Annotated in this window: 44 protein-coding genes (2 of these 44 only partly in view); 22 read left to right on the forward strand and 22 right to left on the reverse strand. The window is 71.1% G+C overall.

The features are described 5' to 3' along the window. The 5 genes from efeB to ACIRP2_RS04025 form a co-directional block, all read right to left on the reverse strand. Positions 1-1,222, reverse strand: the 5' portion of a protein-coding gene (gene efeB, locus ACIRP2_RS04005) for an iron uptake transporter deferrochelatase/peroxidase subunit (protein ID WP_404246269.1). It extends 56 nt beyond the left edge of the window; 1,222 of the gene's 1,278 nt are visible here — the first part of the coding sequence; the start codon lies at positions 1,220-1,222; its stop codon lies off the left edge, out of view. A 19-nt stretch (positions 1,223-1,241) separates the two neighbouring features. Then, positions 1,242-2,378 (reverse strand): iron uptake system protein EfeO, encoded by a 1,137-nt coding sequence (gene efeO / locus ACIRP2_RS04010; RefSeq protein ID WP_404246271.1) that lies wholly within the window; start codon positions 2,376-2,378, stop codon positions 1,242-1,244. 189 nt (positions 2,379-2,567) lie between these two features. Beyond that, positions 2,568-3,407: a heme ABC transporter ATP-binding protein gene (locus ACIRP2_RS04015; protein ID WP_404246273.1), complete on the reverse strand. Its 840-nt coding sequence runs from the start codon at positions 3,405-3,407 to the stop codon at positions 2,568-2,570. Beyond that, entirely contained in the window at positions 3,404-4,498 is a 1,095-nt protein-coding gene (locus ACIRP2_RS04020) for a FecCD family ABC transporter permease (RefSeq protein WP_404246275.1), read from the reverse strand. Before ACIRP2_RS04020 ends, ACIRP2_RS04015 begins: the two co-directional genes overlap by 4 nt. Next, on the reverse strand, positions 4,495-5,577 hold the full coding sequence (locus ACIRP2_RS04025; RefSeq protein WP_404247163.1) for a hemin ABC transporter substrate-binding protein: 1,083 nt from the start codon (positions 5,575-5,577) through the stop codon (positions 4,495-4,497). The genes ACIRP2_RS04020 and ACIRP2_RS04025 overlap by 4 nt, the downstream gene beginning before the upstream one ends. Positions 5,578-5,905: 328 nt before the next feature. On the opposite strand from ACIRP2_RS04025, the gene ACIRP2_RS04030 reads away from it, so the two are divergent. The 3 genes from ACIRP2_RS04030 to ACIRP2_RS04040 all read left to right on the forward strand — a co-directional run bounded on the left by ACIRP2_RS04030 (position 5,906) and on the right by ACIRP2_RS04040 (position 9,741). Further along, the gene (locus tag ACIRP2_RS04030) at positions 5,906-7,312 is read left to right on the forward strand and encodes an HtaA domain-containing protein (protein ID WP_404247165.1); all 1,407 of its coding nucleotides are present in this window, start codon (positions 5,906-5,908) and stop codon (positions 7,310-7,312) included. 58 nt (positions 7,313-7,370) lie between these two features. Beyond that, positions 7,371-8,960, forward strand: a complete 1,590-nt coding sequence (locus ACIRP2_RS04035; protein WP_404246277.1) for an HtaA domain-containing protein — start codon at positions 7,371-7,373, stop codon at positions 8,958-8,960. 94 nt (positions 8,961-9,054) lie between these two features. Next, positions 9,055-9,741, forward strand: a complete 687-nt coding sequence (locus ACIRP2_RS04040) for a PhzF family phenazine biosynthesis protein (RefSeq protein WP_404246279.1) — start codon at positions 9,055-9,057, stop codon at positions 9,739-9,741. Between the two features lie 49 nt (positions 9,742-9,790). Here ACIRP2_RS04040 and ACIRP2_RS04045 read toward each other — a convergent pair whose 3' ends face one another. Both ACIRP2_RS04045 and map read right to left on the reverse strand, forming a co-directional pair. Further along, a complete protein-coding gene (locus ACIRP2_RS04045) occupies positions 9,791-10,456 on the reverse strand; it encodes a heme oxygenase (biliverdin-producing) (protein ID WP_404246281.1) in 666 nt (221 codons plus the stop codon). 264 nt (positions 10,457-10,720) lie between these two features. After that, positions 10,721-11,578, reverse strand: a complete 858-nt coding sequence (gene map, locus ACIRP2_RS04050; RefSeq protein ID WP_404246283.1) for a type I methionyl aminopeptidase — start codon at positions 11,576-11,578, stop codon at positions 10,721-10,723. Positions 11,579-11,636: 58 nt separating this feature from the next. On the opposite strand from map, the gene ACIRP2_RS04055 reads away from it, so the two are divergent. Beyond that, positions 11,637-11,867 (forward strand): hypothetical protein, encoded by a 231-nt coding sequence (locus ACIRP2_RS04055; protein WP_404246285.1) that lies wholly within the window; start codon positions 11,637-11,639, stop codon positions 11,865-11,867. Between the two features lie 39 nt (positions 11,868-11,906). Here the strand turns inward: ACIRP2_RS04055 and ACIRP2_RS04060 are convergent, their stop codons facing one another. Both ACIRP2_RS04060 and ACIRP2_RS04065 read right to left on the reverse strand, forming a co-directional pair. Next, complete coding sequence (locus ACIRP2_RS04060; protein WP_404246287.1) at positions 11,907-13,208, reverse strand: MFS transporter; 1,302 nt, start codon at positions 13,206-13,208, stop codon at positions 11,907-11,909. Positions 13,209-13,382: 174 nt separating this feature from the next. After that, positions 13,383-13,985 carry a hypothetical protein gene (locus ACIRP2_RS04065; protein WP_404246289.1) on the reverse strand — a complete coding sequence of 201 codons (603 nt, stop codon included), beginning with the start codon at positions 13,983-13,985 and terminating at the stop codon, positions 13,383-13,385. A 140-nt stretch (positions 13,986-14,125) separates the two neighbouring features. On the opposite strand from ACIRP2_RS04065, the gene npdG reads away from it, so the two are divergent. Next, positions 14,126-14,836 (forward strand): NADPH-dependent F420 reductase, encoded by a 711-nt coding sequence (gene npdG, locus ACIRP2_RS04070; RefSeq protein WP_391741990.1) that lies wholly within the window; start codon positions 14,126-14,128, stop codon positions 14,834-14,836. Between the two features lie 92 nt (positions 14,837-14,928). Next, a complete protein-coding gene (locus tag ACIRP2_RS04075) occupies positions 14,929-15,102 on the forward strand; it encodes a hypothetical protein (protein WP_404246292.1) in 174 nt (57 codons plus the stop codon). Between the two features lie 8 nt (positions 15,103-15,110). On the opposite strand, the gene ACIRP2_RS04080 is transcribed toward ACIRP2_RS04075, so the two are convergent. Then, a complete protein-coding gene (locus ACIRP2_RS04080; protein ID WP_404246294.1) occupies positions 15,111-15,908 on the reverse strand; it encodes a site-2 protease family protein in 798 nt (265 codons plus the stop codon). 205 nt (positions 15,909-16,113) lie between these two features. On the opposite strand from ACIRP2_RS04080, the gene ACIRP2_RS04085 reads away from it, so the two are divergent. Further along, positions 16,114-19,437: a BTAD domain-containing putative transcriptional regulator gene (locus ACIRP2_RS04085; RefSeq protein ID WP_404246296.1), complete on the forward strand. Its 3,324-nt coding sequence runs from the start codon at positions 16,114-16,116 to the stop codon at positions 19,435-19,437. Positions 19,438-19,454: 17 nt separating this feature from the next. Here ACIRP2_RS04085 and ACIRP2_RS04090 read toward each other — a convergent pair whose 3' ends face one another. From ACIRP2_RS04090 to panB, 3 genes are all read right to left on the reverse strand, one after another. Next, positions 19,455-20,315 carry an ABC transporter permease gene (locus tag ACIRP2_RS04090; RefSeq protein WP_404246298.1) on the reverse strand — a complete coding sequence of 287 codons (861 nt, stop codon included), beginning with the start codon at positions 20,313-20,315 and terminating at the stop codon, positions 19,455-19,457. After that, positions 20,312-21,334 carry an ATP-binding cassette domain-containing protein gene (locus ACIRP2_RS04095; protein ID WP_404246300.1) on the reverse strand — a complete coding sequence of 341 codons (1,023 nt, stop codon included), beginning with the start codon at positions 21,332-21,334 and terminating at the stop codon, positions 20,312-20,314. The genes ACIRP2_RS04090 and ACIRP2_RS04095 overlap by 4 nt, the downstream gene beginning before the upstream one ends. 179 nt (positions 21,335-21,513) lie before the next feature. After that, complete coding sequence (panB, locus tag ACIRP2_RS04100) at positions 21,514-22,401, reverse strand: 3-methyl-2-oxobutanoate hydroxymethyltransferase (protein ID WP_404246302.1); 888 nt, start codon at positions 22,399-22,401, stop codon at positions 21,514-21,516. Positions 22,402-22,579: 178 nt separating this feature from the next. Between panB and ACIRP2_RS04105 the strand changes: the two genes are divergently transcribed. The 4 genes from ACIRP2_RS04105 to ACIRP2_RS04120 all read left to right on the forward strand — a co-directional run bounded on the left by ACIRP2_RS04105 (position 22,580) and on the right by ACIRP2_RS04120 (position 27,694). Beyond that, positions 22,580-24,193: an MFS transporter gene (locus ACIRP2_RS04105; RefSeq protein WP_404246304.1), complete on the forward strand. Its 1,614-nt coding sequence runs from the start codon at positions 22,580-22,582 to the stop codon at positions 24,191-24,193. Between the two features lie 131 nt (positions 24,194-24,324). Beyond that, positions 24,325-24,987 (forward strand): TetR/AcrR family transcriptional regulator, encoded by a 663-nt coding sequence (locus tag ACIRP2_RS04110; RefSeq protein WP_404246307.1) that lies wholly within the window; start codon positions 24,325-24,327, stop codon positions 24,985-24,987. Between the two features lie 191 nt (positions 24,988-25,178). Next, on the forward strand, positions 25,179-26,207 hold the full coding sequence (locus ACIRP2_RS04115) for an endonuclease/exonuclease/phosphatase family protein (RefSeq protein WP_404246309.1): 1,029 nt from the start codon (positions 25,179-25,181) through the stop codon (positions 26,205-26,207). A 263-nt stretch (positions 26,208-26,470) separates the two neighbouring features. Then, complete coding sequence (locus tag ACIRP2_RS04120; RefSeq protein WP_404246311.1) at positions 26,471-27,694, forward strand: MFS transporter; 1,224 nt, start codon at positions 26,471-26,473, stop codon at positions 27,692-27,694. Positions 27,695-27,949: 255 nt separating this feature from the next. Here ACIRP2_RS04120 and ACIRP2_RS04125 read toward each other — a convergent pair whose 3' ends face one another. The 5 genes from ACIRP2_RS04125 to ACIRP2_RS04145 form a co-directional block, all read right to left on the reverse strand. After that, complete coding sequence (locus tag ACIRP2_RS04125) at positions 27,950-29,704, reverse strand: NAD+ synthase (RefSeq protein ID WP_404246313.1); 1,755 nt, start codon at positions 29,702-29,704, stop codon at positions 27,950-27,952. A 77-nt stretch (positions 29,705-29,781) separates the two neighbouring features. Next, a complete protein-coding gene (locus tag ACIRP2_RS04130) occupies positions 29,782-31,557 on the reverse strand; it encodes a multicopper oxidase family protein (RefSeq protein WP_404246315.1) in 1,776 nt (591 codons plus the stop codon). 409 nt (positions 31,558-31,966) lie between these two features. Continuing rightward, positions 31,967-32,392 (reverse strand): CBS domain-containing protein, encoded by a 426-nt coding sequence (locus tag ACIRP2_RS04135; RefSeq protein WP_404246317.1) that lies wholly within the window; start codon positions 32,390-32,392, stop codon positions 31,967-31,969. A 127-nt stretch (positions 32,393-32,519) separates the two neighbouring features. Then, complete coding sequence (locus ACIRP2_RS04140) at positions 32,520-33,245, reverse strand: DUF305 domain-containing protein (RefSeq protein WP_404246320.1); 726 nt, start codon at positions 33,243-33,245, stop codon at positions 32,520-32,522. Continuing rightward, a complete protein-coding gene (locus ACIRP2_RS04145) occupies positions 33,242-33,919 on the reverse strand; it encodes a DUF3105 domain-containing protein (RefSeq protein ID WP_404246323.1) in 678 nt (225 codons plus the stop codon). The genes ACIRP2_RS04140 and ACIRP2_RS04145 overlap by 4 nt, the downstream gene beginning before the upstream one ends. Positions 33,920-34,164: 245 nt before the next feature. Here ACIRP2_RS04145 and glnA point away from each other — a divergent pair, with 245 nt between their 5' ends. Further along, the gene (gene glnA, locus ACIRP2_RS04150; protein ID WP_093897617.1) at positions 34,165-35,526 is read left to right on the forward strand and encodes a type I glutamate--ammonia ligase; all 1,362 of its coding nucleotides are present in this window, start codon (positions 34,165-34,167) and stop codon (positions 35,524-35,526) included. A gap of 207 nt (positions 35,527-35,733) precedes the next feature. Here the strand turns inward: glnA and ACIRP2_RS04155 are convergent, their stop codons facing one another. Then, complete coding sequence (locus tag ACIRP2_RS04155) at positions 35,734-36,324, reverse strand: TetR family transcriptional regulator (RefSeq protein WP_404246326.1); 591 nt, start codon at positions 36,322-36,324, stop codon at positions 35,734-35,736. Positions 36,325-36,472: 148 nt separating this feature from the next. On the opposite strand from ACIRP2_RS04155, the gene ACIRP2_RS04160 reads away from it, so the two are divergent. Both ACIRP2_RS04160 and ACIRP2_RS04165 read left to right on the forward strand, forming a co-directional pair. Further along, positions 36,473-37,975 (forward strand): MDR family MFS transporter, encoded by a 1,503-nt coding sequence (locus ACIRP2_RS04160; RefSeq protein ID WP_404247167.1) that lies wholly within the window; start codon positions 36,473-36,475, stop codon positions 37,973-37,975. A gap of 334 nt (positions 37,976-38,309) precedes the next feature. After that, positions 38,310-39,119, forward strand: coding sequence for a putative protein N(5)-glutamine methyltransferase (locus ACIRP2_RS04165; RefSeq protein WP_404246328.1), 810 nt, complete (start codon positions 38,310-38,312; stop codon positions 39,117-39,119). Between the two features lie 68 nt (positions 39,120-39,187). Here the strand turns inward: ACIRP2_RS04165 and ACIRP2_RS04170 are convergent, their stop codons facing one another. Beyond that, entirely contained in the window at positions 39,188-39,697 is a 510-nt protein-coding gene (locus ACIRP2_RS04170; protein WP_404246330.1) for a pyridoxamine 5'-phosphate oxidase family protein, read from the reverse strand. A gap of 300 nt (positions 39,698-39,997) precedes the next feature. Here ACIRP2_RS04170 and ACIRP2_RS04175 point away from each other — a divergent pair, with 300 nt between their 5' ends. After that, the gene (locus ACIRP2_RS04175; protein WP_404246332.1) at positions 39,998-42,988 is read left to right on the forward strand and encodes a bifunctional [glutamine synthetase] adenylyltransferase/[glutamine synthetase]-adenylyl-L-tyrosine phosphorylase; all 2,991 of its coding nucleotides are present in this window, start codon (positions 39,998-40,000) and stop codon (positions 42,986-42,988) included. A 162-nt stretch (positions 42,989-43,150) separates the two neighbouring features. Here the strand turns inward: ACIRP2_RS04175 and ACIRP2_RS04180 are convergent, their stop codons facing one another. Together ACIRP2_RS04180 and ACIRP2_RS04185 are read right to left on the reverse strand one after the other, a co-directional pair. Next, positions 43,151-44,107: a phosphatase PAP2 family protein gene (locus ACIRP2_RS04180; RefSeq protein WP_404246334.1), complete on the reverse strand. Its 957-nt coding sequence runs from the start codon at positions 44,105-44,107 to the stop codon at positions 43,151-43,153. 107 nt (positions 44,108-44,214) lie between these two features. Continuing rightward, positions 44,215-45,282: a LacI family DNA-binding transcriptional regulator gene (locus ACIRP2_RS04185; RefSeq protein WP_404246336.1), complete on the reverse strand. Its 1,068-nt coding sequence runs from the start codon at positions 45,280-45,282 to the stop codon at positions 44,215-44,217. A 357-nt stretch (positions 45,283-45,639) separates the two neighbouring features. Between ACIRP2_RS04185 and ACIRP2_RS04190 the strand changes: the two genes are divergently transcribed. The 7 genes from ACIRP2_RS04190 to pulA form a co-directional block, all read left to right on the forward strand. Continuing rightward, positions 45,640-46,914: an extracellular solute-binding protein gene (locus tag ACIRP2_RS04190; protein WP_404246338.1), complete on the forward strand. Its 1,275-nt coding sequence runs from the start codon at positions 45,640-45,642 to the stop codon at positions 46,912-46,914. A gap of 19 nt (positions 46,915-46,933) precedes the next feature. Next, the gene (locus ACIRP2_RS04195; protein WP_404246340.1) at positions 46,934-47,950 is read left to right on the forward strand and encodes a carbohydrate ABC transporter permease; all 1,017 of its coding nucleotides are present in this window, start codon (positions 46,934-46,936) and stop codon (positions 47,948-47,950) included. After that, the gene (locus tag ACIRP2_RS04200) at positions 47,947-48,840 is read left to right on the forward strand and encodes a sugar ABC transporter permease (protein ID WP_404246342.1); all 894 of its coding nucleotides are present in this window, start codon (positions 47,947-47,949) and stop codon (positions 48,838-48,840) included. The genes ACIRP2_RS04195 and ACIRP2_RS04200 overlap by 4 nt, the downstream gene beginning before the upstream one ends. A 96-nt stretch (positions 48,841-48,936) precedes the next feature. Continuing rightward, complete coding sequence (locus ACIRP2_RS04205) at positions 48,937-50,664, forward strand: glycoside hydrolase family 13 protein (RefSeq protein WP_404246344.1); 1,728 nt, start codon at positions 48,937-48,939, stop codon at positions 50,662-50,664. Further along, entirely contained in the window at positions 50,649-51,761 is a 1,113-nt protein-coding gene (locus ACIRP2_RS04210) for a LacI family DNA-binding transcriptional regulator (protein WP_404246346.1), read from the forward strand. Before ACIRP2_RS04205 ends, ACIRP2_RS04210 begins: the two co-directional genes overlap by 16 nt. Before the next feature lie 428 nt (positions 51,762-52,189). After that, positions 52,190-53,899, forward strand: coding sequence for a carbohydrate-binding module family 20 domain-containing protein (locus ACIRP2_RS04215; RefSeq protein WP_404246348.1), 1,710 nt, complete (start codon positions 52,190-52,192; stop codon positions 53,897-53,899). A 234-nt stretch (positions 53,900-54,133) separates the two neighbouring features. Further along, on the forward strand, positions 54,134-57,671 hold the 5' portion of the coding sequence (gene pulA / locus ACIRP2_RS04220) for a pullulanase-type alpha-1,6-glucosidase (protein ID WP_404246350.1). Its footprint extends 1,775 nt past the window's final position; only the first 3,538 of its 5,313 coding nucleotides appear in the window; the start codon lies at positions 54,134-54,136; the stop codon falls past the right edge of the window.

Consider the following 57,671-nt stretch of genomic DNA (forward strand, 5'->3'; position numbering starts at 1 on the left):
CGGCGAAGTGCGCCGAACCCACGTGCTGGATGTACTCGTTGAGTGCGTCGTTCGCCGCGAGGCGCCGCTGCAGCGGAATGAACGCCTTGCGGGAATCGCGCTGGTAGGCGATGAAGAACAGTCCGGCGTCGAGCCGTCCGAGACCGTCCGTGCCGTCGGTGAACGAGTACCCGCGGCGCAGGATCGTCGCACCGTCGTTGCTGTCCGGGTGCGCGAGCCGTACGTGCGCGGTCGGCAGCATCGCCTTCAGGAACGGCTCGTCGCGCTCCTTGGACCTGCCGACCGGGGCGCCCTCGCCCTTGTCGCGGCCGAAGACGTCCTCCTGCTCCTGGAGCGGCGCGCGGTCCCAGGTCTCGATGTGCATCCGGATGCGCCGGGCCACCAGGTACGAACCCCCGGTCATCCAGCCCGCCTTGTCCTTCTCGCCCACCCACACGTGCTTGTCCAGGGCGGCGGTGTCGGTTCCGGAGACGTTCCGGGTGCCGTCCTTGAAGCCCATCATGTTGCGCGGGGTCTGTGCGTCCGGCGTCGTCGAGGACGTCTTGCCGAAGCCGAGCTGGGACCAGCGGATCGCGGTGCGGCCCATGCCGATCCTGGCGAGGTTGCGGATGGCGTGCACCGCGACCTGCGGGTCGTCCGCGCAGGCCTGGACGCAGAGGTCGCCGCCGCTGCGGGCCGCGTCGAGGTTGTCGCCGGGGAACTTGGGCAGATCGACGAGTGCCTCGGGACGCCTGTCCTCCAGACCGAACCGGCCCTTGGCGAAGAGCGAGGGGCCGAAGCCGATGGTGAGCGTGAGCCGGGACGGCTTGAGCCCCAGCGCCTCGCCCGTGTCGTCCGGCGGTGCCTCGGCGAGACCACCGTAGGCACCGTCGCCGACCGCGTGACCGGCCGTCATCCGCTCGGCCGCCCGCGTCCACTCCTTGAGCAGCGAGATCAGCTCGGCGCGGTCCTTCGTCGTCACGTCGAACGCGGCGAAGTGCAGCCTGTCCTGTACGGCGGTGGCGATACCGGCCTGGTGCGCACCGTGGAACGGAACGGCCGCACCGCTGTCCGCGGTCGGCACCGCGTCGCTCCCCGGCCGCACGGCCGCGACCGTGCCACCCGCCACGGCCGCGCCCAGCGCCAGTCCGGCGCCTCCCCAGCCCAGGAGCGCCCGACGGGACGGGGCGCGGCCACCGGTCCCGGCGCCGTCCACGGCGGTGTTCTGCGTGTTCTCGGACATCCCGGTCCCTCCCGGCCCGTTACTTCGTCACCGCGGCGGCGAGCCGGGACAGCGGCTCGGCCAGCGCGTTGACCGCGTCCGACAGTTCCTTGCGGTCGGCCTTGCCGACCTTCTCGTACGAGGTGAACTCGTAGGAGCTCTTGTCCTTGCGGTACTTGTCCAGCAGCGTGTTCAGCGCCGCGAACTGCTTGTCGAGGGTCGCCGTCAGCGCCGGGTCGTTCTTCGAGGCGATCGGCTTCAGCAGCTCGTAGGACTTCTCCGCGCCCTCGACGTTGCCCTTGAAGTCGATCAGGTCGGTGTGGCTGTAGCGCTCCTCCTCACCGGTGACCTTGCCGGTGGCGACCTCGTCGAGGAGCTCCTTGGCGCCGTTGGCCATCGAGGTCGGGGTGATCTCCGCCGTGCCGACCCGCTTCTGCCAGTCGAGCAGGTCCTTGTAGAGCACCGGCGCGAGGGCCTTCTCCTCGGCGCCCAGCTTCTTCTCCTGCCACAGCGCCTTCTCCAGACGGTGCCAGCCGGTCCACTTCTGGCCGTCCTCCAGACCGTCCTCGCGGAGGTCGACCTTCGGGTCGATGTCGCCGAAGGACTCGGCGACCGGCTCGGTGCGCTCCCAGCCGAGCCGGGAGTCGGCGTAGATCTTCTTGGCGGCCTCGATGTCACCGGCGGCCACGGCGTCCGTGAACTTCTTGGCCTTGGGCAGCGTCTCGTCGGCCTGGGCCTGCACGTAGGTGCGGTACTCCGCGACCGCCTTGTCCATCTCGGGGCTGCGCTTGGCGGCGGTGCCGCCGGCGACCTCGATCCGCTGCCGGATGCCCTTGCCCTTCATGCCGGGCTTGCAGACGACGTCGTACGAGCCGGCCTTCACCTCGGCGGTGATGGTGGCCTTGGTGCCGGGGCCGATGTTCTCGCGCTCCGCGGCGATGCGGTCGTCCGGGAAGAGGACGTAGACCTCGGTGACCTTCGAGCCCTTGTTCTGCACGGCCAGTTCGACGTGGCCGGCCGGGAGCTTCTTCTTCGAGAGCTCGCAGGCGTCGTCCTTCGCGACGACCTGCAGGGCGTTGTCTCCCTTTCCGTCGCTCTTCTGCGCGCAGCCCGTGACGGCGGTCAGGGCTGCCACCGTCGCGGCAGCGGTGACGACGGAGAAACGAACGGCTCGCATACGGGCTCCACAGAGGACGAAGGAGAAGCGGGAGAAGATCGGACAAAGGCAGGTGAGGCAGACCTAACTTAACGGAGGCTTACCTGACCCGTCCCCACCTGTGCAGTGATTCAGCTCTCATCCGGGCGGTGCGGGAACGAAGGGATCACGATCGACTCACGGAAGGCTCATGAGAAGGTCAAGCAATGGTCAAGTCGCTCGTGTCGGTACGACGAGGGGCGCCCCGGTGCGTGGATGCGGGAAGACCTCGACCGGCTGCCGGTAGACCTCGCCGAGCAGCTCGCCCGTGAACACCTCGACGGGCGGGCCCGCCACCGCGATCCGCCCGTCGCGCAGCACGGCGGCCCGGTCCGCGTACGCCGCGGCCAGCCCCAGATCGTGCAGCACGACGACGACCGCGTCCCCGGCGGCGGCCCGCTCCCGGCAGAGCCGCAGCACCACTTCCTGGTGGCGCAGATCGAGCGCGGCGGTCGGCTCGTCGAGCAGCAGCAGCGGGGCGCGCTGCGCCAGCACCCTGGCCAGCGCGACCCGGGCCCGCTCGCCACCGGACAGCGCGGAGAAGGGCCGTCCGGCGAACTCGGCCACCTCGGTGGCGGCCATCGCCGAGGCGACGGCCGGATCGTCCTCGTCCGCCCGCTCCGTCCCGGCCCACGGCGCCCGCCCCATACGTACGACGTCGGCCACCGGGAACGGGAACGACAGCGCGGCGGACTGCGGCAGCACCGCCCGGCGCAGGGCGAGTTCGGCGGCGGACCAGTCGGCGGCCGAACGCCCGTCGATCCGTACCGCGCCGCTCTCGGCGGGAAGATCGGCGGCCAGTGCCGCCAACAGGGTCGACTTCCCGGCCCCGTTGGGCCCGACGAGCGCCAGCACCTCGCCCGCGTACGCGGTCAGGTCGACGGAGTCGAGCACCGGCCGCCCGTCCAGCCGCACCCGCAGCCCGCGCGCCTCGGCGACGGGGGAGCCGGGCGGGACGGGAGCGGGCAGCAGCCGGCTCCGTCCCCGGAACGGATTCCTCGGTGACCTCATGCCCAACCACCTTGTCCACGACGGGTCCTGCGCAGCAGCCAGAAGAAGAACGGGCTGCCGAAGAGCGCGGTCAGCACGCCGAGTGGGAGCTCGGCGGGGGCGGCGACGGTGCGGGCCGCGAGATCGCCCACCACCAGCACCAGGGCGCCGCCGAGCGCGCTGCCGGGGACGAGGAAGCGGTGCCCGGGACCGTTGGCCATCCGCAGCAGATGAGGAACCAGCAGTCCCACGAACGAGATGATCCCGGCGACCGCCACCGCGGCGGCGGTCAGCAGCGCCACCACGAGGACGAGCGCGATCCGCAGCCGCTCGACGTCGACCCCCAGATGCCGGGCGGGCCGTTCGCCGAGCGCGAGGAGGTCCAGCTTCCGGGAGTGGAACGGCGCCACGAGCAGCCCGAGCGCCGCGCAGGGCAGCACGGCGAGCACCTTGGGCCAGGTCGCCTGCGCCAGCGAACCCAGCTGCCAGAAGGTGATCTGCGAGATCTGCGCGTTGTCGGCGAAGAAGACGAACAGCCCGATCAGCGCACCCGCGAAGGCGTTGACCGCGATCCCGGTGAGGATCAGCGTCACGACCTCCGTCCGGCCGCCCGACCGCGACAGCGTGTACACCAGCAGTACGGTCGCGAGCCCGGCGACGAACGCGCAGACGGTGATGGTCCAGTTGCCGAGGAAGTTCAGTCCGAGCGCGATCGAGGCGACGGCACCGACCGCCGCGCCGGAGGAGATCCCGATCACCCCGGGCTCGGCGAGCGGATTGCCGAACACGCCCTGCATCAGGGCGCCCGCGCAGCCCAGCGACGCCCCGACGAGCAGCGCGAGGACGATCCTCGGCAGCCGTACGTTCCACAGCACGCTCTCCCCGACCCGGTCGAGCGCGGAGCCGCCGAGGCGGAGCCGGTGCTGGACGGAGGCGAGGACGTCGCCGAGCGGGATGCCGTACGCGCCGAGTCCGGCGGAGAGCAGGCAGCACACCACGAGGGCGGCGAGCAGGCCCCCGGTCAGGACGAGGCCGGTGGAGCGCCGGGGTCCGGGCGTCCGGGGTTCCGGGGTGGTGGCCGGCCGGGTGCGTTCGTCGTACGAGGTGGTCACCGGTCCGCCCCGTCCTTCGGGTGGAGCCCGGCGACCAGTTCGCCCAGCACCCGGTCCGTGCGCGGCCCGTAGTTCAGCAGTACGCCGTCGTCGATGGAGACGATCCGCCGGTCCATACCGGCCGGAGTCTCGGCGACGCCCGGGATCTTCAACAGACCGTCGACACCGCCCACCGAGTCGAGTCCCTTGCTCATCACCAGGATGGCGTCGGGCGCGGCCTCGGCCAGGGCCTCGCTGGTGATGGGGGTGAAGTCCTTCTTCAGCCCGGACGCCTTGCCCGCGTCGACGGCCCCCGCCGCCTCGATGAGCGAACTCGCGCCGGAATCCCGGCCGCCCAGCAGATGGACGGAGGCCGAGCCGCGCAGATAGAGGAAGGCGACCCGGGGCTTCTCGTGCCCGTCCGCCGCGGCGGGCACGGACTTCTGTACGGCCTCGATGCGGGACCGGGTGCGTGCGTCGAGTTCGGTGCCCGAGTCCGGCACGCCCAGGGCCGTCGCCACGGCGTCGATCCGGCGGCCGACGTCGTCGAGTTCCTCGGCGGGTTCCACGACGACGAGCGGGATGCCCGCGTCGCGGATCTGGTCGACGGCCTCCGAAGGGCCGGTCGTGGTCTCCGCCAGGACGACCGTCGGCTTCAGCGAGAGCACGCTCTCCGCCGAGACGTCGTGGGCGCGGGTCACCACCGGGAGCTTCGCGGCCTGTTCGAAGGTGGCGGTGATGTCACGGGCCACGACCCGCTCGCCGAGGCCGAGCGTGAAGACGATCTCGCTCAGGCCACCGGTCAGCGGAACGATGCGGTCGGTCGAGGCGACGGTGACCTCGGTGCCGTCCGCCGACTCCACCGTGACGGGCAACCGGGTCCTCGGCGCGGTGGTCAGGGGCTCGACGCGATCGGCCTCGGCCTTCGTGGAACGGGTGGCGGGAGCCCCCGTGTCCGTACTGCCGCCGCAGCCGGTCAGGACGAGGGCCAGGGCGACGGCGGCCGTCGTCGCGGTCAGCGGTCCGCGGGCCCTGACCGGCCCGCGCCGTGGTCGCCGGGTGCCCCGGACCGGCGGGGCGAAGTCCTGCGAGAAGCGCACTGGGGGCACCGTCCTGTCCTTCTGCGATGAGTGGTTGGGCATGGTTCGCGAGCAATGCGGTGGAAGGGGGCCCACCGGGAAGCTCGTACGACTTAGGTTAGCCTTACCTCACTTTCTAGATCTCGGAGGGGTACTCATGCCGTCGTTCAGACCTGCCCGCGCGCCAGGGCCTGTCCGGCGGATCCTCGTGGACCCGCGACGCCTGGCACGGCACCTCGCCGCGTTGTCGGAGTCGTCCAAGTACGTCCAGTACCAGGACGATCCTTCGCCTTGCGATGTACCGCACCCGACGCCGCGGGTTGATCCGCGAAGATCCGCCGGACAGGCCCTGACCGTCGCGCTCCTCGCGGTGCTGCTCGGAGCGCTGCTCCCGGCCACCGCCGCGCAGGCGGCGAGTCGCACGGTGCAGGGCGGCAGGCTGGACTGGGGCATCAAGTCCTCCTTCCAGAGCTACGTCACCGGCCCCGTCGCGAAGGGCAGTTGGAGCCTGACCGGTGGCGCCGCCACGGTCGGCGGCAGTCGGTTCCGCTTCCACTCCGCCACCGGTTCCTACGACCCGGCGACCGGCACCTTCGCCTCCGGCTTCGCGGGCGGGGTCCGGTTCCTCGGCCACGAGAAGCCCGTCGGCGGCTACGAGCTGGACCTCACCATCAGCCGCCCCACGGTTCGCATCACGGGCGCCGGCGGCACCGTCCACGCGGACATGGTCGGCAAGGACCGGGGGAGCGGTCGCGTCACCTCGGCCGCCCAGGTGCCGCTGGCGACGCTCGATCTGTCCGGGATCGACATGAAGGGCGGTTCCACCCCCATCGCCCTCGACAACGTCCCGGCGACGCTGACGTCACAGGGCGCGAAGGCGTTCGCCGGCTACTACACGGCCGGGACGCCGCTCGACCCGATCAGTCTCTCCGTGGACACCTCCGCCCCCGCCGGGCAGCCGCCCGCGTCCAAGTCCCCCGAAAAGCCGCACGATTCGACGAGCAAGGATGCGAAGAGCACGAGCACGGAGAAGGCACGGAAGACGCCGGGACGCTTCGAGGACGCCGCCGTCGACTGGGGCGTGCGCCGGACCTTCCGCGAATACGTCACGGGCTCCGTCGGCAAGGGGAAGTGGACCCTCGCCGAGGGCGCGCAGGACGGCGGAGCGCTCTTCCGCTTCCCTCGCGGCCATGGCACGTACGACCCGGCGGGGCGGACCCTGGACGCAGGCTTCGCGGGCAGCGTCCGCTTCACGGGGGCCGACGGGCTCGATCTGGAACTCTCCGCGGTCGCGGTCCGGGTGAAGGCGGGCAAGGGCACGCTCTCGGCCGACGTCACGAGCGGCGGCGACCGGCGCAAGGCCGTCCCGCTCGTCACCTTCGCCGCGAAGGACTTCACGCCGAAGAACGGGCTCGCCGTTCTCACCGAGGCCCCCACGACCCTCACCGCCGACGGCGCGAAGGCGTTCGGCTCGCTCTACCGGGCCGGCACCGCGATGGACCCGGTCTCGCTGGCCGTCGCCGTGGACACCGGGGCCGAACTCCCCGCCCTGCCCGACCTGGGCAGCGCGCCCGACCCGTCCGGCCCGCCGACGGAGAAGAGCACGACCACCGCCGCATCGGCGTCCGGCGCCGACCCCGGTTCCGGCCCCCGGACCGGGCTGTACCTCGGCATCGGCGGTGCGGGCGTACTCGCCGCCGCGGCGGGCGCGCTGTACCTCGCCCGCCGCGGAAGCGCCCGGCAGAACAACGGCTGAGGGCTGTCCCGCAACCCCGTCCCCCCCGCATTTCCATCCCCTGAGGAGACCACCGACCATGGCTACCACCCGCCGTCACACAGTTCTCGCCGCCGCCGTCGCCACGGCAGCCGCCCTCGGCGCGACCGCGTTCGCCCTTCCGGCGCTCGCCGCCGACAGCACCGCCTCCGACGGGGCGACCGCCACCGCGCCGAAGCTGGAACTGAGGGACGGCACGCTGGAATGGGGCGTCAAGGAGTCCTTCCGCACGTACCTCGCCTCGTCGTACTCCGGCGGGAGAATCACCGTCGAGGGCGGCGCCACCCAGGCACCCGACAACGGCGTGTTCACCTTCGCCGACGGCAAGGGCACCTACGACACGGCCACGCACGGCACCGACACCGCCTTCGGGGGCGGCGTCCACTTCTATGCCCACGGGGGCGTTCTCGACATCACGCTCTCCGACGTGAAGCTCGCCACGACCCGTAGCGGCGGCACGATCACCGTCGACGTCACGACCCCGGAGGGCACCCGCGACGACGTGGCCTTCGCCGCTCTCGACCTCTCGGCGGTGAAGCCGGGCCGGGGTGCGGGCGGTGCGATGGTCTTCAAGGACATCCCGGCGACCCTGACGAAGGCGGGCTCCGAGGCATTCGACGGCCAGTACGAGGAGGGCGACGCGCTCGACCCGGCCACGCTCTCGGTGCAGGCGGTCACGGCCCCGACCGGGAAGCCCACGGAGGAGCCGACCACCGGGCCGACCGGGGAGCCGACGACCGAACCCACCGGGAAGCCCGGCACGGAGCCGACCGGCGGGCCGACCACCGGGCCGACCGGGAAGCCCGCCTCGTCCGCGTCCCCGTCCCCCTCCGCACCGGCCACCGACGGGCCGACCGCCGCCGACCCGGGCGCGATCGTCGACGGCACCCTGGACTGGGGCGTGAAGAAGTCCTTCCGTTCCTACGTCACGGGCCCCGTCGCCCACGGCAGGATCGAGACCACGGGGGGTGCCGCCGCGTCCGGGGACGGCTACCGGTTCCCCGACGCCACCGGCCACTTCGACGCCGCGGAGCAGACCCTGAACGCCGGGTTCGCCGGCACGGTCCGCTTCCTGGGGCACGAGGAGAACGGCGCGTACACCCTGGACCTCTCCCTGACCGACCTGGAGATCCAGGTGAACGGGACGAAGGGCACGCTGATCGCGGACGTCACCACCAAGGACCGCGCGACGAAGAAGGTCTCCACCCACACCGGTCTTGCGATCGCCGACCTGGAACTGCCCGAGGGCGAACTCGCCGCGAAGGACGGCGTGGTGACCCTCTCGGCGGTGCCGGCGACCCTCAGCGCCGACGGCACCAAGGCATTCGGGGGCATGTACCCGGCGGGCGAGCGACTCGACGCGCTGACCTTCGCGGTCGCCCTCGACGAGGACGCCGAACTCCCCGGCGGCACGGGTGGCACGGGCTCCACCGGCCCGGCGGGAGGCTCCACGACCGCCGGTGGCGGGAGCGTGGGCGGCGGCTCGGCCGGTGGTTCGGTCGGCGGCCCGGGTTCCCTCGCCTCCACCGGCTCCGACATCCCGGCCGGTGCCCTGTTCGCCGCCTCCGGCGTGGTCGTGGTGGCCGGCGCCGGAGCGGTGCTCGCCGCCCGCCGTCGCCGTACCGTCTGATCCGTCCGCGCCGCAGGTCTCCGCGGCGCGACGCGACCGCCCGGGTGACGGCCCAGTTGTACGGCCGCCGCCCGGGCGGTGCTTCAATGCCCGGGTGAGCGACAGCGACTTCGACGTACCCGCGGGCATCGACGTACTGCGGGTGTTCTGCGGCCCCGACGGCCGGCACGGCAATCCCCTCGGGGTGGTGCGCGACGGGCGCAGGTACCCCGACGAGGCGTCCCGGCAGGCCCTGACCGGGCGGCTCGGCTTCAGCGAGACCGTGTTCGTCGACGACCCCGAGCGCGGGCACGTCGACATCCACACCCCGGGACTCCGTCTCCCGTTCGCCGGGCATCCGCTCGTCGGTGCCGCCTGGCTGCTCGATCTGGAGATCCTGGAGCTGCCGGTCGGGGACGTCTTCGCCCGTCAGGACGGAGAGTTCACATGGATCACGGCCCGCCCCGAATGGGCGCCGCCGCGCACGCTGGAGCGGTACGGGTCCGTCGCCGAGGTCGAGGCGCTGACCGGGCCGCCGCCGGGCGAGGGCTGGCTGTACGTATGGGCCTGGGAGGACGAGGCGGCGGGGCGGGTGCGGGCGCGGGCGTTCCCCCGGCGCAACGGCAACATCGTGGAGGACGAGGCGACGGGAGCCGCGGCGCTGCTGCTCAGCGCGGAGCTGGGGCGCGCCCTCAACATCACGCAAGGACGCGGCTCCCAGATCCTCACCGCTCCCGCGCCTGACGGCACGGTGGAGATCGGGGGCCGCGTGACACTCGCCGCCGTCCGCACCCGACGCTGAACCGGGGCGACCGGTGGACGCCGGTCACCCCGCCGCGCCGGGCAGGGCGCTACGCGCTGAGCGGGAACACCTCGCCCAGCTCCCGGAACACCGCCGTGTTCAGTGCGAACGCGCGCTTGCACTCGTCGACGATGCGCTGCTTCTCCAGGTCGTCCGCGTCCACCGCGTCCAGCAGCTCGCGGTAACCCCGCTTGAACGAGGCGGGGTTGGAGATCTCCTCGAAGACATAGAACCGGACCCCGTCACCCTTGCGCGCGAAGCCCCAGGTCCGCTCCGCCTTGTCACGGATGATCTGGCCGCCCGAGAGGTCGCCGAGATACCGGGTGTAGTGGTGCGCGACGTAACCGGCGGGCCAGGTGCGGGCACACTCGGCGACCCGGGCGGCGTAGGCGGCCGTGGCGGGCAGCGGCTCCAGCCCCTCGCGCCAGCGGGCGCCCCGCAGATGGGTCAGATCGCGCTCCAGTTCGGCGGTGCGCATCAGCTCGGACTGTATGAACGGACCGGCGACCGGGTCGCTCCGCAATGCCTGGGCCCCCTCCTCCAGTGCCCGGTACACGAACCACAGCTGCTCGGTGTAGCGCGTGTACGCGTCCACTCCGAGCCGCCCACCGAGCAGGTCGCTCATGAAGGTCGAGGTCTCCGCCTCGGTGTGCTGCTCGTGCGAGGCGGTGCGGATGAGCGTCGAGAAGGGCGTGGGAGCGGCGGTTGCGTCCAAGGCGGGCCTCCGGGGGCCGAGGGGGACGGGAAGTCCGGAAAGAGACGGAAACATCGGCAGCGACCGCGTACGGCGGCGGCTGTCGACATCCCCGATCTTCCTACTTAGGCTTACCTAAGTCAACAGCTTCCCGACAGTCTGTCGGTAAAAACGATACGCCTGGTTCCACCTCTGTGCGGGAGTCCGCGGACAGCGGGAGCGGCGGGAACACGCGAAAGCGGCCGCCCGGGGGCGACCGCTTTTTCGGGGGGACCGTCCGTGTGGTTACGGGAGCGTCAGGATCTCGGCGCCCGTCTCCGTGACCACCAGCGTGTGCTCGAACTGGGCCGTACGCCTGCGGTCCTTCGTCACCACGGTCCAGCCGTCGTCCCACATGTCGTAGTCATGGCTGCCCAGCGTCAGCATCGGCTCGATGGTGAACGTCATGCCGGGCTGCATCACGGTGGTCGCGTGCGGGCTGTCGTAGTGCGGAATGATCAGACCGGAGTGGAAGGAGGAATTGATCCCGTGCCCGGTGAAGTCCCGCACCACCCCGTACCCGAAGCGCTTCGCGTACGACTCGATGACCCGCCCGATCACATTGACCTGCCGCCCCGGCCGGACCGCCTTGACGGCCCGGTTCAGCGACTCCTCGGTGCGCTCCACGAGCAGCCGGGACTCCTCGTCCACGTCGCCGCAGAGGTACGTGGCGTTGTTGTCGCCGTGCACCCCGTTGATGTAGGCCGTGACGTCGAGGTTCACGATGTCGCCGTCGCGCAGCACCGTGGAGTCCGGGATGCCGTGGCAGATCACCTCGTTGAGCGAGGTGCAGAGCGACTTGGGGAATCCTCGGTAGCCGAGCGTCGACGGGTAGGCGCCGTGGTCGCACATGAACTCATGGGCGACCCGGTCGAGTTCGTCCGTCGTGACGCCCGGGGCGATGTGCTTCGCGGCCTCCGCCATCGCCTGCGCGGCGATCCGCCCCGCGATGCGCATGCGCTCGACGGTGTCGGCGTCCTGGACCTCCGGACCGGTGTACGGAGTGGGGCCCGGCTTGCCCACGTATTCGGGGCGCCGGATGTTTCCGGGTACGGAACGGACGGGAGTGATCTCCCCGGGTACGAGCAGCGACTGGCCAGACATGTCAGCGAGTCTAACCAGCGTGCTTGGGGCAGCATGGCCCCGAGGGAAGGAGCCGATGATGGCCCTGTTCAAGAAGCGCACGGTCGGCAAGCCGGGCGAGTGGTACTACTGCCTGCAGCATCACAAGGTCGAGGAAGGCCCCGAGTGCCCGGCCAAGGACCGTTTCGGGCCGTACGCCTCCCCCGAGGAGGCGCGCCACGCGATGGAGACGGCGCAGGAGCGGAATCTGGAGTGGGAGACGGACCCCAAGTGGCACGACCGGGGCACGCCGCCTGATCCGGAGGCCTGACCCGGGGCCGGGACCGGGGCATGCCCCGGTCCCCGTTCCTCAGGCACCGGACGGGCTCGACTCCCTGGCTGCGCGCCTGCGCACCGCGTCCTCGTCCGTCTCGGAGTCGTACGTCAGCAGCTTCGGCAGCGCCGCGGTCAGCAGCGCGACCGAGGCGACGCACGCCACGCCCCCGCCCCAGATCGCGGAGCGGGTCCCCGTCCACCCGGCCATCGCACCGGCCCGCACCTGGCCCAGTTGCGGGCCGACGCTGTACGAGAGCACCTCGATGCCCGCCAGCCGGCCCCGCAGCTCCTCAGGGATGGTCTGGTTCCAGATGGTGGAGCGGCCGAGACCGCTGAGCATGTCGCCCGCGCCCGCCACCGCCAGACAGAGCAGCACCAGCCACACGTTGCCGAACCATCCGGCCGCCGCGATCGCCAGCCCCCAGGCCGCCGCCCCGAACACCACGAAGAGCCCGTGCCGCCGTACCCGCGACGTCCAGCCGCTGGTCAGGCCCAGGACCAGGGAACCGACCGACCCCGCCGCGTACATCAGGCCCAGCGACCACTCGGCGTCCAGTTCGTCGGCGAGGAACGGGAAGATCGTGTTCGGGAAGGCGAAGAACATCGCCGCCAGATCGACCGCGTACGTCCCCAGCAGCACCGGCCGGCTCCAGGCGTACCTCGCTCCCTCCGCTATGCCGCGCAGCGAGGGCTTCCCACTGTCCGGGGAGGGCGGCGCGGGTGCCAGCCGCAGGCACAGCAGCACGGAGACGGTGAACGTGGCGACCGTGACCGTGTACGCCGTGGCGTGTCCGGCGTAGGCCACCACCAGTCCGGCCACCGCCGGGCCGGTGATCGCGCCGAACTGCCAGCGCAACGAGTTCAGCGCGGCGGCCGCGGTCAGCTGGTCGTGCGGCACGATCCGGGCCATCAGGGAGTCCAGCGCGGGCCGCTGGAGCCCGGCGAGCGCGGAGACCCCGCCCGCGACCAGATAGAGCGGCCAGAGCAGGGGGTCGGGCAGCGCGGCGTTCACCAGGAGGACGAGGGCGAGCAGCCCCAGCCCCGCCTCGGTGCCCAGGATCACCTTGCGGCGGTCCGCGGAGTCCGCGAGCGCCCCTCCGTACAGGCCGAAGACGACCAGCGGCACCAGCTCGACCGCGCCCATCGCGCCGACGGCCAGCGGTGAACCCGTCAGCTCCTTGATCTGGAGCGGCAGCGCGATCAACGCCATGAAGCTGCCGAAGTAGGTCACCAGGCCCTGGATCCACAGCAGCCGGAAGTCGGCCGAGGAACGCAGTGGCGAGAGATCGGGCAGCAGTGCGCGCAGCCGGGTGGCAGGGGAGGGAGCCGAGGTCACGAGAGGCCATGCTCCGGCGCCCCGGGTGCACGCTGCAACAGCTTTTCCCGGCGGCCGCGGAGCCGGGGGGCGGGGACGCACGGCGGTCGGGCCGCCCGGAGGCCCGGCGGATCGTGCCGTCGCCCTGCACGGTCTGCACGGCGCCCCGGCGGATCGTGCCGCCGGCCCCGGCCCTCACCACCGGGCCGGTGGTGGCGCGGTCAGCTGGTCGGCGAGCCGGGACAGCCGGTCCCGGAAGCGGCGGCGGCCGCGCGGCGCGGGGACGCTGTTCTCCCCGGCGGCCGCGCTCACCAGGTGCTGCACGGTGTCCAGGTCGACGTCGTCGGTGGCGGTCACCGCGAGCGTCTCGTGGGCGAGCCCCCGTACCTCGGGGTCGCCGCCGTCCAGCGAGAGGACCGTCGCCCCGGCCCGACGGGCGTCGTGCACCCGCTCCAGCAGACCGGCGCCGGGCCGCTGCGGGGCCACCAGCAGCAGCGTCTCGCCCCGTCCGGCCGCCTCGATCCGGGCCAGACCGACGGCCAGATGCGCCGGACCCTCCGGATCCACCCGATGGCGCACCAGGGTGGGCGCCAGCTCCGGCAGCCCGGACCAGGCGGACTCGTCGACCAGATGGGCCGCCAGATGCCACGGCTCGTACTCCACCGTGCCCACCAGCAGCAGACCGCCGCCGTGCGGGACGACGGAGGACCTGAGCGCCCCGGCGAACCGCCGGGTCGCCGCGGGCCACTCCGTCCCGGCGAGCACTTCTCGCAGCAGGGCGACACGTACGGCATCCATGGCCCGGCATCATGCCCCAGGGCCCGGCCCCGCCACCGGTGAACGACGCCGGACCCCCCGAACGGGTCCGCCACCGCGAGCCGGACGGCCGGTGGGACGACGGAACGTTCCTTCCCAGCGCGGGCAGTAGTGTCGCAGCCATGACTACGAATGACAGTGGCAGCGCGCCCAAGCCCCCCGCCAAGGACCCGTGGGACCTCCCGGACGTGTCCGGACTGACCGTCGGCGTGCTCGGCGGCACCGGGCCGCAGGGCCGCGGGCTCGCCTACCGCTTCGCCCGCGCCGGGCAGAAGGTGATCATCGGTTCCCGTGCCGCCGACCGCGCGCGGACCGCCGCCGACGAGCTCGGCCACGGTGTCGAGGGCGCGGACAACGCCGAGTGCGCGCGCCGCAGCGACGTCGTGATCGTCGCCGTGCCGTGGGAGGGTCACGCCAAGACCCTGGAGTCGCTGCGCGACGAGCTCGCGGGCAAGCTCGTCATCGACTGCGTCAACCCGCTCGGCTTCGACAAGAAGGGCGCCTACGCCCTGAAGCCCGAGGAGGGCAGTGCCGCCGAGCAGGCCGCCGCCCTGCTGCCGGAGTCCCGGGTCACCGCGGCCTTCCATCACCTCTCCGCCGTGCTGCTGCAGGACGAGGCCATCGAGGAGATCGACACCGATGTGCTGGTGCTCGGCGAGGCCCGCGCCGACACCGACCTCGTGCAGGCGCTGGCGGGCCGGATCCCCGGCATGCGCGGCATCTTCGCGGGGCGGCTGCGCAATGCCCACCAGGTCGAGTCGCTGGTCGCCAACCTGATCTCGGTCAACCGCCGCTACAAGGCGCACGCGGGGCTGCGTACCACCGACGTCTGAGCGCGTTCCCGCCCCACCCTGCGGCGAGCGGAAAGGGGCATGGGGGACACTGGACGGGACCGTGCACCACTCCCGGACAGGAGCCGCCCCCCATGCCCCGCCTCGCTCTCTACGCCACCGCCGTCTGCGTCCTGGCCGTCGTCGCGGCCGTGATCTCGTTCGTCCAGGGCAGCTGGCTCGGGATCGTCTGGGTGCTGCTGGCCGGCCTCTCGTCCAACATGGCGTGGTTCTACCTCCGTCGGCAGCGCGCACAGGCCGCCGGCTGAGCGGCGATTCAGAGGTTGACCGCGCAGGCCGGATCGGCCGCCTGCCAGAAGCGGTAGGTGTCGAATCCGCAGTACGTCGTGAACTCGCTGATGCCCAGTGTCCGCAACAGTGCGTGGATCGCGTCGAAGAACGCGTGGTTGACCTCGGGGATCCACAGCACGCCGAAGACCGCGATCAGCCCGAACGGGGCGAACGGCTCCACCTGCCGGCGGATCCGGTACGAGAGCCAGGGTTCGATCACGCCGTAGCCGTCCAGCCCCGGCACCGGGACGAAGTTGAGGATCGCCGCGGTGACCTGGAGCAGCGCCAGGAATCCCAGCGCGTACTGGAAGCCGACCGGCACGCCGTCCAGCGCGTGCAGCCAGAACGGCGCCGTGCACACGATCGCGAACAGCACGTTCGTCAGCGGCCCCGCCGCGGAGATCAGACTGTGCTTCCAGCGACCACTGATCCGGCCCCGCTCGATGAAGACCGCGCCGCCCGGCAGACCGATACCGCCCATGATCACGAACAGCACCGGAAGCACGATGCTCAGCAGCGCATGCGTGTACTTCAGCGGATTCAGGGTCAGATAGCCCTTCGCCCCGATGGAGATGTCCCCGCTGTGCAGCGCGGTGCGGGCATGCGCGTACTCGTGCAGACAGAGCGACACCACCCAGGCCGCCGTCACGAAGAGGAAGAAGGCGATTCCGGGCTGCTTCGCGAAATCCGTCCACACCGCCCAGGCCGACACCGCCATCACGGCGACGATCCCGAGGAAGACCGGGCTGATCCGCCGGTCGCTGCGGCTGCTTGCGGTGGTCATCGGCGAACTCCTGGTGGCTGGCCGGAAGGGGGGCGGGGCGACGGGCGGCGAGAGCGACCGTACAGCCGACACGTCACAAACGTCTCGCGCCGGGGCGGTGGTTCCGTGAAGGGTGGGGGCATGACGAGCGATGCCGGCACACGGCGAACACGAGTACGTCCGAACGTGCGTCCCGTTCCCGATCCCGGTCACGGAGAATAGGCGCGTGCGTTACTGCATCCTCGGGACCACTCTGGCACTCCGCGACGACGGCACGGCCGTAGCCCTCGGCGGGGCACGGCTGCGCGCGCTCCTCACCGTTCTCGCGCTGCGCCCCGGCCGCGCCGTCCCGGCCGCCGTCCTCATCGACGAGGTGTGGGACGACGACCCGCCGGCCGACGCGGTGGGCGCCCTGCAGGCGCTCGTCGGCCGGCTGCGGCGGGCGCTCGGCCATGCGGCCGTCGCCTCGGCGGAGAACGGCTACCGGCTCGCCGTGGAGCCGGACGCGGTCGACCTGTACCGCTTCGAACGGCTCGCGGCGGAGGGGGCACGGGCGCTGGAGGAGGGTGACGCGGCGAAGGCCCAGACCGTGGTCGCCGACGCGCTCGCCCTGTGGCGGGGGCCGGTCCTGGCCGATCTCCCCGACCGGGGTGCCGTCGCGGCCCGCTGGGCGGCCCGGCGCCTGGACGCCCGGCGCACCGGGCTCGCCGCGGCCCTCGCGCTCGGCCGCGCGGACGAGGTCCTGCCCGAACTGCTCGCCCTCTGCGCCGAGCACCCGATCGACGAACCCCTCCAGGCGCTGCGGCTGCGGGCCCTGCGCGACGCCGGGCGCCCGGCACAGGCACTGGCCGCGTACGACGAGATGCGCACCCTGCTCGCCGACCGTCTCGGTACCGATCCCGGTCCCGAACTGCGTTCCCTGCATGCCGAATTGCTCCACCAGGCCCCGGAGCGACCGCTCATGGCGGCCGAGCCGGTCCCGGCCGCCCGTACCCGGGCCCCCGCGGTCCCGCAGGGCAACCTCCGGGCCCGGCTCACCAGCTTCGTCGGGCGCGAGGACGACATCGACGCCCTGCACGAGGACCTCTCGCATACCCGGCTGGTCACCCTCCTGGGCCCCGGCGGGGCGGGCAAGACCCGGCTCTCCCAGGAGGCCGCCGAGTCCTTCGCCGCCGCCTGGCCGGACGGCGTCTGGCTGGCCGAACTCGCCCCCGTCGACGACCCCGAGGCGGTACCGGAGGCCGTGCTGACCGCGCTCGGCGCCCGCGAGACCGTGCTGCGCGGGGCCGGCGCCGAGGAGCTGAGGGTCGCCGAGGGCAATGCCGGCGACCCCCTGGTGCGCCTCACCGAGCACTGCTCGCGGCGCCGGATGCTCCTCCTGCTGGACAACTGCGAGCACGTCGTCGAGGCCGCCGCCACCCTCGCCGACCATCTCCTCGCCCATTGTCCGGAACTCACCGTGCTGGCCACCAGCCGCGAACCCCTCGGGGTGCCCGGCGAGTTCGTGCGGCCCGTCGACCCGCTGCCGGACCCGGTGGCGCTCCGGTTGTTCACCGACCGCGGCGCCGCCGCGCGGCCCGGCTTCCGGGCCGACGCGGACGAGGAGACCGCCGCGGCCGCCGCCGAGATCTGCCGCCGCCTCGACGGGCTGCCGCTCGCCATCGAACTCGCCGCGGCCCGGCTGCGGATGCTCACCCCGCGCCAGATCGCCGACCGGCTCGACGACCGGTTCCGCCTGCTCACCAGCGGCGCCCGTACCGTCCTGCCCCGCCAGCAGACGCTGCGTGCCGTCGTCGACTGGTCCTGGGACCTGCTCGACGACTCCGAACGGGCCGTGCTGCGCCGCCTGTCGGTCTTCGCGGGCGGCTGCACCCTGGCCGCCGCCGAGGCCGTCTGCACGGACGACCCGCGGGGCGTGCCCGAGGTCGCCGGGCTGCTCGGCTCGCTCGTCGACAAATCCCTCGTCGTCGCCGCGCCCGTCGACGACGGCGAGATGCGCTACCGGCTGCTGGAGACCGTGGGCGAGTACGCCGCCGAACGGCTCGACGAGGCGGCCGAGCGGGACGCCGTGGAGCGGCGCCACCTGGTGCACTTCCGGGAACTGGCCCGGACCGCCGATCCCGAGCTCCGCGGCGCCGGGCAGCGGGCCGCCATCGACCTTCTTCAACGCGAGTACGAGAACCTCCGCACCGCCCTGCGCCGGGCCGTCGCCGCCCGCGACGAGCAGGAGGCGCTCTGCCTCGTGCTGTCGTTGTGCTGGTACTGGCAGATGCGCGATCTGCGCACCGACGCCCTGCACTGGGCCGACATGGCCGCCGCGCTGGGCCCCGACCCGTTCGCCGGGCCCGCCGAACCCGCGCCGTCCCTGCACGAGCGCTGCATCGACGCGCCGCCGCCCATGTCGCCCGAACTGCTCCAGGAGGCACGGCGTCAGGTGGCCCTGGTCCAACTGGTCAGCATGGACCACTCCCAGGACGTGTGGACCGACGCGAGGGGAATGGCCCGGTTGCGCGTCATCGCGGACACCTACCACGCGGGCCAGCCGCAGACCTGCCGCACCCCGGCGTCGCTCTGGTTCTTCGCGGTCATGCTGACCGGTGGTGCCGACGACCTGCGCGAGCTGCTGGACGAAACGGTCCACGCCAGCCGGGAACTCGGCTACGCGTGGGAACTGGCCGGCGCGCTCCAGATGCGCGCCAACGTGTTGGCCAACCGGTCCGAATGGGCGGGCGACGCGCGCCGTGACGCGGACGAGAGCCTGGAGATCTTCGTCCGCCTCGGCGACGACTGGGGCGCCGCCGAGGCGCTCTCCTCCCGGGGCGAGGCCAACGAGAAACGGGGCGAGTACGCGCGCGCGGCCGAGGACTACCAGGCCGCCATCGGCTACGCGCGAAAGATCGGCGCCGAGTCCCAGGTGTCGGTTCTGCGGTCCCGGTACGCGTCCGTGCTCACCGAACTCGGCCGCGGCGACGAGGGCGAGGTGATCCTGCGGGAGGTGGTCGCGGAGGGACGTACCGGTCACGAGGCGATGCCCGCCGCCCGGCTCTACCTCGCCCTGTGGCTGGGACGGACCGGGCGCACCGGCGAGGCCCGGGAGCAACTGGAAGCGGTGCGCGAGGAGTTCCGCTCCGAGACGCTGGCCATCTTCGAGGGCTTCATGCTGGGCGGACTGGCCTGGCTGGACAACCAGGACGGCCGGTACGCCGAGGCCGTGCCCAAGGGACTGAACGCGCTGGTGCGGTCCCACGACCGACTGTCCCAGATGGTGGCGCCCCATATGTCCGTCATCTATCTCGTCGGCCTCGCACGGTCGTTGGCCGGCATCGGCGGCGAGCGCCGGGCCACGGCCGCGGCCCGGCTGCTGGGGGCCGGCCGCGCTCTGCTGCCCCGGGGGCACGCACCGACGTGGATGGAGCGGCACGACCGGGCCGAGGCGGAACGACTGGCCGTCACCGTCCTCGGCCGGCCCGCCTACGAGAGCGCGTACGCCGAGGGCGGCGGCCTCTCCCTGGAGGAGGCCACCGCCCTCGGCGAGGTGTACCGGGACTGAACCGTCACCGGTGCGCGTCAGGTCCGCTTGCGGAACTTGGCGACCGCGAGCGGTGCCGTCACCGCTGTGATCACCACCGCCCAGCCGAGCGTCAGCCACACCGAGTGGGCGACCGGCCCGCCGATCATCAGCCCGCGTGCCGCGTCCGCCAGGTTGGACAGCGGGTTGTAGTCGGTGAACGCCTGGAGCCAGCCGGGCATCGTGGCGGTCGGGGCGAAGATCGAAGAGCCGAACTGCAGCGGAATGAGCACCAGCATCCCCAGTCCCTGAACCGCCTGGGGTGTCTTCAGGGACAGCCCGAGCAGAATGAAGATCCACATGATGGCGGCACCGAAGGCCGCCGACAGGCCGACGGCCGCGAGCAGACCCAGCACCGAGGTCTTCAGCTCCATGCCGAGCAGGAAGCCCATGCCCAGCAGGATCGCCGTGGCGACCATCATCCGGCCCAGTTCGACCGCGATCTTCGCGACGAGGACCGAGGACCGGGCGATCGGCATCGTCCGGAACCGGTCCATGACCCCCTTGTGGAAGTCCTCGTTGACACCGGTCCCGACCGCGGTGGCGATGTTCATGCCCATCATCGCCATCAGGCCGGGGACGACGTAGTTGATGTACGTCTGCCGGTCGCCGCCCAGGCTCGACCCGATGGATCCGCCGAAGACGTACACGAACAGCAGGGTGAAGATGATGGGCATCAGCAGCACGTCGAACATCGACTCCGGATCCTTCTTGATCTGGAGCAGATTGCGCCGCATCAGCGCCCCGATGTGCCGCAGATTGCCGCGCAGCCCGATCCGGCCCTCACCGGCGGGCGCCTTCGGCCGGCCGGCGGCGGTGGGGGTGTCGACGGGAGCGGGCTTCTGGATCGTCGTGCTCATGCCGCGACCTCCGCGGGGATCGTGTCGGTGGCGGAAGTGCTCTTCTCGCCGGTGATGGCCAGGAAGACCTCGTCCAGGCTGGGCAGCGCGGTGGCGACATGGGCCAGCGAGAAGCCCCGGGTGCCGAGCAGGCCGATGACGGCGGTCAGCTGCTCGTCGCTGAGGATCGGCACGTACAGCAGCCCTTCGTCGGGGACGGCCTGGGCGCCCGCGATCCCGTCGAGGCCGGCCTCCCTGAGCGCCTGTGCCATCGCGGGCAGCTGCGCCGGGTCCGAGGGCCGGATCTGCAGGGTGCGGCCGCCGACCTTCGCCTTGAGCTCGTCGACCCCGCCGTTGGCGATGATCCGGCCCTTGTCGATGACGGTGAGCTCGTTCGCGAGCTGCTCCGCCTCCTCCATGTACTGGGTGGTGAGCAGGACGGTCGCCCCCTCCGCGACCATCCGCTGCACCTCGTCCCAGACCTCGTTGCGGGTCCGGGGGTCGAGCCCGGTCGTCGGCTCGTCCAGGTAGAGCACGGCCGGGCTGCCGATCATCGACGCGGCCAGGTCGAGGCGGCGCCGCATGCCGCCGGAGTAGTCCATCGCGGCGCGCCTGGCGGCATCGGTGAGCGAGAACCGCTCCAGGAGCTCGTCGGCACGCGCGCGGGCGACTTTGCGCGGCAGATCGAGCAGCCGCCCGATCATGTAGAGGTTCTCCCAGCCGGAGAGCTTCTCGTCGACCGAGGCGTACTGCCCGGTCAGGCCGATGGTGCGGCGCAGCTGCCGGGGCTGCTTCACCACGTCGTAGCCCGCCACGACGGCGTGCCCGGCGTCGGGGACGATCAGGGTGGACAGGCAGCGTACGAGCGTGGTCTTGCCGGCTCCGTTGGGGCCGAGCACACCGAGCACGGTGCCCTCGCGGACATCGAGGTCCACGCCGTCCAGAGCCTTGGTCGAGCCGTAGTGCTTGACCAGTCCCCGGACCTCGACGGCGTTCGGGCCGCTCCTGGGGTTCTTGTCGATTCGCGTCATGCCCACCATGGGACCAGGTGCCACCGACAGTCCGCCGACAACGGGCCGACAGCCCGCCGATGGGGGATGTCGGCGGGCTGTCGGTGGTGCGGGCAGTGGTCCTGATCCGGGGTCCGTGCCGCTGAGCGGGCGGGCCCCGGGGAACCGGGGTCTGTGGTCCGGATCACGCCGGATCCGGACGAGAGGCCCTAGTGGAAGGTGTGCTCCGCGGCCGGGAACGCGCCGCCCACGACCTCTTCCGCGAACTCCTTCGCGGCATCGCCCAGCACCTGGCGGAGGTTCGCATACTGCTTGGTGAAGCGCGGCACCTTGCCGCCGGTCAGCCCGACCATGTCGGTGTAGACCAGCACCTGGGCGTCCGTGTCCGGACCGGCTCCGATGCCGACGGTCGGGATGTGCAGGGTGCGGGTGACCTCGGCGGCCAGTTCGGCCGGGACGAGCTCCAGGACGACGGAGAACGCGCCCGCGTCCTGCACGGCCTTGGCGTCGCGCAGCAGTTGCTGGGCGGCCTCCTCGCCGCGGCCCTGCACCCGGTAGCCCATCGCGTTGACGGACTGCGGGGTCAGGCCGATGTGGGCCATGACCGGGATGCCGGCGTCGACCAGCAGCCGGATCTGCTCGTGGCTGCGCTCGCCGCCCTCCAGCTTGACCGCGCCGACACCGGACTCCTTGATCAGCCGGGTGGCGTTGCGCAGGGCCTGGACCGGCCCCTCCTGGTAGGCCCCGAAGGGCAGGTCGGCGACGATCAGGGCACGCTTGGTGCCCCGTACGACAGCGGCGGAGAGGATCGCGATCTCGTCCATCGTGACGGGCACGGTGGTCTCGTAGCCGAGGTGGCAGTTCCCCATGGAGTCACCGACCAGCATGACCGGGATGCCGGCCTCGTCGAAGACGGACGCGGTCATCGCGTCGTAGGCGGTGAGCATGGGCCACTTCTCGCCGCGCTCGGTCGCGGCGGCGATGTCATGGATGGTGATACGGCGGGTGCCCTTGCCTCCGTACAGCGCCTTGCTGCTGTCGGTGGTGGCTCCCGCGGGGGTGGCGGCGGACTTCTTCTGCGCAGCCTGAAGCGACATTGCCAACGGCTCCTTCGTCATCTCGAGGCGCCCTGACGGCGTCCCCGGACCGGTTCCATGGTGGCATCCCGCGGCCGTCCACGGGAAGTGGGCCCACCCGCCCGCGTCCGTGTCGGCGCCCGGCAGAGACCTTCCAATACGAGACGGTGTCGTATCGAAATCGTATAAGCTCCCCGACATGTCAATACCGTCGGGCGCTCGCCCCGCCCTGCCCCAGGTTCCCGAGGCGGTTCACCGCCGCCGTTGGGCGATCCTCGTCGTTCTGATGTTCAGTCTGCTCATCGTGGTGCTGGACAACTCGATCCTGAACGTCGCGGTCAAGACCATCGCCAGCCCCGCACCCACCGGCATCGGTGCCACCCAGAGCGAGTTGGAGTGGGCGATCAACGCCTACACGCTCGTCTTCGCCGGACTCCTGTTCACCGCGGGACTGCTCGGCGACCGCATCGGTCGCAAGAAGGTGCTGCTCTTCGGCATCCTCCTGTTCGGAGTCGGCTCCGCCTTCGCCTCCATGTCCGGCTCGCCCGGCGAACTGATCACCTGGCGTGCCGTGATGGGCTTCGGTGCCGCGTTCGTCATGCCCGCCACGCTCGCCGTCCTGATGAACGTCTTCGAACGCGACGAGCAGCCCAAGGCCATCGGTATCTGGGCCGGCAGCGTCGGCCTCGGCATCGCGATCGGCCCGATCACCGGCGGGCTGCTGCTCGAACACTTCTGGTGGGGCTCGATCTTCCTGGTCAACGTGCCCGTGGTGGTCGTCGCGCTGATCGCGATGGTGCTGCTGGTGCCGGACTCCAAGGACCCGAAGCCGGGCCGGACCGACCCCGTCGGGGTGCTGCTGTCCATCGTCGGTCTGGTCCTGCTGGTGTACGGCATCATCCGCGGCGGAGAGCTCGCCGACTTCACCGACCCCGTCGTGCTCCTCTCGGTCGTCGGCGGCCTGATCGTCCTGGCGGCGTTCGTCCTGTACGAGAAGCGCACCAGCCACCCGGCCCTCGACGTCACGTACTTCAAGGAGCCGTCGTTCTCCGCGGCCGTCGCCGCCATCGCGCTGGTCTTCTTCGCGCTCATGGGGGTGACCTTCTTCTCCGCCTTCTACATGCAGAGCGTGCGTGGCTGGAGCGCGCTGGAGGCCGGTCTGCTGATCCTGCCGCTGGCCGCCGCCCAGATGATCTTCGCGCCGCGCGCCCGGCTGGTCGTCGGCCGGTTCGGTGCCCGCCTGGTCTGCAGCGTCGGCATGCTGCTCGTCGCGTTGGGCCTCGCGGCCTTCGCGCTCTTCGACGCCACCACGCCGGTCTGGGTGCTGTGCGTGCTCTTCTTCGTGCAGGGTACGGGCATGGCGCATGTGATGACGCCGGTCACGGTCTCCGTGATGCAGGCGCTGCCCAGGGAGAAGGCCGGTTCCGGATCGGCGGTCAACAACACGTTCCGGCAGGTCGGCGGGGCGCTCGGCATCGCCGTGCTCGGCTCGGTGCTGTCCACCGTCTACCGCAGCAGCATCGAGGGTCACCTCGGTGCGCTCCCTGCCGCCGCCCGGCAGGCGGCGGGGGAGTCGATCGAGGCGACGCTCGGCATCGCGGACAAGCTGGGCCCGGCGGGTGCCCCGCTGGTCGCCGCCGCGAACGACGCGTTCCTGAAAGCCATGCACGTCACCGCCCTCGGTTCGGCTGCCGTCGCCCTGGTGGGCATGTTCGTGGTCGCGTTCTTCCTGCCCGGGAAGACGCCCGTCGAACAGAGCTCCAGTGGTTCCGGCGAGAGCGAGCCCTCGGTACCCGCCGAGGCGGGCCGGTGACGGCCCCGGAGAGCTGAGAAGTGCCGCCTCCGGGTCCCGGCCATTCCCGGGACCCGGAGGCGGCGCATCGGAGCACCGCCGCCTTCGGCGAGAATCGGAAGGGTGGAGGGTGCGGCGAGAGGCGGATTCAGGTGCAGGTCGAGGCGCAGGAACAGGGCCAAAACCACTCGGTTCGGCAGGATCCGGAACCGCGAAGGGGCCGACCGCGCAGTGCGGCGGCCGAGCGGGCGATCCTCGACGCCGTCGTCCAACTGCTGGAAGCGGGTGAGCCCCTCGCCGGCGTCTCCATCGAGCGGATCGCCCGGACCGCCGGCGTCGGCAAGGCGACCATCTACCGGCGCTGGAGCGGCAAGGAGGAACTCTTCGTCGACGTCCTGCGCGACATCGAACCCCCCGAACCCACCGTCTCCGGCACCGCAGGCCTCGACGACCTGCGGCTGCTGCTGGACTCCCTGCGCAGACGCGGCCTGGCCCAGCGCTCCTCCGTCCTGCTCCACAACGTCTTCGCGCAGATGAAGAGCCACCCCAAGCTGTGGTCCGCATACCAGTGCACCGTCATAGCGCCCCGCCGCGCCGCCATGCTGGCCGCCGTGCGGCGGGCCGTCGACGCGGGCGAGCTGCGCGGGGACCTGGACGTGGAGCTGGTGAACGACCTGTTCCTGGGGCCCATGCTCGTCCGCACCATCCACCGGCCCGAGGCCCCGCTGCCCGAGGACCTCGCCGACCGCATCATCCGGACCCTCACCGAGGGCCTCGCCCCCCGGCCGGGTTCCGCCCCGGCCGCCGACGGCTGACGCGCCCGGGGTCCGCGCGAGTGTGATCGTTCTGTCACAAGCCCCCGCACACCGCTCCTGTCAGGAACCCAGCGGGCCCCGCCCTTCGTCCTCGTGGCAGTACGGCCGTCGTGGACGGCAGGAAACGCGCCACCCATCACCTAGGGTCGAGGGCGCGGCGATACGCACGGCAAGGCAGTGAGGACAGCGCGATGGTGCAGGCGTACGGAGCGGACACCGGGAACGACCGTACGGGGCCGCAGCGCACCGGGTCCGGATCCCGTTTCCGGGACCTGCGCGACAAGTGGACCCGCGACCCGGGCATCTGGCGGCGCGGAATCGTGCTCGCCCTCTGCGCGGTCCTCCTCACCCTGGTGATGGCCTTCCACGCGAAGATCCCGAACACCATCGGCAACCTGGGCAGCCTCTCCGAGACGTTCCTGCCGTGGATCGGCGCGTTCGTCCCGCTGCTGCTGATCCTGGGGCTGGTGCGCCGTTCGGCGACCGCGCTGATCGCTCTGCTGCTGCCGATCGTGGTCTGGTTCAACGTCTTCGGCGGGCTGCTCACCGACAAGTCGGGCAGCGGCGGCGACCTCACCGTGGCCACGCACAACGTCAACGCCGACAACCCGGACCCGGCGGGCACCGCCCGGCAGGTCGCGGGCTCCGGCGCCGACATCATCGCCCTGGAGGAGCTGCCGACCCGCCAGGTGTCGAAGTACGAGGCGGCGCTGGCCGAACGGTTCCCGTACCACTCGGTGCAGGGGACCGTCGGCCTGTGGAGCCGGTACCCGATGAGCAACACCCGGCCGGTCGACATCAAGATGGGCTGGACCCGGGCGATGCGCTCCACGGTGAAGACGCCCCGGGGCGAGGTGGCCGTCTATGTGGCCCATCTGCCGTCCGTACGGGTCAAGCTGCACGCCGGATTCACGGCCAACCAGCGCGACGACAGCGCGGACGCCCTGGGCGAGGCCATTGCCGACGAGCGGCTCGGCAAGGTGATCCTGCTCGGTGACCTCAACGGCACCATGAACGACCGCTCGCTCAACGCGGTCACCTCGCAGCTGCGGTCCACCCAGGGCGCGGCCGGCAACGGCTTCGGCTTCAGCTGGCCGGCGTCGTTCCCGATGGCGAGGATCGACCAGATCCTGGTGAAGGACGTCGAGCCGGTGTCGTCGTGGACGCTCCCGTCGACGGGCAGCGACCATCTCCCGATCGCCGCACGCCTGAAGCTGTGACGGGTACGAGGCAGGACCGCCGTCCGGCCCGGCCGGCCGCTCCGTACCGCCGCCCGCGTCCAACCCTGCCGAAACGGTCCGTTCACCTCGCGGAACAATCCGTCTGAGAGAATTTGTTCCGACTGGGAATCAAGGGTGGCCGGCGAGGGAGCCGGCCCGGCCGCGCGCCGTCCTGCCCGGGTTCCTTCCTCTGCTCCCGCCCCGACCGGTCAGCCACGCCCGGCCGGGGCGGACGCGTCTCCACTGCGGAAAGGTTTCCCCTCATGCCTCTGGCTCTGCTCGCACTCGCTGTGAGCGCCTTCGGCATCGGTACCACGGAGTTCGTGATGATGGGCCTGCTGCCCCATGTCGCGGACGATCTCGGCACCTCCGTACCCACCGCCGGACATCTCGTCTCGGCGTACGCGATCGGCGTCGTCGTCGGCGCACCACTGCTCACCGCCGTCGGCTCCCGGATCCCGCGCAAGCGGATGCTCCTGCTGCTGATGGCCCTCTTCACCCTCGGTAATCTCGCCTCCGCGCTCGCTCCCGGATTCGGCTGGCTGATCGCAGGCCGGTTCCTCGCCGGCCTGCCGCACGGGGCGTTCTTCGGCGTCGGCGCGGTGGTCGCCGCCCGACTGGTCTCCGAGGGGCGGCGGGCACGGGCCGTGGCGACCATGTTCCTCGGCCTCACCGTGGCCAACATCATCGGCGTCCCGGCGGCCACCCTGCTCGGTCAGCACCTCGGCTGGCGGGCCACCTTCCTGGTGGTCGCGGCGATCGGGCTCTGCGCGATGGCGGCGCTCGCCCGCCTCGTACCGTACGTACCCGTCGACGCCCACCAGGGCCTGGGCCGCGAGCTGCGCGCCCTCGGCGACCGACAGGTGCTGCTCGGCCTGCTCACCGCCGTCCTCGGCTTCGCCGGGGTCTTTGCCGTGTACTCCTACCTCTCGGCCATGACGACCGAGGTGATGGGCTTCGGCGAGTCCTCGGTGACGCTGGTGCTCGCGCTCTTCGGCATCGGCATGACGCTGGGCGCACTCGCGGCGGGCCCGCTCACGGACCGGGCGCTGCGTCCGACGCTGTACGGATCGCTCGGCGCCCTCGCCGTCGTCCTGCTCGTCTTCCCGTTCGCCGCTCATGTGCGGTGGGCGGCGCTGGTGACGGTCGTCCTGCTCGGCGGGGTCGGCTTCATGACGACCACCCCGCTTCAGATGCTGGTCATGAACAAGGCCAGGCATGCCCCGACCCTGGCGTCCGCCTCCAACCACTCCGCGTTCAATCTCGCCAACGCGGGCGGTGCGTGGCTGGGCGGCGCGGCGATCGCGGCGGGCTGGGGCTGGACGTCCCCGGCCCTGGTCGGCGCGGCCCTCGCCGTCGCGGGCCTGGCGGTCGCGGTCGTGGCCGGCCTGCTGGACCGGGACCGTCCGAGCCCGTCGCGGATCGTCGCGGGCGCGGAGGCGGAGGCACGAACCGCACTCGGCGAGGTCCGGGCGAACGCGCGCTGAGGCGCGCGGGCGCACGTGACCCCCGAACGCCGTGCGGGCCTCGATTCCGGGCCCGCACGGCGTTCGGGGGACCCCACGCCGGCCGACGGGCTCCGGCGCGACCGGCCTCTCCGCTCCGTGCGGCGGCCCGCGGCGGGACGGGCGCTTCCGCCCTGGACCGCGGCAGGCCGGGTCGGGCCCGAGCCGGCGCCGGAGGGCGAGCCCGACCCGGGCCGTGAGGCGGCCGAGGACCGGACGGCCCCGGTGCCTCACGGCTCAGACCGATTCGCGCCACCGGTTCGTGATCGGCAGCCGCCGGTCCTTGCCGAAGCCCTTCGGGGAGATCTTCGTGCCCGGCGGGTACTGCCGCCGCTTGTACTCGGCCGTGTCCACCATGCGCAGCGTCTTCGTCACCAGGGCCTCGTCGAACCCGGCCGCGACGATCTCGTCCAGACCCTGGTCCCGGTCGACGTACAGCTCCAGGATCCGGTCCAGTACGTCGTAGTCGGGCAGCGAGTCCGTGTCGACCTGGCCCGGCCGCAGTTCGGCGCTGGGCGGCTTGGTGATGGACGCCTCCGGGATCGGCGGCGTCTGCCCGCGCTCCTCGGCGGCGCGGTTGCGCCACTTCGCGAGGCGGAAGATCGACGTCTTGTAGACGTCCTTGATCGGACCGTACGCGCCGACCGAGTCGCCGTACAGCGTCGAGTAGCCGACCGCCAGTTCGGACTTGTTGCCCGGGGCCAGGACGATCTGGCCCTCCTGGTTGGAGACGGCCATCAGCATCGTGCCGCGCAGCCGGGACTGCAGGTTCTCCTCGGCGAGGCCGGTGAGGCCCAGCGAGCCCATGTACGCGTCGAACATCGGCTCGATCGGTACGGTGCGGAAGTTCAGCCCGGTACGGCGGGCCAGCTCGGCCGCGTCGCCCTTGGAGTGGTCCGAGGAGTACTTCGACGGCATCGAGATGCCGTACACGTTCTGCGCGCCCAGCGCGTCGCAGGCGATGGCCGCGACCAGCGCCGAGTCGATCCCGCCGGAGAGCCCGATCAGCACGCTGCTGAAGCCGTTCTTGGCGGCGTACGCACGCAGGCCCACGACCAGCGCGGAGTACAGCTCCTCGTCGTCGTCGAGCCGCTCCGCGTACCCGCCGGCCAGCTCGGGCTCGTACGCCGCGAGGGGCTCCTCGGAGAGCACCACGCGATCGATCCGCAGCCCGTCGTTCACCACGCCCGACGGCGCCTCGGCCTCGGCGGCCGGCAGATCCAGATCGAGCACGACGCTGCCCTCGGCGAACTGCGGGGCACGGGCGATCACTTCGCCGTCGCGGTCGACGACGATCGAGTCACCGTCGAAGACCAGCTCGTCCTGGCCGCCGATCATCGCCAGATACGCGGTGGTGCAGCCGGCCTCCTGGGCCCGCTTGCGGACCAGCTCCAGCCGGGTGTCGTCCTTGTCCCGCTCGTACGGCGAGGCGTTGATCGACAGCAGCAGTCCGGCGCCCGCTGCCCGTGCGGCCGGCACCCGGCCGCCGTCCTGCCAGAGGTCCTCGCAGATCGCGAGCGCCACATCGACGCCATGCACCCGCACCACCGGCATCGAGTCGCCCGGCACGAAGTACCGGAACTCGTCGAAGACGCCGTAGTTGGGGAGGTGGTGCTTGGCGAAGGTCAGCGCGACCTGCCCGCGGTGCAGCACCGCCGCGGCGTTCTGCGGGGCGCCGGCCGGCTGCCCGTAGCGCGGCTGGGCCGTTTCGGAACGGTCGAGGTAACCGACGACGACCGGCAGCTCCCCGAAGCCCTCCGCTTCGAGACGGGCGGCGAGCGCGCGCAGGGCCTGACGCGAGGCCTCGACGAAGGACGACCGCAGGGCCAGGTCCTCGACGGGGTAGCCGGTCAGCATCATCTCGGGGAACGCCACCAGATGGGCGCCCTGCTCGGCGGAGTGCCGGGTCCAGTGGACGATCGCCTCGGCATTGCCGGAGAGATCACCGACGGTCGAGTCGATCTGATTCAGTGCGAGGCGTAGTTGAGGCACGCGCACCAGTGTAATCGTCTGACTGACGCGATGTCCTCGCGGGCCGCGCGCCTGCGGGGCGGCCCGCCGGGAACGGGTCAGCGGCGGTAGCCGAGGACCGTCATCATGCCCACGTCCGAGTGGTAGATGTTGTGGCAGTGGAGCATCCACAGGCCCGGGTTGTCGGCGTCGAACTCCACGGCCAGCGAGCTGTGCGGGCGCACGATCGCGGTGTCCTTGCGCGCCCATGAGGCCGCTCTCCGGTGGGAGGCCCGGTGCTGCGGTCCCGCCGCTCCCACCACGCCGAACGAGTGCCCGTGCAGATGGATGGGGTGCCACATCGTCGTGACGTTGTAGAACTCCAGCCTGACCCGCTCGCCCGCCTTGACCGGACGGCGTCGGTCGGGGTTGTACGGCTCGCGGTCGAAGGCCCAGTCGAACGCCTTCATGTTGCCGGTCAGTTTGAACCGGATGGTGCGGTCGGGTTCGCGGACGGACAGTGCCACGGACCCGTCCGGCGACAGTTCGCCCGCCTCGACCAGCTTTCCGTCCAGTTCCTTCGGCCGCACGGAGGCGGTGGGTGCCGAGCCCGTCCCGGTACGGAGCAGGGCCAGCGCCGACGCCCGCTTGCCCTCGGCGAGCGCGGTCAGCGGGAACACTCCGTCCCCGGCGGTGACGATCACGTCGTACCGCTCGCCCATGCCCAGCAGCAGGGCGTCCGTCGTGGTGTGCCGGACCGGGTAGCCGTCGGTGTGGGTGATCGTCATCCGGTGGCCGCCGAGCGCCACGCGGAAGGCGGTGTCGCCGCCCGCGTTGATGATGCGCAGCCGGATGCGGTCGCCGGGCTTGGCGGAGAAGGAGGAGGGCGACTTCGGGACGCGGCCGTTGATCAGGTAGTAGGGGTACGCGACATTGCCTCCGTGGCTGTCGAGCAGTTTGCTGAAGGAGTCCGTCATGATCCGCGAGGGGCCGGAGCGGCGCTTGGCGGACTTGGGGGACTTGGGGGACCCGGCGTGTCCGCTGCCCCCCGTGTCGCCCTTGTCGTCCATGTCGCCCTCTTGGTCCATGTCGCCGTGGCCCGAGCCGTCCTGGTCCATGCCGCCGTGGTCCATGCCGCTCTGGTCCGAGCCGCCGTGGTCCATGCCGCCCCTGCCCCCGCTCAGCTCGTCGAGCACCGAGTCGGGCGTGGAGCCGTCCACCCCGTCGACCCAGTCGTCGAGGACGACGACCCATTCCTTGTCGTACTTGAGGGGCTCCTTCGGATCGTCGACGATCAGTGGCGCGTACAGCCCGCGGTCCTGCTGGACACCCGTGTGCGGATGGAACCAGTACGTCCCCGGGTGCGGCACCTTGAAGCGGTACACGAATTCCGCGCCCGGCCTGATCGCCTTCTGGGTCAGGTCGGGGACGCCGTCCATGTCGTTGCGCACGTTGAGGCCGTGCCAGTGCAGGGTGGTCGTGGCCGGAAGGTGGTTGGCGAGGGTGAGTGTCACGTTGTCGCCCACCGCGAACCGGAGTTCCTGGCCGGGCAGCCGGGCCTCGTAGGCCCAGGAGCCGACGACGAGCCCGCCGCCCAGGTCGAGGCGGGACGGGGTGGCGGTGAGGTCGAACTTCCGCGAGGGGCCGGAGGGCCGCTTCGCCTCGGCCGCGGCGACCTCCTCCCCGTCGGGGGAGACGTACTCGCCCGTGGACCTCCCCCCGTGGGAGGTCCCGTGGTTCATGCCGCCGCGGGTCGTGCCGTCGGCGTCGGCGCCGCCGGCCTTCGTGCCGCTGCGGTCCGTCTCGGATGCGCCGGAACAAGCGGCCAGGACCGTCGTACCGGCGGTGGCGACAGCGGCGCCGAGCACGGCGCGCCGGGAGGGTGGAGTGCGCATGACGGAGAGCACCTCGGGGTGTTGTCGGTGGACGGTCTGCTGGGGGAGGGGCGGCACCCCTTCCGTATCCGCAGCACCGACAACGGGGCACGACGCGTCCGGCCCGGTCGGGCGTCCGGCCCGGGAACCGGCGACACCGCGCCGCCCCCGACGAGGTGGGCGACCTCGATGGGCAGCACGACGGACGGAGACAACCGTCCGTATGTCGCACATCCACTCAGTGTCATGTCGAGCACCCTACCCCTGCTGGGTATGCACCGCGCGGGGAGACGTACCGGAGGAGTGCTGAAACGTATCTCCTCAGTGCTGCGGGGCTCGGCGGGCGCACAGCACAGCGCACGGCACAGCGACCCGGTACCCCGCGTGCGCGAGGGGTACCGGGCCGTTGAACGGTGCGTTCGGGAAACGGTCAGCCGCGGGCGTAGACCTTCTCCGCCCAGGCGGCGATCTGTTCCTCGGAGAGGTGCTGTGCCAGATCGGCCTCGCTGATCATGCCGATCAGCTTCTTGTTCTCGACCACCGGAAGCCGGCGGATCCGATGGGTCTGCATCTCCTCCAGAACCTTCTCCACATTCGCCTCCGCGTCGATCCAGCGCGGGGTGCCGTGGGCGAGGTCGCCCGCGGTCATCCTCGACGGATCGTGTCCCATCGCCACACAGCCGACCACGATGTCGCGGTCCGTGAGGATGCCGATCATCCGGTCCTCCTCGCCGTTGGCCGAGATGGGCAGCGCGCCCACCTTGTGGTCGCGCATCAGCTGTGCGGCGCGGTCGAGCGTCTCGTGCGCGGGGATCCATGTGGCCCCGGTGTGCATGATGTCCTTGGCGGTGGTCATGAGGGCTTCCTCCTGCGTGCCGTCGGGCATGCTGTTCGACCCCGAGGGAACCCATCGTCATCGCCCCGTTCGGCGTACGCGACCGCTATCACCCGTTCGGGTGTATCTGCGGCTCGGAGGGAATCCTTCAGGACCGGGGCTTCGCCCCTCGTGCCGTCAGCATCCGCGCCATCGTGTCCAGCTCGGACTGCTGGGCGTCGGCCATCCCCTGGGCCAGGCGCTTCTCCACCTTCACCGTGCACAGCCGGGCGCAGCCGCGAGCCATGTCGATGCCGCCCTTGTGGTGGTCGGTCATCAGCTGGAGATACAGGACCTCGGCGCCCCTGCCGCTCGCCCTCCGGAGCCGGTCCAGCTCGGCCCGGGTGGCCATGCCGGGCATGAGGGAGCCGTCGTGCGCCCGGTACCCGGTCCCCGGGCCCCCCGTCCCCGCCGTGCCGTCCATGCCGTCCATGGCGTGTCCCTCGTGCCCGCCGGCCGCCATCCAGGCCATCGGCTCCTGACCGGCGGCCGCCTTGGGCAGTTCCCACAGGTCCAGCCAGCCGAGCAGCATGCCCCGCTGGTTGGCCTGCGTATTGGCGATGTCGTACGCGAGGCGGCGCACCTCCTCGTCACGCGTGCGGTCACGCACGAGGAAGGACATCTCCACGGCCTGCTGATGGTGGACCGCCATGTCGCGGGCGAAACCGGCGTCCGCCGAGTCCACCGCGGGCGTGCGCGGGGCGGGGGCGGCGGCATGGTGGGCACCGCCGTCCCGCGCCGAGGCGACCGTCGCCACCCCCGCGAACAACAGCGCGAGCCCGACGCCGGAGCCCGCCACCCACTCGACGCGCCGGCCACGCCGTACAGCGGTCACGGGGTCCCCAGCCCGCCCGTGCACGCCGCGCCGGGCTCGGGGGTCTGCGGCCCCTGCACGAACGCGGCGAAGAACCGGCCGACCCGCGGATCGTCGGCGCCGTCCACCGTCAGCTGATTGCCCCAGGCACTCAGCATGATCGTCCCGGCCTGGTCCTTGTACGGGCTCATCAGCGAGTACGGCGTCCGGCCGACCCGCTCGGCGAGCTTCGCCACATCGGCGTCGGAGGCCTTGTCGGTGTACGTCACCCACACCGAGCCGTGCTCCAGCGAGTGCACGGCGTTCACGTCGGGGATCGCCTTCCGGTAGACCTCGCCGTCGCAGTTCATCCATACGGGGTTGTGGTCACCGCCGACCGGGGGCTTCATCGGGTACGTGACCGGCGTCGTGACGTGGTTGCGGGTCAGCTTCTTGGCGTCCCACGTCTTCAGGCCCTCGATCGGCCCGTCGGCCGGCTTCTGCTGATCCGTCGCGGGCGCCTTGGCGTCCTCGGCCCGGACGTCCTGCTTCTTCTCCGACGCCTCGGACTTGTCCAGCACCATGTACGAGCCGAAGCCGACCAGCCCCACGACGACGAGGACGCTCAGGCTTATGGCCAGGACACGGTTGCGGCGCTCGCGGGCACGGGCGGCGTTGTGCATCGGCTCCATAGGGGTCCTGCGGTCGAAGCTCATGGCGTCGGGTCCTTCTGCGAAGGGGCGGGGGGTGACAGGAATCGGTCGGGAGAACCGGCGTGCACCGGGCGATCGCGAAGCCGCTCCACCCCGTGCGCACCATGGGCGCCGATCGTAGTGGGTGGCCGGGTGCTCCATCTCACGTCGTGTGCGTAATCTGGGTGAAATCCCGGGTCGTGATACTGGAGTTCCTCCCCTACCCCGGGCGGTGGTGCACGGACCGTCTGAACTGCAAGGATGTAGCTATGGACAAGCAGCAGGAATTCGTCCTCAGAACGCTTGAGGAGCGCGACATCCGCTTCGTACGGCTGTGGTTCACCGATGTCCTCGGCTACCTCAAATCCGTTGCCGTGGCCCCCGCCGAACTGGAACAGGCGTTTGACGAGGGCATCGGCTTCGACGGCTCGGCCATCGAGGGCTTCGCCCGGGTGTACGAGTCCGACATGATCGCCAAGCCGGACCCGGGGACGTTCCAGATCCTGCCGTGGCGCGCGGAGGCCCCCGGTACGGCCCGGATGTTCTGCGACATCCTGATGCCCGACGGCTCGCCGTCCTTCGCCGACCCCCGCTACGTCCTCAAGCGCATCCTGGCCAAGACCTCCGACCTGGGCTTCACCTTCTACACCCACCCGGAGATCGAGTTCTTCCTGCTGAAGGACAAGCCGGTGGACGGCAGCCGCCCCACCCCCGCCGACAGCTCCGGCTACTTCGACCACACCCCGCAGAACGTCGGCATGGACTTCCGCCGCCAGGCGATCACCATGCTCGAATCCATGGGCATCTCGGTCGAGTTCAGCCATCACGAGGGCGCCCCCGGCCAGCAGGAGATCGACCTGCGGTACGCGGACGCGCTCTCCACCGCCGACAACATCATGACCTTCCGCCTGGTGATGAAGCAGGTCGCGCTGGAGCAGGGGGTGCAGGCGACGTTCATGCCGAAGCCGTTCTCCGAGTACCCCGGCTCGGGCATGCACACCCACCTCTCCCTCTTCGAGGGCGACCGCAACGCCTTCTACGAGTCGGGCGCCGAGTACCAGCTGTCCAAGGTCGGCCGCTCCTTCATCGCCGGCCTGCTCACCCACGCCGCGGAGATCTCCGCCGTGACCAACCAGTGGGTCAACTCCTACAAGCGCATCTGGGGCGGCTCCTCCCGCGCCGCGGGCGCCGGTGGCGAGGCCCCCTCGTACATCTGCTGGGGCCACAACAACCGCTCCGCCCTCATCCGCGTCCCCATGTACAAGCCCGGCAAGACCGGTTCGGCCCGCGTCGAGGTCCGCTCCATCGACTCCGGCGCCAACCCCTATCTGACCTACGCGGTGCTGCTCGCCGCGGGCCTCAAGGGCATAGAGGAGGGCTACGAACTCCCGGCCGGTGCCGACGACGACGTCTGGGCGCTGTCCGACGCGGAGCGCCGTGCGATGGGCATCGAGCCCCTGCCGCAGAACCTGGGCGAGGCGATCTCGCTGATGGAGAAGAGCGAACTGGTCGCCGAGACGCTCGGCGAGCACGTCTTCGACTTCTTCCTGCGCAACAAGAAGCAGGAGTGGGAGGAGTACCGCAGCGAGGTCACGGCCTTCGAGCTGAAGGCCCTGCTGCCGGTGCTGTAGGCGCGGTTCGAAAGCGAGCGGCTTCGGGCCGACGGTGCCATGCCGTCGGCCCGAAGCTGTTTCACCCGCCCCGGGACGTCCTGGGCCGCCCGGTGTCCCAGCGGCGTCCTCGTGCGTGCTGTCCGCGGCCGCTCGGTGCGGGGCGTGCTCGCACCCGAGGCGAGGGCCGACCCCGCGCCGCGGACCCGTACCCGCGCCCCTTCTCGCTCAGTCGAAGCGGCAGCCCATCTCGTTCAGGATCTCGTCGATCACCTCGGCGGGCTCCCGGGCCAGGTCCTCCTCGATCCACATGCGCATGGCGATCCGCAGCGAGGACAGGAACGCCGCGGCCAGGACCGGGGGGCGGACCGCCTTCTCCGTCGGGCCCCGGCGCACCGCCATGGCATCGGCCAAGTCCCTTTCCAGGGTCGCGTGGTTGGCCAGTTGCCGGGCGAGCAGTGAGGGGTGCCGCATCGCCAGCCTGGTCCGCAGGGCCCACTCGCGCTCCGGCGGTGCGACCCGTTCGGCGAACTGTGTCATGGCTGCCCGCAGCGCGGTCCACGCGCTCTCCTCGGCGGGGCGGTCGCGCACAGTCTGGACGAGGGCCCTGATCTGCTGCTCCTCGCCGTACAGGAGAGCGTCCTCCTTGCCCGTGAAGTAGTTGGAGAACGTTCTGCGGGAGATTCCGGCCGCGTCTGCGACGGCCTCCACCGTGACGTGGTCGAAGCCGTGCTCGACGGTCAGCCGCAGCGTCGCCTCGTGCACGGCCTGCCTCGTGGCTTCCTTCTTGCGTTCCCGCAGTCCCACAGAGCTCTCCATGGGTTCAGTATCGCCCCGGTGGGCATAATTGCACAGTGGGCAAAATTGCTCAGTGGGCATGTATGGTGAAGTCTCTCCTTCCCCTGTTCGAACCTTCCGGAGGTTGCGCGTGAGCGCACACACGGCCGCGCCGACCGAAGTCGCGCCGATGGATCACCGTCATGTGCTGCGGGCGCTGAGCGGGCTGCTGATCGTGCTGTTCGTGGCCATGATCAGCAGCACGGTGGTCTCGGTGGCGCTGCCGAAGATCATCGGCTCGCTGAACGGCACCCAGTCGCAGTACACCTGGGTCGTCACCGCGACCCTGCTGGCCTCCACGGCCTCCACCCCGATCTGGGGCAAGCTCGCCGACCTGTTCAGCAAGAAGCTGCTGCTCCAGATATCCATCGGCATCTTCGTTCTCGCGTCGATCGCCTGCGGATTCGCCCAGTCCACCGGGCAGTTGATCGCCTTCCGCGCCGTGCAGGGGCTCGGCATGGGCGCGCTCCAGGTGCTCGTCCAAGTGATCATCGCCGCGATGATCAGCCCCAAGGAACGCGGCCGTTACAACGGCTACCTGGGCGGCGTCATGGCCGTCGCCACCGTCGGCGGACCGCTCCTGGGCGGCTTCATCACCGACACCTCGTGGCTCGGCTGGCGCTGGTGCTTCTTCATCGCCGTACCGTTCACGCTGATCGCCTTCGTGATGCTCACGCGCACCCTGCATCTCTCCGAGGTGCGCCGCCCGGAGGCGAAGGTCGACTACCTGGGCGCCTCGCTCATCGCCGGCGGCGTCAGCCTCCTGCTGCTCTGGGTCACCTTCGTCGGCAACGACTTCGACTGGCTGTCCTGGCAGACCGTCGTCATGGTCGGCGCCAGTGCCCTGATCCTGATCGCGGCGGTCGTGGTCGAGAGCCGGGTCAAGGAGCCCGTCGTCCCGCTCCACGTCGTACGCCGCCGCGACCCCGCGCTCGCCATCGTCGCGAGCCTCGCGGTCGGCATGGCGATGTTCGGTGGCGCGGTCTTCCTCGGTCAGTACTTCCAGATCGGTCGCGGCTACTCACCGACCGAGGCCGGACTCCTCACCATTCCGCTGATGCTCGGCGTGCTGGTCTCCTCCACCGTGGCCGGACGTCTGGTCTCCAGGACCGGCAAGGTGAAGCCGTACATCATCACCGGCGTCGTCGTTCTCACCCTGGGCTTCCTGGGCCTGTCCACCATCGACCACGAGACCTCACTGGTCCTCGTCTCGGTCGGCATGCTCGCGGTCGGCATCGGTGTCGGCATGTCGATGCAGAACCTGGTCCTGGTGCTGCAGAACACCGTCCCGCTCGGCGAACTCGGCGCGGCCAGTGGCGCGATCACCTTCTTCCGCTCGCTCGGCGGCACGATCGGAGTCTCGGTGCTGGGGGCGGTGCTCGCCAACCAGGTCGCCACGAAGATCACCCACGGTCTCGCGAAGCTCGGCGTCGACCCGGCGGTCTCGTCCTCGGGCGGCGGCTCCACGCTGAACATGGATGCGATGCCGCCGCAGATCCAGGAGGTGGTGCGTGCTGCGTACGGTGACGCGACCGGCACCATCTTCCTGATCTCGGCGGGCATCGCGGTGATCGGTGTGATCGCCGCGCTGTTCCTGACGCCGACGAAGCTGCGTGACAGCGTCGACCTGTAGACAGGTCCGCACCGATCCGCGGCTGATCCGCGTGGACCCGTGGTCGGTCCTGCCCGGCCGGCTCCCGTACTGTGCCCCGCGTCCTGACGGCGCGGGGCACAGCCCTGTGCGCCGCACACGCCAAGGACGAGCCCGGGACGGCCGCTTCGTGCGAGGTGACCTCCACCGGCGCCGCGGCTGAGGTAGTGTGACCCCTCCCGAACACGGGGACCGACCAAGGAGGTGAGCCCCATTACCGCTGTATCAGGCTGGGTGCTCATCCCGCACGACCGCGCGGTCGACCCGACGTAATCGACCGCGGAGCGCCCATCGGCTTCCCGAAAGGCTGCGCTTCATGTCGGTTTCCGCTTCACCGCTCACCGTTTCCTCCATCGTCACCACTCTCCGCGCCGCCGGCTGCGTATTCGCCGAGGACGAGGCGGAGTTGATCGTCTCCACGGCCGCCGACCCCGCCGGGATCGCGGCCATGGTCGAACGGCGGGTCGCCGGTCTTCCCCTGGAACACGTCCTCGGCTGGGCCGAGTTCGGTGGTCTGCGGATCGCCGTGGACCCCGGTGTCTTCGTACCCCGCCGCCGCACCGAGTTCCTGGTGGGCCAGGCCGTCGCCCTCGCCGGGCCGGGGGCGGTCGTCGTCGATCTCTGCTGCGGTTCCGGAGCCCTCGGCGCCGCGCTCGCCGCGACGTGGGACCGGATCGAACTGCACGCCGCAGATGTCGAACCCGCGGCCGTACGGTGCGCCCGACGGAACATCGACGGTGCGGGCCGGGTCTACGAGGGCGACCTCTTCGATCCGCTTCCCGGCTCGTTGCGCGGCCGGGTGGAGATCCTGCTCGCCAATGTGCCGTACGTACCGACGGACGATGTCGAACTGCTTCCCCCGGAGGCCCGTATCCACGAGCCGCGGGTCGCACTCGACGGGGGCGCGGACGGCCTCGACGTCCTCCGGCGGGTCAGCGCCGAGGCGCCGCGGTGGCTGGCGCCGGGCGGGCATCTGCTGGTCGAGACGAGCGAGCGGCAGGCGGCACGGGCCGAGGAGACCGTCGCCCGCAGCGGTCTGATCCCGCGTGTGGTCACCTCCGACGAGCTGTACGCCACCGTCGTCATCGCGACGCGGCCGGGCCCCGTCGCCCCTTCCGGTGGCTGAGAGCGCACCGCCCGACGCCCGCGACGGGGCCCGGGAGGACACGGGCGTCCTCCACGAGGCCCCGCAGCTCAGCTGAAGCGCCACCGCGTCTGGCTGAACGGGTGCTTGCCGAAGCCGAAGACCGTACGCGGCGACACCTCGAACACCAGCGCCACATGGCCCGCGTGCCGGAACGTGCCGTCCTGGACGTCGAAGTGCCACTGAGGGCCGTACTTCGACTCCCAGGCCGCGGCCAGCCGGTTCAGCCGGTCCTCGTCCGTCACCCGCTCCGCGCGGCCCTCGACCACCACGTCGAACCCCCGCGACAGGCTGTTCTCGCCGGTGGTCAGCACCACTTCCGGATTGGCTGCCAGATTCCTGCCCTTGCGTTCGGACGCACCCGTGCTGAAGTACAGCGCGTGCCCGGACCACACCCCGATCAGGGGGGTGACATGCGGGCGGCCGTCCGGCCGGACCGTGCTCAGCCAGTACGTCTCCGCTCCGGTCAGCAGCTCCTGAGCCGTCGACCACGGGCAGGCCGTCGCACTCTCGTGGCTGTAGCGGGTGTCCAGTTCGGCGATGGGTTCGAGTTCGGACATACGGGCCTCCCGGTCGGGGTCCTCGAAGCGATCCTGCCTGCGAAGTGTGGACCGTGCACGCGCTCCGAATTCATCGGCGCGGGACCAGGAGGCTGACCCGTGATCCCTGGTGGACCGGCGCGCGGCGTCGGATGCGGTGCATCGGAAGGCGGAGGGAGGTCCGCATACTGGATGTGTCCGGATGTTCCGGCAACGCGGCGAGGTGCCGCGGCTGTCGTCGGGTGCCCGCCAAGGACTGCGGGACAGCCCTTAGGCTCGGAGCGCTGGACGGTGTGTGGGCGGCGAGCAGGAGAGCGCGGAATGACGACGGTGCCGGGACGCAGGAGCAGTACGTTCACCCGACTGCTGCGGCACGGTTTCACCGACCCCTCCGCCGCCGAGCGCCTCCTCGATCTGCCCGTGCTGTCGTCCGTACGCTCCGATCCGGTGCTGCTCGACGCCCTCGGTGCCACCGCGGACCCGGATCTGGCGCTGCACGGGGTCGTCCGGCTGGTGGAGTCGGAGGAGCCGGACGAGCGGCAGATCCTGCTGGACACCCTCGTCACCGCGAAACCGCTGCGGGACCGGCTGCTGGGAGTGCTCGGGGCGTCCGAGGCGCTCGGCGACCATCTGGCCCGCCACCCCCGCGACTGGCACGCGCTCGTCACCTACGAGGCCACCGACCTGCACCCCGGGGTGCACGAATTCGAGCAGGAGCTCGCCGGAGCCGACGACCCCGACTCGCTGCGCGTCGCCTATCGCCGGTGCCTGCTGGCCATAGCGGCCCGCGACGTGTGCGGTACGACGGACGTCGCCGAGGCCGCCGCCGAACTGGCCGATCTGGCCACGGCGACCCTGCGGGCGGCGCTCGCCATCGCCCGAACGGCAGCACCCGGCGACGCCGCCCTGTGCCGGCTCGCCGTCATCGCGATGGGCAAGTGTGGCGGACACGAGCTGAACTACGTCTCCGACGTCGACGTCATCTTCGTCGCGGAACCGGCCGACGGCGTCGAGGAGAGCGCGGCCGTCCAGGCCGCCACCCGGCTGGCCGCACACATGATGCGGATCTGCTCCGACACGACCGTCGAGGGCACCATCTGGCCCGTCGACGCCAACCTCCGCCCCGAGGGCCGCAACGGGCCCCTCGTCCGGACGCTGTCCTCGCATCTCGCGTACTACCAGCGCTGGGCCAAGACCTGGGAGTTCCAGGCGCTCCTCAAGGCCCGGCCGGTGGCAGGCGATCCCGAACTGGGCGCGGAGTACGTCGAGGCCGTCTCGCCGCTCGTATGGCAGGCCGCGGACCGCGAGAACTTCGTCGCCGACGTGCAGAAGATGCGCCGGCGCGTCGTCGACAACATCCCCGCCGACCGCGTCGACCGCGAGATCAAGCTCGGACCCGGCGGGCTGCGGGACGTCGAATTCGCCGTACAGCTGCTCCAGTTGGTGCACGGCCGCAGCGACGCCACGCTGCGCAGCGGCTCCACCCTGGGGGCGCTTCGGGCACTCGCCGCGGGCGGCTACGTGGGACGCGTGGACGCCACGCAACTGGACGACGCATACCGCTTCCTGCGCGCCATGGAGCACCGGATCCAGCTCTACCGGCTGCGCCGTACCCATCTGGTCCCGGAGGACGAGCGGGACCTGCGACGGCTCGGGCGCTCCCTGGGGATGCGTACGGACCCGATCACCGAGCTCAACCAGGCATGGAAGCGGCACGCCTCGGTGGTGCGGCGGCTGCACGAGAAGCTGTTCTACCGGCCGCTGCTCGACGCCGTCGCCCAGCTCGCGCCCGGCGAGACCCGGCTCAGCGCGGAGGCGGCCGGGCACCGGCTCGAAGCCCTCGGATACGCCGACCCGGCCGCCGCGCTGCGGCACCTGGAGGCGCTGTCGTCCGGGGTCTCCCGCAAGGCCGCCATCCAGCGCACCCTGCTGCCCGTGCTGCTCGGCTGGTTCGCGGACTCCGCCGACCCGGATGCCGGACTGCTGGGCTTCCGCAAGGTGTCCGACGCGCTCGGCAAGACCCCCTGGTACCTGCGGCTGCTGCGGGACGAGGGCGCCGCCGCCGAGAATCTCGCCCGGGTGCTGTCGGCCGGCCGGCTCGCCCCCGACCTGTTGCTGCGCGCCCCCGAGGCGGTGGCCCTCCTCGGCGATCCGCAGGGGCTGAAGCCGCGCAGCCGGGAACACCTGGAGCAGGAGGTGCTGGCCGCGGTGGGGCGGGCGGAGGATGCCGAAACCGCCGTGGCCGTGGTGCGCGGGGTGCGGCGTCGGGAGCTGTTCCGGACCACGGCCGCGGACCTCATCGGCTCCTACGGCACGGAGGAGAGACCCGCCGAGGAGGATCCCGGGGCCCTCGTCGACCGGGTCGGCAGTGCCGTCACCGATCTGAACGCCGTCACGATCGCGGGCGCCCTGCGCGCCGCCGTGCGCGAACGGTGGGGGGACACCCTGCCCACTCGGTTCGCCGTCATCGGCATGGGCCGATTCGGCGGGCACGAGCTCGGGTACGGCTCCGACGCCGATGTGCTGTTCGTCCACTCACCGCGCGAGGGCGTGGACGAGCACGAGGCGGCGCAGGCCGCGAACGCGGTGGTCGCCGAGGTGCGGAGACTGCTGCAACTGCCCACCGCCGACCCGCCGTTGATCATCGACGCGGATCTGCGGCCGGAGGGCAGGAACGGGCCCCTGGTGCGTACGCTGCGTTCGTACGAGGCCTACTACCGGCGCTGGTCGCTGGTCTGGGAGAGCCAGGCGCTGCTGCGCGCCGAACCGGTGGCGGGCGACGAGGAACTGGGCCGTGGCTTCATCGAGTTGATCGATCCGCTGCGCTACCCGATGGAGGGCCTCGGGGAGGACGCGATCCGCGAGATCCGCCGTCTGAAGGCCCGGATGGAGTCCGAACGGATGCCGCGCGGCGCGGACCCGACGCTCCACACCAAGCTGGGGCGCGGCGGGCTGAGCGACGTCGAGTGGACGGTCCAGCTGATGCAGATGCAGCACGGCTGGGTGGAACCGGGGCTGCGGACGACACGCACCCGCGAGGCGCTGGCCGCGGCGTGCGCGGCGGAGCTGATCCCGGTCGAGGACGCGCAGACGCTGGACGAGGCCTGGGTGCTGGCGACGCGCGTGCGCAACGCGGTGATGCTGGTACGGGGGCGGCCGGGCGACACGTTTCCGTCCGGACCACGTGAGCTCACCGCGGTGGGGCGGTACCTGGGGTACGAGCCGGGACATGTCGGGGACATGTTGGACGACTACCGGCGGATCACGCGACGGGCGCGGGCGGTGGTGGAGGAGCGCTTCTACGGAGCGTGAGGGCGGAGTGCGCGGGGCCCTCGGTCGGGGCAGGGGCTCGACGCGGCCTCGTCCAGCAGCGCGCGCCCGTGCCCGATCTGTTCTCCGGGGCCTCGACCGGTGTGAACGTCGTGCTCGTCCCGCTGGTGCCCGCGGCCTTCCTCGGCGGGCCGACCGGTGCGCTCAGCGGCGTGCCGTCGCGTCCGCCGTCGGGCACGGCGTCCGGACCGGCGTGCCCGTGGACAGCCCGACCGGCCGCAGTCTCCCCCGTGTCGACGGCACCCGTTTCGGGAGATGGTGCGGCAGCGAGCCGTGCCAGGCGTAGGCGACGGCGTAACCGAAGGCCAGACACGTCATGCCGCCCACTGCGTCCAGCCAGAAGTGGTTGGCCGTCGACACGATCACGAGCAGAGTGACCGCCGGGTAGAGCAGGCCCAGCACGCGGGCCCAGGGGGCGGAGACCAGAGCGAAGACGGTCAGGCCGCACCAGAGCGACCAGCCGATGTGCATCGAGGGCATGGCCGCGTACTGGTTCGACATGGTCTTGAAGTTGCCCGAGGCCATCGAACCCCAGGTGTGATGGACCAGGACGGTGTCGATGAATCGGCCGCCGTCCATCAGGCGGGGCGGTGCCAGTGGGAACAGGTAGTAACCGAGCAACGCCACGGCCGTGGTCGCGAACAGGGCCAGCCGGGCCGCCGCGTAGCGGCCGGGGTGGCGGTGGAACAGCCACACCAGCACGCAGACGGTGACGACGAAGTGCAGCGTCGCGTAGTAGTAGTTCATCGACACGATCAGCCATGTCACGGAATTCACCGCGTGGTTGACGGCCTGTTCCACGGCGATGCCCAGATGGGTCTCGACGGACCAGATCCGGTCGGCGTTGCGCAGGGCCTCGGCCCTCTGCTCCGGGACGGCGTTGCGCACCAGCGAGTACACCCAGTAACTGGCCGCGAGGAGCAGGATTTCGAACCAGATGCGCGGTCGACGGGGGGACCGCGGAGAACGCAGTCCCGCCAGACCGCTGGAGCGCCGCCCGGCGTTCTGCTGCGCGTCAGCCGCGGGGGCCGCCTCGTCCACGATGGGTGACGGGGTGGCCTCCGGCCGGCCTTCCTGTGACGTCGCGCTCAATTCACCCATAGGCACAGAGTCTGCCAGAAATGTTCCTCCCGCCGGATCATCTGCCGCTCGGGAAAGGGCCGCACATCTGACCGCCGGAACCGGGGAGTCCGCGCCGGGACCGCGGGCTAGGAGCGGGCGTGCGATCCTGGAACGGTTCCGGCCGCGGCGGTCGGAGCGGGCCCGGGGCCCGCGGCCGTCGAACCGCGAACGACCAGCTCGGGCATGAAGACGAACTCGCTGTGCGGAGCGGGTGTCCCGCCGATCTCCTCCAGGAGGGTGCGGACGGCGGCCTGGCCCATCGCCGTCACCGGCTGACGGATCGTGGTCAGCGGCGGATCGGTGAAGGCTATGAGCGGCGAGTCGTCGAAGCCGACCACCGACAGATCGCGCGGCACCTCCAGCGACAGCCGCCGGGCGGCCCTGATCGCGCCCAGCGCCATCATGTCGCTCGCGCACACCACCGCCGTGCAGCCCCGCTCCATCAGCGCCGACGCGGCCGCCTGACCACCCTCCAGAGTGAACAGCGAGTGCTGGATCAGCTCCTCCACCGCGTCCGGAGCGAGGTCCAACTGCTCCTGCATGGTGGAACGGAAGCCCTCCATCTTGCGCAGGACCGGCACGAACCGCTTGGGCCCGACCGCCAGACCGATCCGCTGATGGCCCAGCGACACCAGATGCGTCACCGCGAGCCGCATGGCGGCCCGGTCGTCCGGTGAGATGAACGGCGCCTGCACCTTGGGGGAGAAGCCGTTGACCAGGACGAACGGGACGCCCTGGGCGCGCAGTTGCTCGTAGCGCTGCATATCGGCCGAGGTGTCGGCGTGCAGCCCGGAGACGAAGATGATGCCCGAGACGCCGCGGTCGACCAGCATCTCGGTCAGCTCGTCCTCGGTGGAGCCGCCGGGGGTCTGGGTGGCCAGCACCGGGGTGTAGCCCTGCCGGGTCAGCGCCTGGCCGATGACCTGGGCCAGTGCCGGGAAGATGGGGTTCTCCAGCTCGGGCGTGATCAGCCCGACCAGCCCCGCGCTGCGCCTGCGCAGCCGTACCGGCCGTTCGTAGCCGAGAACGTCGAGTGCGGCGAGAACGGATTCGCGGGTGGCCGCTGCAACACCGGGCTTGCCGTTCAGTACGCGGCTGACCGTCGCTTCGCTGACCCCCGCCTGAGTTGCGATATCGGCAAGCCGTGCGGTCATGGAAGTGGACTGTACCGGGCGTATGTCGGATTGCCCACCATCCGCAGGAATCGGGCGGCCGCAACCGACCGCTGGTCCGGGAGGGCGCCGCGGCAACTTCTTGCAAAGCCTTGCGGGCCCGGATTGCCGACTGCGGTCGGATCGTCGTACTACGGGTTCGCGGGCTGTGGCCTGCCGCTGTCAGGGGTGGACGGCTCCCGTCAAGGGGGTTGACGGCAACCGTGAGGACACGCGAATGTAACGATCGTCGAAGCTTGCAGAAATCTTCCGCAAACTCTTTCGGCGTTCTTTCATCCTTGTTACGTTCACGTCGACCCGGCGCCGCGACGGAGCGGTACGGCAGTTGAAGGAGTTCAGATGCGACGTGGCATAACGGCCACCGCCCTGGTCGCGGCCCTGGCGCTCGCGGCGACCGCCTGCGGCAGCGACGACAGCACCGACGGCACGAGCAAGGGCTCGGGCGAGCTCTCCGGCACGGTGACCTGGTGGGACACCTCCACCGTGGGCAGCGAGGACAAGGTCTTCAAGAAGATCGCCGAGGACTTCACCAAGCAGCACCCGAAGGTCCACGTCAAGTACGTCAACGTGCCCTTCGGCGACGCGCAGAACAAGTTCAAGAACGCCGCCCAGGCCGGCTCCGACGCCCCCGACGTCATCCGCTCCGAGGTCGCCTGGACCCCCGAGTTCGCCGACCTCGGCTACCTGGCCCCGCTCGACGGCACCACCGCGCTGCAGAAGCCGGACGACTTCCTGAAGCAGGCCGCCGCGTCCACGAAGTACAACGGCAAGACGTACGCCGTGCCGCAGGTCATCGACTCCATGGGCATCTTCTACAACAAGAAGATCTTCAAGGAGGCCGGCGTCGAGGTCCCCAAGACCGTCGACGAGCTGAAGACCGTCTCCAAGAAGATCAAGGACAAGACCGGCAAGACCGGTATGTACCTGCGCGGCGACGACGCGTACTGGTTCCTCTCCTTCCTGTACGGCGAGGGCGGCAACATGGTCGACGCCTCCACCAAGTCCGTCACCATCGACAACCCCGAGGGTGTCAAGGCGATGAAGGTCGTCAAGGACCTCGTCGACTCCGGTGCGGCCAAGACCGACGCCACGGACGGCTGGGAGAACATGCAGGCGTCCTTCAAGGACGGCAAGGTCGCCATGATCATCAACGGCCCGTGGGCCGTCGCCGACACCTACGCCGGCAAGGAGTTCAAGGACAAGGCCAACCTGGGCATCGCCCCGGTCCCGGCCGGCTCCGCCGCGCAGGGCGCCCCGCAGGGCGGTCACAACCTGGCCGTCTACGCCGGCTCCAAGAACCTCGACGCCTCCTACGCGTTCGTCGACTACATGACGTCCGCGGACACCCAGGCCCAGGTCACCAAGGAGCTGAGCCTCCTGCCGACCCGTACCTCCGCCTACGCCAAGCAGGACGTCGTCGACAACGAGATCGTCGGCTTCTTCAAGCCCGTCGTCGAGACCGCCGTCGAGCGCCCCTGGATCCCGGAGACCGGCAGCCTCTTCGCGCCGCTCGTCACCGAGTACACCAAGGTCCTCACCGGCCAGGCCACGCCGGAGAAGGCCGTCAAGACGACCGGCGACTCCTACCGCAAGCTCCTCAAGGGCTGGAAGTAACAGGAAGGCAGGCCGGCTGATGGCTGTCCACACCAGCCAGTCGGTGGCGAAGGCCGCGGGCGACGACGTCGCCCGCGGCCGGAGCCGCGGTACTGGCAACCCCCCGCCGCCCGGCAGGCTCCGGCGGGCCCTGTCGACCCACTGGTACGCGTGGACCATGGTCGCCCCGGTCGTCGTCGTGATCGGCGTGATCATCGGCTATCCGCTGGTCCGCGGCATCTACCTGTCGATGACCGACGCCAACGAGCGCAACGTCGCCCGGTCCATCGGTGTCAACCACATGCCCGCCACGTACAAGTTCGTGGGCCTGGACAACTACACCGAGGCGCTCACGGGCGACCAGTTCCTCGGCACGCTCGGCTGGACCCTGGTGTGGACGGTCTCCTGCGTGGCCATCACCTTCTCCCTCGGCATGGCCCTCGCCAACATCCTCAACCGCAAGATCGCCGGACGCTCCGCATACCGGATGGCGCTCATCCTGCCCTGGGCCATCCCCGGCTTCGTCTCCGTCTTCGCCTGGCAGTTCCTCTACAACGAGGACCGCGGGCTGCTCAACAAGATCCTCTCCGGCGGCGGGATCGACGGCATACCGTGGCTGAACGACCCCACCTGGGCGAAGTTCTCCGTCGTCGCCGTCAACGTCTGGCTCGGTGTGCCGTTCATGATGGTCGCCCTGCTCGGCGGACTGCAGTCGATCCCCAGCGAGCACTACGAGGCCGCCGAGATGGACGGCGCCACCGCCTGGCAGCGGTTCCGCCACATCACGCTGCCCGGACTGCGGCCGGTCTCCACCACGGTGATCCTGCTCTCCACCATCTGGACCTTCAACATGTTCCCGGTGATCTACCTGCTGACCCGCGGCGGACCCGGTGAGGCCACCCAGATCCTGGTCACCCAGGCGTACAAGTTCTCCTTCGAGATCAGCCCGCGCGACTTCGCGCAGTCCTCCACCTGGGGCGTACTGATCCTCGTACTCCTGCTGATCTTCGCCGCCGTCTACCGGCGAGTCCTGCGCACCCAGGGAGACGACTGGTGACCACCGCCCCCGCAACCACCGCCCCGGCCGCCTCCGCCGGGAGCGCCGCGCGCAAGGTCCGGCCGCGCGGCGAGCGTTCGCCGATCGCCTCCATCGGGCTGCACCTCACGCTCATCGTGGCGTCCGTGATCGCCGTCTTCCCCGTGCTGTGGGTCCTGCTCACCTCGCTGAAGCCCGCCGCCTACGCGACCACCACGGACTTCTTCAAAGAGACGACGTTCGAGAACTACACGAACCTGATCCAGAACACGAAGTTCCTCACCTGGTTCGGCAACTCCCTGCTCGTCGCGGGGCTCACCACGCTGCTCGGCGTCGTCGTCTCCGCCTCCACCGGCTACGCCGTCAGCCGCTTCCGCTTCCCGGGCAAGCGCGGGCTGATGTGGACGCTCCTGGTCACCCAGATGTTCCCGGTGGCCGTCCTCATCGTGCCGATCTACAACATCATGGCGGGCATGGGGCTGCTCAATCAGCCGGCCGGCCTCGTCATCACCTACCTCACCATCTCGGTGCCGTTCTGCGCCTGGATGATGAAGGGCTTCTTCGACACCATCCCGCGCGAGATCGACGAGTCGGGCGAGGTCGACGGCCTCACCCCGTTCGGCACGTTCTGGCGGCTCATCCTGCCGCTCGCCAAGCCGGGCCTCGCCGTCACCGCGTTCTACTCCTTCATCACCGCGTGGGGCGAAGTGGCGTACGCCTCCGCCTTCATGGTCGGCGAGGACAACCTCACCCTCGCGGGCGGACTGCAGCTCTTCGTCAACCGGTACGGGGCCCAGTGGGGCGTGATGACCGCCGCGTCCGTGCTGATCGCGATACCCGCGGCCCTGGTCTTCCTCTTCGCCCAGCGCCATCTGGTCACCGGCATGTCCGCCGGAGCCGTCAAGGGCTGACGCGGCCCGCCCCGTACGACCCGCACGCACCAAGTCACGGCGTCGCCGGTATCCCGGTCCGGCGACGCCCCCCACCCCAGACACCCCAGGGACGACATGACCCAGCACCTCGCTGCCCCCTCCACCGGCACGTCCGCCGACGCTCCGGCCCACCAGACCGGCTGGTGGCAGGACGCGGTGATCTACCAGGTCTATCCACGGAGCTTCGCCGACGGCAACGGCGACGGCATGGGCGATCTCGCAGGCGTACGCGGCAGACTCCAGCACCTCAAGGACCTCGGCGTGGACGCGGTCTGGCTCAGCCCGTTCTACGCGTCCCCGCAGGCCGACGCGGGCTACGACGTCGCCGACTACCGTGCCATCGACCCCATGTTCGGCACGCTGCTGGACGCCGACGCGCTGATCCGGGACGCCCACGACCTGGGCCTGCGGATCATCGTGGACCTGGTGCCCAACCACTCCTCCGACCAGCACGAGTGGTTCAAGCGCGCCCTCGCCGAGGGCCCCGGCTCCGCACTGCGCGAGCGCTACCACTTCCGCCCCGGCAAGGGTGCGGACGGCGAACTCCCGCCCAACGACTGGGAGTCCATCTTCGGCGGCCCCGCCTGGACGCGGACCACGGACCCGGACGGCACCCCGGGCGAGTGGTACCTCCACCTGTTCGCGCCCGAGCAGCCCGACTTCAACTGGGAACATCCGGCCGTCGCCGACGAGTTCCGCTCGATCCTGCGCTTCTGGCTCGACATGGGCGTCGACGGCTTCCGGGTCGATGTCGCCCATGGCCTGGTCAAGGCCGAGGGCCTGCCCGACCTCGGCACCCACGACCAGCTCAAGCTGCTCGGCAACGACGTCATGCCGTTCTTCGACCAGGACGGGGTCCACGAGATCTACCGCTCCTGGCGCACCATCCTCGACGAGTACCCCGCGAAGAAGGGGCCCGAAGGGCCTTCGTCGGAGGGGCGGTGGTGGGCGACGGGCGGGCGCATCCTCGTCGCCGAGGCCTGGACCCCGACCGTCGAGCGCACCGCCAACTACGTGCGCCCCGACGAGATGCATCAGGCGTTCAACTTCCAGTACCTGTCCACCGCCTGGGACGCCGCCGAGCTGCGCAAGGTCATCGACAGCTCGCTCGACGCCATGCGACCGGTCGGCGCCCCCACCACCTGGGTGCTGTCCAACCACGACGTGACCCGGCACACCACCCGGTTCGCCAACCCGCCCGGCCTCGGCACCCAGATCCGTAGCGCCGGCGATCGTGAGCTGGGCCTGCGTCGCGCCCGCGCCGCCACCCTGCTGATGCTGGCGCTGCCCGGCTCGGCGTACGTCTACCAGGGCGAGGAGCTCGGCCTGCCCGATGTCACCGATCTGCCCGACGAGGCCCGCCAGGACCCGTCGTTCTTCCGCGCGGAGGGCCAGGACGGGTTCCGTGACGGATGCCGCGTCCCGATCCCGTGGACCCGTGACGGCAGCAGCTACGGCTTCGGCAGCGGCGGCAGCTGGTTGCCTCAGCCCGACGGCTGGGGCGAGCTGAGCGTCGAGGCGCAGACCGGCGACGCCGGTTCCACGCTGGAGCTGTACCGGGCCGCGATCGCCGCCCGCCGGGAGCACCCGGGGCTCGGCGCCGGGACCGGGGTGGAGTGGCTCCAGGCCCCCGAGGGGCTGCTGATCTTCGCCCGCCCCGGCTTCGTCTGCACCGTCAACACGACGGCCCGCCCGGTGCGCATCCCCGTGCGCGGCACCGTCCTGCTGTCCAGCACCCCGGTCGTCACCGACGGCGCCGAGATCGAGCTGCCCGCGGACACCACGGTGTGGTGGACGGTGTGACGGTCCCCCTGCCCAGGGCCTCTCTTCCGGATCGGGCCGAGCCCGGCAGCCTCCGGAAGAAGGGCCTTGGAACCGGCGGTGCGCCGAGACTCTCGGACATCGCCGGCCAGGCGGCGGTCAGCGAGGCGACCGTCAGCCGGGTGCTCAACGGGAAGCCCGGCGTCGCGGACACCACGCGTCAGCGGGTGCTCGCGGCGCTGGACATCCTCGGCTACGAACGCCCCGTACGGCTGCGGCAGCGCAGTGCCGGGCTGATCGGACTGGTGACGCCCGAACTCACCAACCCGATCTTCCCGGCCTTCGCGCAGTCCGTCGAACAGGTACTGGCCGGGCACGGCTACACACCGGTGCTCTGCACCCAGACCCCCGGCGGCGCAACCGAGGACGAACTCGTCGAGCAGCTCGTCGAACGCGGTGTGGGCGGGATCGTCTTCCTCTCCGGACTGCACGCCGACCTGTCGACCGACCCCGCACGGTACGCCGCGCTCACCGAACGCGGCGTACCGTTCGTCCTGATCAACGGCTACAACGAACGGATCAGCGCCCCGTTCGTCTCACCCGACGACTCCGCCGCCGTCAGGATGGCCGTCGGGCACCTCGCCGAACTCGGCCACCGCAGGGTCGGCCTGGCCGCCGGACCACAGCGTTATGTGCCGTCCCGTCGCAAGCGGGAGGGCTTCGTCGAGGCCGCCGTGAACCTGCTGGGCCTGGACCGGGCCGAGGCCGAACTCCTGGTCTGCTCCGCGCTGTTCGGCGTCGAGGGCGGCCAGGTCGCGGCCGGTGCGCTGCTCGACCTGGGGTGCACGGGCATCGTCTGCGGCAGTGACCTGATGGCGCTGGGCGTGGTGCGTGCGGCGCGGGAGCGCGGGCTCGACGTGCCGCGCGACGTGTCGGTGGTGGGCTTCGACGACTCGCAGCTGATCGCGTTCACCGATCCGCCGCTGACGACGGTGCGTCAGCCCGTACAGGCGATGGCGGCGGCCGCGGTGAGCGCCCTGCTGGAGGAGATCGGCGGCAGCCCCGTGCAGCGCACGGAGTACGTGTTCCAGCCGGAGCTGGTGGTGCGGGGATCCACCGCGGCGGTCCGCGGCGTCTGAGGCCCGGCCCGGGGGTGTCCGGGCGTCCGGGATCCGGGCGTACAGGAGAGGCACCGGGAGTCGGCCCTGGACGGGCCGGCGGGGAGTGAGCGACTCCGGGTGCCTCTCTTGTCCGTGACCGGCCCGGCCGGCCGGGCGCGTGGGGCCCCGGAGTCGCCGGAACCCCCGGCCGACCGGACCGGAGTCGGGAGAAATTTAACAGTGCTGCAATGTTTTGCGTAAGTGCTTGCAGGAAGAAAACTGCTGGATTTCATTGATGTAAGCGGGTGGTGTCCAAAGGGTTGACCCGGGGCGGGCGGCGCCGTACGGTCACCGGCGCGGCAAGGTTTGCATTCTTGCAGCAAGAACCTTCAGGAGCCTTGAGGGCAGGGCGCGTTGCCACGTGAGGCTGCACCGTCACCCGCATTTCCCCCACAGCAGGAGGAAACATGGCCCGCAGACCACTGTCCGCGGCGCTCGCCCTGACAGCAGGCGTCGCCGCCGTCCTCGTGGTCCCCACCGCGACCGCCCAGGCGTCCGCGCCGGGCGACAAGGACGTCACCGCCGTTCTTTTCGAGTGGAAGTTCGACTCCGTGGCCAAGGCCTGCACGGACTCCCTCGGCCCGGCCGGCTACGGCTACGTACAGGTCTCACCGCCCCAGGAACACATCCAGGGCAGCCAGTGGTGGACCTCGTACCAGCCGGTCAGCTACAAGATCGCCGGACGGCTCGGCGACCGCACCTCCTTCGCCAACATGGTCAGCACCTGCCACAGCGCGGGCGTCAAGGTCGTCGCCGACTCCGTCATCAACCACATGACGGCGGGATCGGGCACCGGCACCGGAGGATCCTCGTACACCAAGTACAACTACCCGGGTGTGTACTCCGCGCCCGACATGGACGACTGCACGGCGCAGATCAGCAACTACCAGGACCGGGCCAACGTCCAGAACTGCGAACTCGTCGGCCTGGCGGACCTGGACACCGGTGAGGACTACGTCCGGGGCAGGATCGCCGGATACCTCGACGACCTGCTCTCCCTCGGCGTCGACGGCTTCCGTATCGACGCGGCCAAGCACATGCCCGCGGCCGACCTCGCCGACATCAAGTCGCGGCTGAGCAACCCCGGCGTCTACTGGAAGCAGGAGGCGATCTACGGCGCGGGCGAGGCCGTTTCGCCCGACGAGTACGCCGGCACGGGGGACGTCCAGGAGTTCCGCTACGCCCGCAGCCTCAAGCAGGTCTTCAACAACGAGAACCTCGCCCACCTGAAGAACTTCGGCGAGGGCTGGGGCTTCATGCCCTCGTCGAAGGCCGCGGTCTTCGTCGACAACCACGACACCGAGCGCGGCGGCGACACGCTGAACTACAAGGACGGCGCCAAGTACACCCTCGCCGGCGTCTTCATGCTGGCCTGGCCGTACGGCTCGCCCGACGTCCACTCCGGCTACGAGTGGTCCGACAAGGACGCCGGTCCGCCCAACGGCGGCACGGTGAAAGCCTGTTACAGCGACGGCTGGAAGTGCCAGCACGCCTGGCGCGAGATCTCCTCCATGGTCGGCTTCCGCAACACCGCCCGCGGCGAGTCCGTCACCGACTGGTGGGACAACGGCGGCGACCAGATCGCGTTCGGCCGCGGCTCCAAGGCGTATGTCGCGATCAACCACGAGGGCTCCTCGCTGACCCGGACGTTCCAGACGTCGCTGCCCGCCGGTGACTACTGCGACATTCAGTCCGGCAAGGGCGTCACGGTCGACGGCTCGGGCCGGTTCACCGCGACGCTCGGCGCCGACACGGCCGTCGCGCTGCAGGTGAACGCCCGTACCTGCGCGGGCGGCGGCGCCACGGACCCCGGTACCGGCACCTCCGGCGCCTCGTTCGGCGTCGACGCCACCACACAGCCGGGCCAGAACATCTACGTCACCGGCAACCAGCCGGCCCTCGGCAACTGGAACACCGGCAGCGCGCTGAAGCTCGACCCGGCGACGTACCCGGTCTGGAAGCTCGATGTGGACCTGCCCGCGGGAACCTCGTTCGAGTACAAGTACCTCCGCAAGGACGCGAGCGGCAACGTCACCTGGGAGAGCGGGGCGAACCGCACCGCGACCGTGCCGTCGTCCGGCAGGGCGACGCTGACGGGCGACGTCTGGCGCAGCTGACGCCGGTGACCGGTCCGGGGCCCGTACGCGGCGCCCCTGACCGTGCAGGGGGGCGCACCACGGCGCACCCCGCGGGGTGACGCGGCGTCGGACGGCTCGCCCGCACCCGCGCTCGCGGGAGGCGCCCTCGCCGTCCGCCGAGACGCCCCGGTGGCCCCCGTCCCGCCCGACCCGCCGCCCGGCGGTCCCGGCCCACCCCGAGATCCCCACCCCGTACACAAGGAGACCCTGCCCGTGTCCCGTTCCACCCTGAGACGGGGAGCCGTGGCCGCGCTCTGCGCCGCGCTCCTCCCCGTCGTCCCGGCGGCATCCGCGTCCGCCGCGCCGAGACCCCCGGGCCCGCCCTCGGACGCCCGGCTGGCCGCCGAGCCCGCCCGGCACGATCTGACGCGCGAGCAGTTCTACTTCGTCATGCCCGACCGGTTCGCCGACGGGGACACCTCCAACGACCGCGGCGGGCTCACCGGCTCGCGTCTGGAGACCGGCTACGACCCCACGGACAAGGGCTTCTACCAGGGTGGCGACCTCAAGGGGCTGACCGAGCGGCTCGACTACATCAAGGATCTCGGCACCACCGCCATCTGGCTCGCCCCGATCTTCAAGAACCGCCCCGTCCAGGGCACCGGCAAGGACGCCTCGGCCGGCTACCACGGCTACTGGATCACCGACTTCACGCAGGTCGACCCGCACTTCGGCACCAACGCCGACCTGTCCAAGCTGATCGACAAGGCCCACCGCAAGGGCATGAAGGTCTTCTTCGACGTCATCACCAACCACACCGCGGACACCGTCGACTACGCCGAGAAGACCTACGGCTACCGGCCCAAGGGCGCCTACCCGTACCTGGACCGGGACGGCCGTCCGTTCGACGACGGCAAGGGCCTGGCGAAGGTGGACGCGGACTCGTTCCCGTACACACCGAAGAACACCGGGCACAAGGTCCCGGCCTGGCTCGACGACCCGACGATGTACCACAACCGCGGCGACTCGACCTACGCCGGCGAGTCCACCACGTACGGCGACTTCTCCGGGCTCGACGACCTGTGGACCGAGCGGCCCGAGGTCGTCTCCGGCATGGAGAAGATCTACCGGAAGTGGGTCCGGGACTTCGACATCGACGGCTTCCGGATCGACACCGTCAAACACGTCGACCTGGACTTCTGGACCCAGTGGGCGACGGCGCTGGACGCCTACGCCGCCAAGCGCGGCCGCAAGGACTTCTTCATGTTCGGCGAGGTCTACTCCGCCGACACCGCGATCACTTCGCGCTACGTCACGCAGGGCCGGCTCGACGCGACACTCGACTTCCCGTTCCAGGAAGCGGCCAGGCAGTACGCCTCGCAGGGCGCCTCCGCCTCGAAGCTCTCCGCCGTCTTCGCCGACGACTACCGGTACACCACCGACAAGGCCAACGCCTACGAGCAGGTGACCTTCCTCGGCAACCACGACATGGGCCGCATCGGGATGTTCCTCAAGCAGGACAACCCGAAGGCCGACGACGCCGAACTCGTCCGGCGCGCCAGGCTCGCCAACGAGGTGATGTTCCTCAGCCGCGGCAACCCTGTTGTCTACTACGGCGACGAGCAGGGCTTCACCGGCGCGGGCGGCGACAAGGACGCCCGGCAGACCATGTTCGCCTCGAAGACCCCCGACTACCTCGACGACGACGAGCTGGGCACCGACCGCACCCACGCCTCCGACGCGTACGACACGAGCCACCCGCTGTACCGGAACATCGCCGCGCTCTCCGAGCTGACCAGGAAGAACCCGGCCCTGCGCGACGGCGTCCAGACCGAGCTCCACGCCCGGGGCTCCGTGTACGCCTTCTCGCGCACGGACAGCCGGCAGGGCCGTGAGTACGTCGTCGCGACGAACAACGGCACCGGTCCGCGGACCGTCGAGCTGACCACCGCATCGGCCGGCATGGACTTCGGCACGCTGTACGGCGGTTCGGGAACCGTCCGCAGCGGCGCCGACAAGAAGATCACCGTCACCGTGCCCGCGCTGTCGAGCATCGTGCTGCGCGCCGCGAGGACGATGGACGAACCCGCCGCCAAGCCCTCGGTCACCCTGAAGGCGCCCGCCGCCGGGGCCACCGGCACCGTGGAGATCACCGCCGACGTCGACGGCGGACAGCTGAACCGGGTCGTCTTCGCCGCCCAGACCGGCAATGGGGAGTGGGTCACCCTCGGTTCCGCCGACCACGCCCCGTACAAGGTCACCCAGACCCTGGGCGACACGGTCACCGCCGGAACACCCCTGCGGTACAAGGCGGTCGTCGTCGACCGGACCGGCCGGACCGCGAGTGCCCTCGCCTCGTCCACGGCCGGGCAGCCACCCGTCGCCGAGAAGCCCGTCGCGGTCGAACGCGACCACGCCGTCGTCCACTACCGGCGCGCGGACGGCGACTACGACGGCTGGCAGCTCAAGGCGGGCGACGAGACCGCCGCGTTCACCGGGCGGGACACCTACGGCGCCTTCGCCTGGATCAAGCTCGACGAGGGCGCCTCCTCCCTCCCGTACACCGTGGAGAAGAACGGCACCGCCGACGGACCGCAGCGCACCGTCGACCTCGCGAGGACCGGACAGGTCTGGATCGAGCAGGGCGCCGACGGCCAGGCCGAGGAGGCCCCCGCCGGTGCCTATCCGCCGCAGGACACGACGAAGGCCGTACTGCACTACTACCGGGCCGACGGCGACTACGACGGCTGGGGGCTGCACACCTGGACCGGCGCCAAGGACCCCACCGACTGGGCGAAGCCGCTCCGGCCGGTGAAGAAGGACGCCTCCGGTGTCACCTTCGAGGTGCCGCTCACCGACGGCGCCACCTCGCTCGGCTACATCCTCCACAAGGGCGACGAGAAGGATCTGCCGAGCGACCAGTCGCTCGACCTCGCCACCTACGGGCACGAGGTGTGGATGCTCGCCGGCACCCCCGGCTACCTCCTGCCGCAGACCGGCGGCGTGCCCACCCCCGACCTCACCGGGGCCGAGGCGCAGTGGATCGACTCCGACACCGTCGTATGGAAGGTGAAGGCCACCGAAGCCACCAGCCAGCAGCTCGTCTACGCGAAGGACGGGGGCATCTCCGTCGTCGACGGTGCGCTCTCCGACGAGGGCCAGTGGCTGCGGCTCGTCCCGTCCGCGCTGACCGACGCCCAGAAGGCGAAGCACCCGCACCTCAAGGACTATCCGGCGTTCACCGTCGACGCACGGGACCGGGACCGGATCCGCGAGGCGCTGCGCGGTCAGCTGATCGCCACCCAGCGCGCCGCCAACGGCGCCCTGCTCGCCGCCACCGGCGTACAGAGCGCGGGCGTGCTCGACGACCTCTACGGGAAGAACGCGGCCACCGCCTCGCTCGGCCCGGTCTTCGACCACGGCCGCCCCACCCTGTCCGTCTGGGCACCCACCGCCCGCACCGTCGCACTCGAACTGGACGGCCGCAGCGTCCCGATGCGCCGGGACGACCGCACCGGCGTGTGGTCCGTCACGGGCACCGGGGCATGGACGGGCAAGCCCTACCGCTACGTGGTCGACGTCTGGGCGCCCACCGTCGGCAAGATGGTCACCAACCGGGTCACCGACCCCTACTCCACCGCACTGACCACGGACTCCGCCCGCAGCCTCGTCGTCGACCTCGACGACCCGGGCCTCGCGCCGAAGGGCTGGTCCGGGCTGCGGAAGCCCGCCGCCGTCCCGCTGCGCGACGCCGAGATCCAGGAGCTGCACATCCGGGACTTCTCGATCGCGGACCGCACCTCGAAGCACC

This window comes from Streptomyces sp. NPDC101194, assembly GCF_044767885.1.
Taxonomy (GTDB): Bacteria; Actinomycetota; Actinomycetes; order Streptomycetales; family Streptomycetaceae; genus Streptomyces.

Bases quoted from the DNA above. Each gene is read 5' to 3' on its own strand.
- ACIRP2_RS04185 (WP_404246336.1), bottom strand. From the start codon at position 45,282: ATGACCGCACGGCTTGCCGATATCGCAACTCAGGCGGGGGTCAGCGAA.
- ACIRP2_RS04145 (WP_404246323.1), bottom strand. From the start codon at position 33,919: ATGAGCTTCGACCGCAGGACCCCTATGGAGCCGATGCACAACGCCGCC.
- ACIRP2_RS04090 (WP_404246298.1), bottom strand. From the start codon at position 20,315: ATGAGCACGACGATCCAGAAGCCCGCTCCCGTCGACACCCCCACCGCC.
- ACIRP2_RS04080 (WP_404246294.1), bottom strand. From the start codon at position 15,908: ATGACCACCGCAAGCAGCCGCAGCGACCGGCGGATCAGCCCGGTCTTC.
- ACIRP2_RS04115 (WP_404246309.1), top strand. From the start codon at position 25,179: ATGGTGCAGGCGTACGGAGCGGACACCGGGAACGACCGTACGGGGCCG.
- ACIRP2_RS04165 (WP_404246328.1), top strand. From the start codon at position 38,310: ATGTCGGTTTCCGCTTCACCGCTCACCGTTTCCTCCATCGTCACCACT.
- ACIRP2_RS04055 (WP_404246285.1), top strand. From the start codon at position 11,637: ATGGCCCTGTTCAAGAAGCGCACGGTCGGCAAGCCGGGCGAGTGGTAC.
- efeO (WP_404246271.1), bottom strand. From the start codon at position 2,378: ATGCGAGCCGTTCGTTTCTCCGTCGTCACCGCTGCCGCGACGGTGGCA.
- ACIRP2_RS04155 (WP_404246326.1), bottom strand. From the start codon at position 36,324: ATGGAGAGCTCTGTGGGACTGCGGGAACGCAAGAAGGAAGCCACGAGG.
- ACIRP2_RS04130 (WP_404246315.1), bottom strand. From the start codon at position 31,557: ATGCGCACTCCACCCTCCCGGCGCGCCGTGCTCGGCGCCGCTGTCGCC.
- ACIRP2_RS04170 (WP_404246330.1), bottom strand. From the start codon at position 39,697: ATGTCCGAACTCGAACCCATCGCCGAACTGGACACCCGCTACAGCCAC.
- panB (WP_404246302.1), bottom strand. From the start codon at position 22,401: ATGTCGCTTCAGGCTGCGCAGAAGAAGTCCGCCGCCACCCCCGCGGGA.
- ACIRP2_RS04205 (WP_404246344.1), top strand. From the start codon at position 48,937: ATGACCCAGCACCTCGCTGCCCCCTCCACCGGCACGTCCGCCGACGCT.
- glnA (WP_093897617.1), top strand. From the start codon at position 34,165: ATGGACAAGCAGCAGGAATTCGTCCTCAGAACGCTTGAGGAGCGCGAC.
- ACIRP2_RS04190 (WP_404246338.1), top strand. From the start codon at position 45,640: ATGCGACGTGGCATAACGGCCACCGCCCTGGTCGCGGCCCTGGCGCTC.
- map (WP_404246283.1), bottom strand. From the start codon at position 11,578: ATGTCTGGCCAGTCGCTGCTCGTACCCGGGGAGATCACTCCCGTCCGT.
- ACIRP2_RS04180 (WP_404246334.1), bottom strand. From the start codon at position 44,107: ATGGGTGAATTGAGCGCGACGTCACAGGAAGGCCGGCCGGAGGCCACC.
- ACIRP2_RS04095 (WP_404246300.1), bottom strand. From the start codon at position 21,334: ATGGTGGGCATGACGCGAATCGACAAGAACCCCAGGAGCGGCCCGAAC.
- ACIRP2_RS04160 (WP_404247167.1), top strand. From the start codon at position 36,473: ATGGATCACCGTCATGTGCTGCGGGCGCTGAGCGGGCTGCTGATCGTG.
- ACIRP2_RS04215 (WP_404246348.1), top strand. From the start codon at position 52,190: ATGGCCCGCAGACCACTGTCCGCGGCGCTCGCCCTGACAGCAGGCGTC.
- ACIRP2_RS04105 (WP_404246304.1), top strand. From the start codon at position 22,580: ATGTCAATACCGTCGGGCGCTCGCCCCGCCCTGCCCCAGGTTCCCGAG.
- npdG (WP_391741990.1), top strand. From the start codon at position 14,126: ATGACTACGAATGACAGTGGCAGCGCGCCCAAGCCCCCCGCCAAGGAC.
- ACIRP2_RS04120 (WP_404246311.1), top strand. From the start codon at position 26,471: ATGCCTCTGGCTCTGCTCGCACTCGCTGTGAGCGCCTTCGGCATCGGT.
- ACIRP2_RS04195 (WP_404246340.1), top strand. From the start codon at position 46,934: ATGGCTGTCCACACCAGCCAGTCGGTGGCGAAGGCCGCGGGCGACGAC.
- ACIRP2_RS04175 (WP_404246332.1), top strand. From the start codon at position 39,998: ATGACGACGGTGCCGGGACGCAGGAGCAGTACGTTCACCCGACTGCTG.
- ACIRP2_RS04035 (WP_404246277.1), top strand. From the start codon at position 7,371: ATGGCTACCACCCGCCGTCACACAGTTCTCGCCGCCGCCGTCGCCACG.
- ACIRP2_RS04015 (WP_404246273.1), bottom strand. From the start codon at position 3,407: ATGAGGTCACCGAGGAATCCGTTCCGGGGACGGAGCCGGCTGCTGCCC.
- ACIRP2_RS04065 (WP_404246289.1), bottom strand. From the start codon at position 13,985: ATGGATGCCGTACGTGTCGCCCTGCTGCGAGAAGTGCTCGCCGGGACG.
- ACIRP2_RS04075 (WP_404246292.1), top strand. From the start codon at position 14,929: ATGCCCCGCCTCGCTCTCTACGCCACCGCCGTCTGCGTCCTGGCCGTC.
- ACIRP2_RS04135 (WP_404246317.1), bottom strand. From the start codon at position 32,392: ATGACCACCGCCAAGGACATCATGCACACCGGGGCCACATGGATCCCC.